Here is a 56,372-nt window from a genome sequence, read left to right as displayed (position 1 = left end):
ATGACGGATCTTGCTGCGGGCCATAAGGCCAGTCGCAGGTGCGTCATCATGTTCACCGGCCTGGCGGGCTTCCGTCAACAGATCGCAGACCGGGTCAGCGGCTTTGAAAACATGGATGCCTTCGAGATGCGGAACCCATGACGCGTAGCGACCATCATCCTGCACCAGTTCTGGCACTTCAATGCCGAACTGGCGGCAGACGATAAAGTCATCCTGACCATGAGACGGCGCCATGTGAACGAGGCCCGTACCAGCATCTGTCGTGACGAAGTCGCCCGGAAGCATCGGCACGTCATATTCATAACCACGACCACGCAGAGGATGGGCCGCAACGGCGCCTTCCAGCGCGCTGCCGGGCAGCGTGTAAAGAATGTGATGCGCACTGATACCGGTTTCAGCGCAGAAGGCCTCAACACGGTCTTCCGCGATCAGCAGGCGCGCGCCCTGTGGGACAACGCTGGCTTCCGTGATTTCATCAGCACGCAGAACCACGTAGGTGATGTCCGGACCGTAAGCGAGCGCGCGGTTGGCTGGAATGGTCCACGGCGTTGTGGTCCAGATAACGGCTGAGACGCCATCAAGGGCGTCACCCGGCGTCGGGTCCTTGATGATCGGGAAGGCGACAAAGATCGTGGTGGAGTCAACGTCGTGATATTCGATCTCGGCTTCGGCGAGCGCGGTCTTCTCGACGGGGCTCCACATAACAGGGCGCAGGCCCCGATACAGACCGCCATTCAGCAGGAACTTGCCGATTTCTCCAACGATTTTGGCTTCAGAGCTGTAGTCCATCGTGACGTAACGATTGGCCCACTCGGCCTGAACACCGATGCGTTTAAAGTCTTCCGCCTGTTTGCTCACCCACTCCGCGGCGTACTGGCGACACTCTGCGCGGAACTGAAGCAGGGGAACCTGGTCCTTGTCCTTGCCAGCCTTGCGGTACTGTTCCTCAATCCGCCATTCGATCGGCAGACCATGACAGTCCCATCCCGGCTGATAGCGGACTTCGAAACCGGACATGCGATGCGCACGGTTGATGACGTCTTTCATCACCTTGTTCAGCGCATGACCAATGTGAATGTGCCCGTTGGCATACGGAGGGCCGTCGTGCAGCGTGAAGACCGGGCGTCCCTTCCCTTCCTCACGGATTTTCCCGTCCAGATCCATGGCCGCCCAGCGGGCAAGCGTCTCAGGCTCACGCTTCGGCAGGCCACCCCGCATGGGGAAGCCGGTGCGCGGCAGGAACACAGTATCGCGGTAGCGATCCTGCTGTTCTTTGAAGGTCGTATCGGACTTGTCGGACATGGGACGGGCCAACTTTGGTCATTCACACAAAATAAGGGGGACCATATGGAGATTGGGCGGGGATGTGGTCAAGTCTTCTAAGGGTAAACCGCGTCATGTTCTGCCAAAAACGCTGTTATTCAGGCCTTCAAGACAATTGAATGACAGGTCTGGTCATGGATTGTTTCAGGGGCAGAAGCATGATCTGTTTTGGCAGAAAATCTGTACGGGGGCATTTTCATGAAGACATTCTGGCTGGCTGCGATCCTGGCGATTGCTCCTTCTCTCGCGGTAGCACAGGCCCCTCGGTGTCCGGCGCCGGCAGCTGTTCCGTCTAAATCTGATCTGCCTCATCTTCTGATGACATCCCAGGACCGCGGTTTTCTGTGGAAAGCCACGAAAGATGGTCATACGTCTTGGCTGTACGGCACTGTTCATGCCTCTCGCGAAGAATGGCTGATGCCTGGGCCGCTCATACGGTCCGCCATCCTGCAAAGCCAGGCTGTTGCGCTTGAACTGAATCTGCAGGATCCCCAGACACTGGCAGCCCTTCGCAAACCCGAAGAACCAGCTAACCGTGAAAAGCTGATTGCTTCCGGGCGGAAGAAAAAACTCGATGCCCTGGCAGATGAACTCTGTATTCCCACGGCAGGCTTTGCCACTACGGCAATCGGCCTTGAAGCGGCCGGGCTTAGCGCGTCAGCTGCCCGCGCGGATGGATATTATCCCGATTATGCCGTCGACTTTGTCCTTCAAGGAATGGCGGGCAGCCTGAAAAAGGAAGTTATCGCGCTCGAAGATGTTCAGACACAGCGTAACCTCCTGATCTCCCCGAAACTGTCCGAAGAAAACGCCTTCATTGATGAAACCATCAAGCAGATTTCCTCGGGGGAAGCGCGGAAGGATGAAGATCAGTTGATTGCGATGTGGGGGCGCAGCGATCTGACGCGACTGAACCAGTACAAACAGTGGTGCAAATGTGAGCGGACACCACAGGAGAAACGCCAGACGTTCCACATGATTGATGAGCGAAATGCAGCGATGGCCCAGAAAATCCTGACCCTTCATGATTCGGGAAAGTCCCTGTTCGTGGCAGTTGGGTCTTTACACATGGCGGGCCCAGAAGGACTTCCTGCGCTCCTGAAAAAGGACGGTTTCGACGTTCAACAGATCGTACCTGCGCCTTCGGCAAAAACGTCGTTGTAAACAGCAGGCGCTTTGCCTGAACGACCCGGGAAGCTACAGTCCGGCGGCAGTATTTTCTGCATTGGGACAGGGCGGATGGTGACCCCGGCATGAAGCGCGTTTTCAGGAAAATCTTTTCCCGCCCACCCGAACGTGAGGCAGCCCCTCCGCTGCCGTCTCATATCGAGGTCATCCGTGAGAAAGCCCTGAAAGGGCACCATCTGGAAATCGTCCAGTGGGGGCAGATCCTGCTGGAGAGCATTTATGTTCCCAAAGACCCTGTCGGGGCACTGGAATGGTTTACCATTGCAGCAAAGGCTGGGTTCGGGCCGGGGCACAATATGCGGGGCCGGTGCTTTCAATTCGGCTGGGGATGCGAAAAAGACCTTCAGGAAGCCGCCCGGTGTTATGCAGCAGCAGCTGACGCTGGAGACGAATGGGGCCGCTATAATCTGGGCATTCTGACCATGCGGGGCATCGGGCAGCCCCAAGATCTGCCAAAGGCGCTCAATCTGTTTCGAACAGCGGCGCATAACGGCCATGCTAAATCCATGAACCTGTATGCGCGTTTTCTAGAAGAAGGCTGGATTGTGCCCCAAGACCGCGCGGCAGCCTTGGACTGGTATCGGAAGTCAGCAGAAGGCGGAGATTACCGGGGGCAGCACAACTATGCGACGGCGCTGGTGGATGCAGGCCAGATTGACGAAGCGCTGGGCTGGTGGCGCAAGGCTATTGTGGATGCCACGTCTGACATTCTTCTGGCAATGAACAAGAAGCTGGCTCTTCTGGGAAACAAAAGAGACCCAGCTCTGGAAACACGGGTTCAGGACCGTCTGCAAGAAATGGGCGTGCCGCTCTCCACCGAGGACGCAAAAATCAGGCCGGAATAATCCGGCCTGACATGAGGCTCAATAATTGGCCGAAATGTTGGCCAGGAACGAGCGACCAACCGCAGGCGTTGCGCGGTCAGAGAACAGATTGCTGTAGTTCAGGCGGTTATCGAGGTTGTAGCCATTCATGGCGATCCGCCAGTGCTTTCCGAAGTTATGGGAAATCACGGCATCCCACTCCATGGTGGCGGGAACACGCGCCGTATTGGCGGCATTGAGCCAAACCCCGTCGCGCCATGTCAGCCCGCCACCAAACGTCAGATTCCAGGGACGATTGGGAGCGATGGTGTAGGTGGACCAGATGGTTGCAGAATTTTTCGGCGCATACTGAATACGCTTGCCAACATCCGCCGCCGTCAGGGAGCTGACTGTGGTTGCGTCGTAGTAAGCGTAGGTGCCGATCATGGTCCAGTTCTTCAGGATCTCACCGGACACACTGAGTTCGACGCCCTGATTGCGCTGCCTGTCGCTGGATGACGTGACATCACCGGTAGACGCATCGGTCTGCATGGCGTTGCCCTTTTCCAGCCTGAAAACAGACGCCGTGAAGCCCATGCGGCCGTGGAAAGCGTTATATTTGGCGCCGAGCTCGTACAGGCTGCTGCGTTCCGGGCTGAATCCTTCCGTTGAGGATTTCAGGGGTTCGGTTCCACTGGTCACATACAGGCCAAGGGGTGTCGTGGACTGGGCCCAGTTGAAATAGACCATCAGATTGCTGTTTGGCGTGTACATGAGGCTGACACTGGGATTGAACGTATCCTGTGTCTGCCCATAAGAGACGCCTGCCCCGGCCTCCCCACCGTTCGCCGCGTAGTGACTGTCCCAGTGATCCCAGCGAAAGCCACCGCGGACCGAGAACCATGACGTCAGCCAGAACTGTTCGGAGAAAAACGCCCCAACATCAGTCGCATCGCCTGTCTTGTAACGCGGTTGGCCGACCCCGGACACATTGACCAGATCGTAGCTGTATTGACTGGTAGACCCCAACAATAGACCCGGCTGCGTTGCAGAAGGATTGAGAAGGCTTGTGGTATCGGCCTTTGTACCGTTCTGACCGTTGAAGTTGTAAGCGTAGTTTGTGCGGCGGTCATAAACATGTTCGATATCCACACCTGCAATAATCTGGTGACGGATGCTGCCGGTCGAAAATTTCGCAACGCCGGAGAACACGTCCTGCACCGACCAGTCATTCTGCTGGTAGGGCTCTGGACCGCCAAGATGGCCACGTCTGTCAACAACCGCGGCAGACGGATTGGTGAAGAAATCCGTCGCGCAGGTTGTGTCACAGCCGGGCTGGGAGGCTGAGAAATAACGGCTGTATTTGCCGCCGCGAAGGTCGTTATAGAACGTGATGTTCTTGTTCAGGTCGAACTTCAGTCGGGCCGTCAGCATATCCACACTGGAGGCGTCCTGGTCATAGGTCGTGCCATACCAGTTGTTGCGGTTGAGCCCGTATTCCGTGATGGGGACAGCAACCTTTGTTCCCGGCTTGGTAATGACAGGCACACCATAATCCGGAACGTTGTTGCTGGTCTGATGCAGGTATTCGAGGGTGAGCGTTGTACGCTTGCCCAGGCCAAAGGCGATGGATGGCGCGATACCCCAGCGGTGGGAATAGACGTCATTCCGGCCAACCGTGTTGTTCTCGTTCCCCATACCCGTGATGCGGATGGCCGTTGATTCACCGATCTGCTTGTTGAAATCGAGAGTACCGCGATAGTAGTCAGCAGAGCCGCCTGAGAAACTGCCGCTATAGCTGTCCCCGAGGTGGGCAACCTTCGTGGTAATGTTGATCGCTCCGCCCGTCGTCCCGTTCCCGAAGACTTCCGATGATGGTCCTTTGATGACCGTGATATGGTCGTAATCAAAGCTGTCTCGGGTATAGACGCCGAAGTCACGCAGACCATTTTCGTAAATGTCGTTACTGGCCGAGAAGCCGCGGATCAGAAACTGATCTCCCGCCATTCCACCCTCGCCCTCTCCGACAGACGCGGTGACACCCGGAACATTGCGCAAAGCCTCATCAAGGGATTTGACGTTCTGCTGCTCCATCAGGACTTTCGGCACAACGTTGATGGTCTGCGGCGTGTGCAGAACATCATCCGGGAGGCGGCTGATCCCCATAGGCGTCTGCAGAATGTTCATCGGCGAACCGACGACATGCAGGTGCTCAGCCTCTGCGGCGCTGGCCTCCACACTACTGGCCTGCTGAACATTAGAATGAGGCGTTGGAGCCGTAGTTTTCGGTGTTTCCTTGGGAAGAGCTGCTGCATTGCGCCGCCCTTGTGAATGGCGCGTTTTGTGATGGTGCGAGGTGGACTGGGCATGGGCAGCCGTGCCCACCAATGTCAGACCGGCGGCAAGAGAAAGTGGCCCAAGGGGCCGAATGGAATGTTTCGGGTGCATCGCATCACGATCCTGTAAAAGGATAAAAGCGATTGCCCTTAAAGCGACAATGAGAATGATTCTCAATATAGGAAAGCGGGAATTTTACATCTTTTGTCATAAATTAGACATTCAGTGATATAATTAACACAGAGACCGCCCTGGATATGGGCATAAAAAAACAGGCTGTTCCTCACGGAACAGCCTGCTGGAAGGCTCATTAAAAATGATGCGGGTTTTAAATCTCTAGAAGACCGCGCGCCTGTTCGGCATCCTGAGCAATCTGGGCCTTGAGCTCCTCGAGCCCCGAGAAGCGCTTTTCATCTCGCAGCAGAGCAATCAGAGCGACACTCAGGGTCTTGCCGTAAAGGTCTTCCGAAAAATCAAAAAGATGAACCTCAAGACGGCTTTCCTGCCCGTCGTTGATTGTCGGGCGTCGGCCAATATTTGCCACTCCGGGGATGACACGCCCATCTGGTAGCGTCACCTGAACGGCATAAACTCCGCGTGCGGGTTCAAGATGCTGACGGAGGGGAATGTTCGCTGTGGGAAAGCCCAGAAGGCGCCCCCGCTGATCTCCGTGGATAACCGGCCCGACGATCGACCATGGCCGGCCCAGTTCCAATGCTGCCCTTTCAGGATACCCTTCCTGAAGGAGACGACGAATGCGGCTGGATGAGATAGGGCCGCCCTCATCCACTAACTGCGGCACAATCGTCAGCCCGACACCCTTTGGCGTCAGAAGCGCTTCCAGATCGTCAGTGTTGCCGGTTCTGCGGTGACCGAAGGCAAAATCTGCGCCACAGGCGACGTGACGAACACCTAGAGACCGCAGAAGAACATCCTGAACGAAGGATTCAGCGCTTAACCGTGAAAACTCTTCGTCAAACGGAATCTGGAAAACGTGCGACACCCCCTGCTCTTCCAGAGCTTTGGCGCGAACATCCGGGAGCATGAGCCGGCACGGCGGGTCCTGAGGGCGAAACAGCTCTCTGGGATGCGGATCGAACGTCACAACGGACAGGGGATGGTCTGGACGTGCGGCACGGAGGCTATTCAGAAGGTGCACATGCCCGCGATGAACGCCGTCAAAATTCCCTAGAGCGGCAACTGTACCAAGGGCGTCCTTCGGGATATCCCGCCAATCAGTGTGCAGGGTCATGTGGGGAGACTGAACTTCTGGGTAACGTCATTCAGATCCGCCGCGTGTGGTACGCCTTCATGCGGCACTGTCTGATCCTGTGGCCGCACGAGCTGACAGACCTTAAGGCCAGCTTCCAACGCAGCATCCAGTTCTGCTCCGATGTCAGAAAGGAAGAGAATATCTTCCGGCTTCAGGCCGCAGGCTGCCGCAATTTTTGTGTATGACGCTGCGTCTTTCTTCCCACCTGTGGAAAGGTCGAAAAAGCCGTCGAACAGGGACGTCAGGTCACCTTGCTCCGTATAGCCATACAGAAGCTTCTGGGATGGAATGGAGCCGGAGGAGTACACCGCGAGACGCAGGCCGCCCTCAGACCAAGCCTTCAGGGCTGGTGGAACATCCTTGTAAAGATCTGCCCGGAGCGTGCCATCTTCAAACCCCTGACGCCAGGTGATGCCCTGAAGTGTTTTGAGGGGAGCCGCTTTCTCGTCCTTTGCCATCCAGTCCTGACAGACCTTCAACGGATCTTCTCCAGGATGAGAGATGGCAATATCTGCCCGTGCGGCTACAACCTGCGGGTTTGTATGGTCTTCGATCAAAGCCGGAAGGGCCTTGGCCGCATAAGGGAACATGACGTCCCGAACGAAAGAGATCGGCAGGGTCGTGCCTTCGATATCAAGCAGGACGAGACGGATCATGTCGGACTTTCAGGAGGAAATTGAGACGTCTGCAGGGAAACGCTCGGCGATGTCATCGCCTGTATATTGCGCGATCCAGCCAGTTGTGTCGGTGAAAACGCGCAGAGCGACCACATCCGGGGACGGACCAGCATCAAACCAGTGAGGAATGCCTTCAGGCACAGAAATCAGGTCTCCGGCCGTGCAGAGAACCGAATAAATCCGGCCGTGAATGTGCAGAACGAAAGCGCCCTGACCATGCACGAAGAACCGGACTTCATCTTCGCTGTGCGTATGCTCCGAGAGGAACTTCTTGCGCAGCTCCGGCAGATTGGGCGTGGACGCATTGATGCGCACCACGTCTGCACTTCCCGCGCCCGTTTCACCCATAAGGGTGTCGAGATAGGGGCGATACGCGTCCAGAATTTCGTCCGTCGTCGCGTCTTTTGCAGGCGTGACAGGCGGCGTCCAGCGTTCAAAACGGATGTTGTGCGGACGCAGGGTCTCCGCGATTTCCCCGGGGGTAGTGACGTCAAGAAGGATCGTTTCGGGGCTATCATCCCGATAAACAGTCAGTCTGCTCATGGTTCAGCGTGCCTTCTGGAGACGGGCAAGATGGCAGGCGAGCAGAAATTCAAGCCCTTCAAGCCGCGCCAATGCTGTGAACATGTCTTTACCCCAGACATAAACGCCATGACCGCGGATCAGGTAACCCAGACGCATGTCCGACAGTTTCGGAGCGACAACTGTCGAGAGACGGGCGATATCCTGATCGTTGTGAAACAGGGGTAAGTCCAGGCTGGTGTCGTGCGTTGACTGGCCTTCGAAAACCTTCAGCACTTCATAGCCCGCGAGGGTGATCGCGTCTGTTGGTTCATCCATGGACAGGATGGTGGCCGCAACAGAGTGACCGTGCAGTACAGCCCCGATCGACGGATCATGCGCATAGAGCTGGGTATGGAGCAGAGTTTCCGCACTGGCCCGCTTCGTTGGGTCCAGCGATACGCCTTCAGGGGTGATCTGGATCACGTCCTGCTCTGTCAGGAAGCCTTTGTGCCCTCCTGACCGCGTGATGGCGATGCGGCCATCTGCCAGACGTACGGACAGGTTGCCAGCTGTAGCTGGAACCCAGCCGCGCTGATCCATCCGCTGGCCTGCCCGGACGATTTGTCCGGCGGCCTCGGTCCATGCCGTATCAGACGTCGTATTCAACATCAGACCTGCGTGCGGTGCGTGTCGCTGTTGGTGGTCGTCTGGCTGTAGCCGGGCGACTGATTGGGGGCCGAGATATGACCCGGCGCCTGATTGGCTTCAGGCGGCGTCATGTTCTCGTCTTCGCCCATGTTCTTCTTGAAGGACTTGATGCCCTTCGCGAAGTCTCCCATCAGGCCGCTGATCTTTCCACCGCCGCCAAACACGACGAGCAGGACGACCGCCAGGATCAGCCAGTGAACGGGGCTCATGCTGCCCATAATGTATTACTCCGAAAAGCCAAGGCTACACCTTCATGTGGCAAGGCTTGGGCGTTTGTGCAAGCGTTCGCTCAGGACGCATCATCCGGACCGGAGGCCGAAACGAAGCCATAGGTTGGATAGGCTCGGCGCCCCAGGCCGTGAATGGGTGCCCACCAGACCCGGACGAGTGTCCAGTCATGACGGGGTGAAACATCCGTGATGGGAACATTGCGATCAATGCGTCCCGGTTCCCAGTTAGCATGATCTACGAGGATCGTGTTTGAAGAAATCTGTCTGCGTACGATGGAAACGTGTCCGCTCGGTACGCGTGACGTTGCCCGGAAGACCAGAACAGAGCCCGCAATGGGGGCATGGCTTCTGGCATAATGCCCCGCAGACTGGCGCCACCATGAAGCAGCATCTCCCCGCAACTGAAGACCTGTTCGAGAGCGGGCATAAGGCGCGCACTGGAGTGGCCCATTGAAACTGGCACGACTGTATTCGCGACTACCGCCACAGGCTGTGAGCGACAGCAGCAGGCAGAGTGCCAGTTTTTTCATGGGCGGCTCCGGAAGGCCATGATGCGGTCTTCTGCTTCTTCAGTGTCCATTTCCAAAGCTGTCTGCACGACATCCCTGGAGAAACCATTGCGCGCAAAGATTCCCATGACGCGAACCAAGTCCTCTTGCGGACGGTCCGGGCGGCAGAAGGGACCAACGCGACGTTTACGCGCCAGAACGAGCGCAGCCGCCAGTTCTGCCTCCCGCGCCGTTTCGTCTGATCTTTCACCCAGCGATTCGTTGAGCGCTTCCTGTGTGGTTGTCTGATCAACGCCCTTCGTGGCCAGATGTGCGGCGACAGCCCGGCGAGATCGTCCGGTCCGGGTCAGGTTCAGAGCGCGGGAACGGGCGAATCCGGCATCATTGACGGCTCCGAGTTCTGTCATGGCGACGATGACGTCTTCCACGGCTGGCCGAAGAGTTCTGATGGTGGCTTCGGCATCTTCTTCAGGCAGCCCCGCATGCACGGCTCGCGTGCCCCAGCGCCGAAGACGACGTTCCAGCGTCTGGCGCAGACTATGCTCGGTTGTGGCAAAGCGAGCCACGTGGGCCAGGGCCATTTCGCGCAGTGCCTTGAAATCAGGTGCTGTTGGTATGTCCTCCATAGTGGATGAGTATGCTGCGAAGAGGGCATTTACGGCAAGATCGGATAGGGTCATCATTCGACCCATGAGCGACTCTCTTTCAGCCCGCCTCGAGGCGGCTGTCTCCGCCCTTCCTGTCCGTTTTCCTGGCCCCGGTGGGGCTGTGGCTGTCGTGAAAGATGGCGAGGTTCTTGTCCGTCACACATGGGGCTACGCCAATGCGGAGCGGCGCCTGCCGTTCACCCCGTCTTCCCTGTTCCGCATGTGCTCCATCACGAAGCAGTTCACCTGCGGCGTATTGCTGGATCTTTTCCAGGACCCGGCGGAACTGGATGGAGATGTGGACGACCGGTTGCCGCAACTGGATGAGCCCGCGCCAGGCGCGCTTCACCTTGCACACAACCAGTCAGGCCTGCGTGACTACTGGGCCGTGGCGATGTTGCATGGCGCACCAGTCGAAGGATTTTTCGGGGATCGGGAAGGACGTCGTGTTATTGATGGTACGCGTACACTCCAGTTCCAGCCCGGTACGTCTTACTCCTATGTGAACCAGAACTTCCGCCTGCTGTCTGACATTCTGGAAGACAGAACAGGACGGAATTTTGCTGAACTGCTTCAGACGTCCATTTTCAATCCCGTGGGCATGGAACGGGCCATTCTGGCTGCCGAAACCCGCGCCATGCCGGACGGGACTGTTGGATATGAAGGAACCGTGGAGAGCGGTTTCCGCCCAGCTGTCAATAACATCTGGTGGACCGGGGATGCAGGTCTGGGCGCATCACTGGATGACATGATTGCCTGGGAGCGCTTCATCGATGCGACGCGCGATGATCCTGACGGGCTTTACAACCGCCTGACAACGCCGGTGACCTTCCGCGATGGTGAAGCCGCACCTTACGGATTTGGGCTGCAACGGACATCACTTTTCGGACGTGATGTGACGATGCATGGTGGCGCGCTTAGGGGCTGGCGGTCCCACAGACTGCACGTCGCATCTGAGCGCCTGTCTGTTGTTGTGATGTTCAATCATATGTCGCCTGCACAGGTTGCAGCGGGACAGATTCTGGCAGCAGCACTGGGTGTTCCCTACGAGCCGGATCGGACAACACAGCCGCCTCATGAATTGTACGGCACCTTCATTGAGCGAGAGACCGGGCTATCCGCGCGAATCGAGCCCGCTCCCGGCGGAGCCAAGCTTCGATATCTGATGGTACCGGAAATGCTGGAAGGTGTTTCCGCCTCGCGGGCTGAAACACCGAGCGTCCAGATTGTTCGTCAGGGAGACGAAATCCGGATGGAGCGGCCGGGCGAAAACCGCGTGGGCATTCTCACCGCCTGTGACGAAACTGCCGGTGAAGACATCGAAGCACTTGAAGGCGTTTATCGCTGTGAGGAGCTGGATGAGGCGGAAGTCACCATCGAACTGGCAGGTGGCGTGGTCTATGGCGGTTTCTCAGGCTTTCTGGGCAATGGCCGGATGGAACCGCTTCAAAGGCTGGCACGGGACGTCTGGGTTTTGCCGTGCCCTCGGGCGCTTGATCACACGGCGCCGGGCGACTGGACGCTGCTGTTCGAACGGGATTCTTCAGGCGTCAACACGGTGAAGGTCGGATGCTGGCTGGCGCGGGATCTGGTTTACAGGCGCGCCTGACAACCGTTCTTTCCCCGCAAGGGGTTTGACGGATCGCATTTCTGCCGCACAGTATGTGTCTGCGGAATCTTTGGCCCTGCCCCGGGCGACCGGGGCAGGGTTTTCCGATTCTGCAGCTTTCATTCACCCTGATCCAGGATCGACGATCATCATGATCTCCTCCCTCATGCCCAATTACAAACGTGCCGACCTTGCTTTCGAGCAGGGCGAAGGCGTCTGGCTGACGGCATCGGACGGGCGACGATATCTGGATTTCGGGGCTGGCATTGCCGTCTCTTCGCTGGGCCACGGCCACCCGAAGCTGGTGAAGACCATTGCGGATCAGGCCGCGAAGGTCATGCATGTCTCGAACCTTTACCGTATTCCGCAGGCTGAAAAGCTGGCGGATCTTCTGGTAAAGAACTCATTCGCGGACTCTGTGCTGTTCTGCAACTCGGGCGCTGAAGCGAACGAGGGCATGGTGAAGATGATCCGTCGGGCGCAGTTCGAGAACGGCCATCCCGAGCGTACGCGCATTCTTTGCTTTGATGGCGCGTTTCACGGTCGGACATTGGCCATGATTTCTGCGACCGGAAATCCTGCCTACCAAAAGGGGTTTGGGCCTGTCGTTGAAGGGTTCGATCATGCGCCGTTCAACAATACCAACACGCTGCGCGCAGCTATTACGCCGGAAACTGCCGGTATTATCGTGGAGCCCATCCAGGGTGAAAGCGGCATTAAGCCAGCGTCCGAAGTCTTCATGAAGGCCTTGCGCGCAGTCTGTGACGAGCACGGCATCTATCTTGGCTTCGACGAAGTCCAGACCGGTGTTGGCCGAACAGGAAAGCTGTTTGCACATGAGTGGTATGGCATCAAGCCGGACGTCATTTCCATTGCCAAAGGCATTGGTGGCGGCTTCCCGCTCGGGGCTGTTCTCGCAACGGAAGAGCTGGCCAAACATCTGACACCCGGTTCTCACGGAACGACGTTTGGCGGCAATCCCTTGGCTTGTGCCGCAGGAACGACAGTTCTGGAAGAAGTTCTCAGCCCCGGCTTTCTGGCGCATGTCTGCGCGGTTGGAGAGGCCTTCGACGGCATGCTGCGGGATGTCGTGAAGCGTTCACCAGGCGTTTTTGACGATGTCCGCGGCATGGGTCTGATGCGTGGTCTGCACTGCGTTCCGCCTGTTGGAGAGGTGATGCCACTCGTAACGGCCGCAGGGCTTCTGACCGTTGGTGCGGGCGATAATGTGCTGCGTCTGGTGCCTCCGTTGATCGTGACGGAAGAAGACTGCCAGGAAGCCTGCAAGAAATTGATCGAAGCTGCCGAAGCATATGTAGCAGCCCATAAGAAAGAACAGGAGAACGTGTCGTGAGTCTGGCAATTGCCCCCCGGACAGCAGGAACGGACCAGCAGATGCCACGGCATTTTCTTGATATTCGCGATTTCAGCAGCGACGTAATCCGACAGATCATTGATCTGTCGGCCCGCATCAAGGCACTCCAGAATAATCGTAAAAATCCGCTACATCCGGACCGTCCTCTTGAAGGGCGTACGCTCGGACTGATGCTGGCACAGCCTTCCACCCGTACACGTGTTTCATTCGAAGTGGGTATGGGGCAGTTGGGTGGCCAGGTGTCTGTCCTGTCGCCGGGCGATATGCAGCTTGGCCGCGGGGAAACCATTGCAGACACGGCGCGCGTTCTGTCGCGCTTTCTGGACGTAATTGTTCTGCGAACGGGCACGGACGAGAACCTGCGCGAACTGGCAAAGTGGAGCACGGTTCCGGTCATTAACGGTCTGACGCCGGTCTCCCATCCTATTCAGATTCTGGCAGACGTGCTGACATTTGAAGAGCATCGTGGCCCGATTGCGGGAAAGACGCTTGCGTGGATTGGGGACGGCAACAACGTAGCCACTTCCCTGATGGAAGCGGCAGCTCTGCTCAAATTCAATGTTCGTCTGGCAACGCCAGAGGGTTTCGCGCCCAGTGAACGTGCTGTTGCCTGGGCACGTCAGAACGGTGCCTCCATCGAAGTCTTCCAGAACCCTGCCGAGGCTGTCGTAGGCGCAGATGCTGTTCTGACAGACACTTGGGTCAGCATGGGGGACAAGGATCGCGATCAGCGTCTTTCTGCTTTCCGTCCGTACCAGGTGGATGCAGCCCTTATGGCAAAAGCTGCACCCGATGCCCTGTTCCTTCACTGCCTGCCTGCCCATATCGGGGAAGAAGTGACTGCCGAGGTGTTCGAAAGCCCGGCGTCTGTTGTTTTTGACGAGGCGGAAAACCGCCTTCATACACAAAAGGGCCTGCTTCTCTGGGCTCTTGGAAGAGAGAACGGGTGATCGATACACCGCCATTCCTTGACAGGGGACGCCCCAACGTCCCGAACATGGTTGTTTCAGGGGGGATTGTGCCATTTCATCTGGCACAGTCTCCCGTCCGTGGACGCCTGATTCGACTGGGAGCACTGGCAGACGCCATCCTGTCACGGCATGATCTCCCGGATGCTGTCCTGACCATGGGTGGGCAGGCTCTTGCATTGGTTGCGGGCATGGCGTCTGCCTTGAAATTCAAGGGATCTTTCTCCCTTCAGATCAAGGGAGACGGCCCAGTCTCCATGCTGCTAGCTGATGCCACAGACACAGGCGACCTGCGTTTTACGGCCCGGCTTGCGGAAGATGCTGACCCTGCAGCGCTACCGACATCCCCCAAAGAGTTGCTTGGTAACGGCTACCTCGCCTTCACGATCGACCAGGGGGCGGATATGGACCGCCATCAGGGTATCGTGGAGCTGACGGGTGAAACTCTCTCTGAGATGGCCGTCCACTATTTTCAGACCAGCGAACAGCATGACTGCTGGATCCGGCTGTTCTGCCTCAAGACGGTTGACGGCTGGAGCGCCAGTGCCCTGGTGCTAGAACGGATCGCAGATGAAGGCGGCATCGAGAATGCTGCTCAGGCTGAGGATGCCTGGGAAACGGCCTGCACGTTTGCCGAAACATTGCGAGACCAGGAAATTTTTGACGAAACACTCGAAAGTGGTGATCTGATCCATCGTCTGTTCGGGACGTTAGACGTTCAGATTGCTACACCACGCGCTCTGGCTTACGGCTGCCGTTGCTCCCGGGCACGACTTGCCTCAGTTCTGGAGCGCTTTGGCGAAGACGATCTGGATCACATGGTGGAAAACGGTGCCATCACGATGAACTGTGAGTTCTGCAATGTCGGCTTCCGTTTCACCCGTGATGAGCTTGGAGAAAAACCTGCATGACGCGTCCACTGCTCGACGGAATCAGGATCGACGGCCTTCCCGTCGAACAGCTTTATCCAGGTTGGATAGCTTTGGAGCGCCACCCGGTTGTTGGCCAGTTCGAAGTTATTCTCTTTCAGGATGAGGATAGCGGGCGACAGGCTTGCTGGTGGATTGAGGATGGAGCCTACAAGGGCAGCCATGTCATGGCGCTTCGCCCGGATGTGCAAAATCGCCTTCTGACGGGCATGGACCCGGTATTCTGGCCACTGGCGGAAGGCGTTCTTGGTGGTGACATCCGGGACGATGCCACCTCTTTCAGAACTGACCTTCCTTCAACAGTTTTTCGGGAGCTGTCGGGCCTCTGGCTGGGACGACATGCGCCCCATGCAATTTTCATTGCTGCCGGACATGCGGACAGCGGCGAATCCCTGACCTGCCCTGATGGGAAGCCCGTGGCTGAAGGGCGGATGAAAGCGCTTCTTTCAGCTCGCAGAGGAACGGACGTTCTGGTCGTGTCCTCTCCGTTTTCTGCAATGCCTGTACGGGCGCAGATTGAAATGAAGCTGGGCACAGCAACTGCTTATCGCTTCCACGATGCACTGGAAAATTCAGTTTTCTACCTTGTGTGGAACGAAGCAACACCGGGAAACCGTCCATCATTCTACTATCCCAGAGGCCCACTCCTGATTAGCGACGACCCGTCAGGACCGTTGATTCCTGGCTGGATTTTAGAATGGTTTGCACGACATTCCGGACATGCCGATGTCATCAGAGCTGCACGTCCTTTCCTTCCGGAAGATTTTGGTGTCGGTCAGGCGTCTTCGCTACGGACGCCCCGCGTTCCTCAGGCGGCTCCGGCTGCGGCGGTTGTGAAACCGACTGATCCTGAGCCAGAAAAGCCTTCTGATAACAGTCCGGAAGTGACGGAAATTCGGGAATCAGAGCCTGTTCAACGTCGGTCTTTTTTGCCGGAGCTTCCGTTGGAGCCGCCTCCGGTATTACAGTCACCGCACAAGAAGGGGCTGTTCGGGCGTTTCAAGAGCCTATTGGGCCGCGACGACCAATAAAGATCATGGGGAATAGCGTGATGGGTGTACGGTACTGGTTCGGGGCAGTCGCTCTGGGATTATCACTTGGTCTTGCGGGTTGTGCAGATGATGAGCCAGCGCAGACATTCCCTCCCGCAGACTACAGCTATTTGTCGCAGTTGCACCTGAATGTGGCGACAATCAACATTCAGGATGAAGCTGTTCCATCCCCAGGTTCCCTGAGTTCGAAAGCCCCTACGCCCCCCGATCAGGCCCTGAAACAAATGGCTAACCAACGACTGGTTGCCAGTGGACAGCAGGGTCAGGCAGCATTCATCATTAAACAGGCCTACATTTCTTCAGAGGGCGAGAATGCGATCTCAGGCGCCTTGGATGTGCAGCTGAATATTGCCGATGCGGGAAATCTGCATACGGGATATATCCATGCACGGATCAGCCGTAAGCTCGACACGGGCACTAAAAGCGCTACATCCCGCGCCTCTCTTTATGCCCTGACCAATCAGATGATGCAGGACATGAATGTTGAGCTTGAGTTTCAGGTCCGTAAAAAACTCATGAGCTGGATGACGGATGCGGTGGGGAACCCTCTGGTTGATGGCGGCGTGAAGCAACAGGCTCTTGATGGACCAGGCAGTAGCGCATCAGTTGCTCCCGCAACGCCTGTCACACAGGACGTTCCAGCCGTAGTTACAAGCACGCCAAGCGTTGCCGCCCCCGTTCAGCCCAGCATTCCCGATGCAATTTTCCCGACGGGCGCAGGCGATGACAGCACACCCCCTGTAACTGCTGCACCGAAGCAGAAATCTCCTCCTGCAGGTGTTCTGCAACTTCCATCCAATGGGAAAGCGAGCGCTTCAGCAGGATAAATAGCGCTCATCGCTAAATGATGATCGAAAGTTCTCTGGCATTGCGACCTCCACCCGTCCTATGGGGGGTCTGATATCTTTTATTCCGGATATGTTTGTTTTCCGAATATGACCCTACCCTTATGCTGGAGAACAGTGTGCCTTCGACGGAACCGACCGTGACCCGCCCTCTTCGCCGCAGTTTTGTCAAAGGCCTGCTTGGGTCCACATCCTTCTGGATGGTTGGGGGCCATGCCCACTGGGCTGAAGCCCTGGCTGAAGAATCCAAACAGCCATACCACCCTTCCTTCTTCACACCTGACGAGTACCGCCTGCTGGAATCCGCTACGGAACGGCTTTTTCCACAGGATCAGCATGGACCAGGTGCGCGCGCCTTGGGTGTTGCAGAGTTCATAGATCGTCAGATGGAAACGCCCTACGCGCAGGGAGACAACTGGTATATGTCAGCCCCTTTCGTACAGGGCCCGGCTAATCTCGGTTATCAGCTACCGTTTGTGCCACGCGATTTGTATCGCAAAGGCCTTCAGGGACTGGACGCGTATACCCGCCAGCAACATGGAAAATCCTTCCCGGATCTTCCTGTGGCAGAGCAGGACGCTATTCTGACGGCACTGGAGGGCGGCTCTGTCTCGTTGGGAGATATTCCTGGCCGGGTTTTCTTCGAGCAACTCCGAACCAATACCCTTGAGGGTGTATTTTCTGATCCTCTTTATGGGGGCAACAGAGGGCTGGGCGGGTGGCTGATGCTGGGCTTCCCGGGTGCTCGGGCCGATTTCATGGACTGGGTCAATCAGGACGGCGCAGCCTATCCGTTTGGCCCGGTTTCCATCTCAGGTGAAACGGCCTGAGGGGCTTAAATCATGACAAAAAAACACGTAGATGCCATCGTGGTCGGAGCTGGCTGGGCTGGTGCGATCATGGCAAAAGAACTGACCGAAGCCGGACTGTCGGTCATCATGCTGGAACGCGGCTCCGAGCGTACGACGCCCGTAGAAGGCGCTTACCCGGAATCCATCGATGAACTGCGGGGGGCAATTCGCAAACGCCTCTTCCAAAACCTCTCCCAGACGACAGTCACGGTCCGCAATACCATTGATCAAACTGCATTGCCCTATCGTCAATTAGCAGCATTTCTGCCGGGCGAAGGCGTTGGGGGGGCGGGGCTACACTGGTCAGGCGTCCATTTTCGCGCTTCGCCAGAAGATCTCAGGCTTCGTAGTTCAGTAGTAGAGCGTTACGGCGAGAAGTTCATTCCTGAGGACATGAACCTTCAGGACTACGGCGTGACCTATGCGGAGCTGGAACCTTTTTTCGACAAGGCCGAAAAGGTTTTTGGAACATCTGGCGAAGCCTATCGGGTCAACGGCAAAATTGTCGGAAACGGTAATATCTTTGATGGAGACCGATCGGATAATTTCCCGCTCCCGGCCATGAAAGATACCTTCACAGCCTCTACCTTTCGGGATGCGGCATCCCAGGTAGGCTATCATCCCTATTCCCTGCCCGCAGCCAATGCATCCCGCCAGTATACGAACCCGTATGGCTGCCAGATGGGGCCCTGCAATTTTTGCGGGTATTGCAGCGGATATGACTGCTACCTCTACTCAAAAGCGTCTCCGAACGTGAATGTTCTGCCTGCGCTCCGGCAAGACCCTCGGTTCACTCTTATTTCTGATGCACACGTTCTTCGTGTCGACTTGGACAGCACCAAGAGCAAAGCAACCGGTGTCACGTATCTGGAGACGAAAACGCAGAAAGAAGTTTCCCTCTCCGCTGACCTCGTCATTCTGAGTGCGTTTCAGTTTCATAACGTCCATCTGATGCTCCTCTCGGGCATCGGAAAACCGTATGATCCTGTTCAGAACACAGGCACAGTTGGGCGCAACTTCGTTTACCAGACCATTACGTCATCGCGCATATGGCTACCACCGTCCAAATATACCAACCAATTCATTGGTGCAGGCGGCGTTGGTGTCGCATTTGATGACTTCAACAGCATGAATTTTGATCATGGCCCGCTTGGCTTCATCGGGGGGTCTCCGGTGTGGGTCAATCAGGCCGGAACGAAACCCATTGCCGCAGCCATCGGGACAGGCGGCGGGGGCACACCACGATGGGGCTCAGCGTATAAAGGCGCTCTCATCGACAGTTATAAGCACTCTATCGGGGTGGATGCCCATGGCAGCAACATGGCCTATCGAGATGTTTATCTAGACCTAGACCCGACATGGAAAGACGCCTACGGCCTGCCATTGCTTCGCATGACCTTCACGTGGAAAGATAACGATATCCGCATGAACCAGTACGTTGTCAGCAAGATCGAACCACTGGCAAAAGCCATGGGCGCCACGAAGACCAATCTCGTTCATCTCAATGCTGGCCAACCTTTTGACACGCGTCACTATCAAACCACTCATCTCGGCGGCGGCGCAGTTATGGGGACAGATTCCAAGACAAGCGCGCTCAACCGCTATCTTCAAAGCTGGGATGTTTCGAACGTGTTTGTGATCGGCTCCAATGCTTTTCCGCAAGGGATGGGATATAACCCCACAGGCACAGTCGCGGCCCTGGCATATTGGGCGGCCTACCACATCCGTACAACCTATCTGAAATCTCCTGGTCCATTGGTGAAGGCATGAAATTTTTTCCTTTTCTGGCCTTCACCAGCAGCGTCCTGTTTTTCAGTTACGATGCCTCAGCCAATGATGAGAAATCTGCCCTGATCGAAGAGGGCCGCTATCTTGCCGCCGCTTCTGATTGCGCAGCCTGCCATTCAATTCATGGGAAACCGGAATATTCTGGAGGAGTATCGTTTTCTCTTCCGATCGGTACAGTTCATTCCACGAACATTACCCCCGATATGGAGCATGGGATCGGAAAATATTCAGAGGCCGAGTTTGGGAAAGCCCTGCGAGAAGGCATCCGCCGAGATGGTGCAACACTTTATCCCGCAATGCCCTATCCATCCTATGCCCGCCTGACAGATCATGACGTCCACGCGCTTTACACTTATTTCCACGACGGTGTTGAGGCATCATCCGTCGCAACACCGGAAAATGGTATTCGCTGGCCACTTTCCATGCGTTGGCCGCTGACATTCTGGCGCTGGATGTTCTCCCCTGCTCCAGTCAAGGCTCAAGCCAAGACGCTTCAGGCATTTACAGATCCACAAATCGCCCGCGGAGCTTATCTGGTGGAAGGTCCAGCACATTGTGGAGCCTGTCACTCGCCACGTGGCCTTGCAATGCAGGAAAAAGCTCTTACAGCAGCCGATAGCGAGGCCTTTCTGTCAGGCGGAGTAGCCGTCGATGGATGGGTCCCAACCTCTCTTCGTCAGGAAAATCGGACTGGCCTAGGTCGATGGAGCGAAGAGGACATCATCGCGTTTCTTAAAACCGGACGAAACATGCAGGGAGAAAGTTTTGGTGCCATGACGTCTGCCATTGTTCATGGCACGCAGCATCTTTCTGCCGCAGATCTTCTTGCGATGGCCAAATATCTGCGCACTCTCCAGCCTTACGACAAAACGCAGAAAAACTGGGTCTATGACCCCGCATCCACCAATGCTCTGCGTAGAGCAGATGTTTCCGCGCGAGGTGCCAAAGTCTATATCGATAATTGTGCAGCCTGCCACAGAACAGACGGCAAGGGATATCCTGCCGTCTTTCCGCCGCTTGCGGGTAACCCTGTTGTCATGGGAGAAAATCCGGCATCGCTCGTTCACATCATTCAGAGTGGGGCAACATTACCCAAGACCGAGACAGCCCCTTCTGCCTTTACGATGCCGGATTTCATGCATCGCCTTAGCGATCAGCAGATTGCAGATGTCACAACATTCATCCGTGATGCATGGGGCAACAACGCACCTGCTGTCAGCCGAGAGGACGTTGTGAATCTGAAAAAAGACATGCCGCCGCGCAATATGGTGGACGGCGAAATTTCATTGAACTGAGTCTACGTAACGAGGGGAACCCCCATTTGAGGTCCCCTCACCTGCCTTACGGCAGAAAACGGTACATAACACACCCGGAATAACCAGCGCCGCCCGGCGAGTGCGTTCCATCTGCAGGTGTAGAATAAGAGCCCCCGCCGCCGGCACCAAAATGGGTGCCATTGCGCCCTCCTTCGTTTCCGCACCGACCGCCGCCGCCCCATGGGCCGCTACCGCCATAACCTGCAAAGGTACTGGAATTCGTTTGGCCATCTCCTCCCGAAGTCCCAGTCTGATTCCAGACGGTGCCGCCTGACGCTACGCCACCTTCACCACCTGCAGAGCCCATGGCGCTATAAAAATAGCCACCCTGCCCTCCACCAGCCTGTAGCAATGTTTGCCCATTGTAACTGACAAGGGAGGTGCCGCCCGTCTGCTCCGATCCGCCCCCTGCGCCAACTGTCACATTCAGTGCGCTACCAGTTGCGAGGCTGACGTCATAAATCCCTGAGGCATCTCCCCCACTGCCACCGCCGCCACCTGAAAATGATCCATTCAGTGTCATGGAATTAGACGATGCGCCCCCGCCGCCGCCGCCCACAACACGTAATTCCACACGGGACGCCCAAACTGGAATGGAAACTGATGCATTGGCTGTGACAAGCTGTAGAGGCTGCATAGCGGCACGCAGCAAAGTCTGCGTTGCCAATTCAGGAATTGTTGGCCAAAAAACCTTCCCTGCCTGCGGCTGTACGCCAGCAAGAGACGTGGCTCCCTGAGGCACATTCAAAGTATATAGCCCAACAATTGCGCCACCGGGCGGCACAGCTGGTGTATCTGTCGAAACAACAAAAGAAAGACCTGCCTGTCTCCGCGTTGGCAAGGCATTTCCGTCGTTATTCATGCCCGCCTGCGTCTGGGAGGGGTTTGAGGCATTGAAAAACGGGAGGACAGTCTGATCGACATCCTGTTCGGTACAAAGAGCGAAAACCGTATATGTCGCGCCAGTTCCTGGAACAGAAACCGTTACATCCTCATCACTTGAATACTGGCAAGTTGTAGGGGTTGCATCCGCTCCATATCCCCCGCCGGCGCCCCCCAGAAATGCAGCATCCATAGTCCCAGATGCTGTGATGGACCCTGCCCCGATTGTAACAGACAGACCGGAGGGAGAAGGCGTACAAATCAGACCCGAAGCAGCTGTCACATCCCGGCCATAAAGCATATCAGACAGATGACCGAGCGCCGCCTTGCCATATCGCCCTATTCGCAGCAGATCCGTATCCATTGGAATTGATCCTGCGTATACAATTGCTCGATCCATTATTTGCTCACTTTGACCCAGCCGGTTATGCCGCTGGCTGCCGTTTTTTCAATTGTTTGGTAAATTACGTGGGCATCAGCGGCGTGCCCCAGCGCTGCCTCCACGAAGAACTGTCCACCGTGCCGGCTGCCGTATCGCAACCCTGCGCTACCATATCCATAACCTCCACCACCGGCAGGAGCGGCAAGTGATGCCAATGCATGGCAATCCGCTGCATTCAGAGGTTCGAGAATAGTGGGCGCGACACCCGTGACTGACAGCAGCGCGTTGAAAACAGACTCACGCGTATTCTTTTGCGCCACCAGAGAGGACACGATACGGGTGCGATAGTCCCTGTCCAGCTCCGAAGTGCGACGCGTTAAACCAGCCGGTCCAAAATAATCAGCCGCCAGCATATCCAGAAATGGGCCACTCATCGTTATGAGGCGTGTCTGCTGCTGACATTCATCAAGTAATGTCCATATTCCAGCCAGAACGGCTGAAAATCCCCTCAGAATAGCGACAAGAACTGGTGCAGTTTCCTCCTCCAGATCCTGAGGCGCTGCTGGGAACCAGCCGACAGGCAGAAGGCTTCTCAACCTCGACGCAAAATCATCGACTGATCCGGGAACCACCCCCGTATCCAAAAGAATTTTCCCATCAGTCGCCTGAAGGACCACTTTCTGAGGGTCGTACAATCTGGCCATGCTTCAACCTCCAGCCTGCTCTGGAGTCATCAGCGGGATACGATAATCCGTTCCATTAACGCTGATATGCAAAAAACCTCCCCCCACTGTGGCGGGAAGTGTGCCTGCCGCATTCGTTACCGGGGAAGAGATTTGCAACTGCCCTCCCTCTTCCGGAAACAAACCAAGGTTTGACGATCCGTTTTCGCCACTTTGCACATACAGACCAGCCGCCTGAGTGCCTGCCCCAGGTTGGACCTGCAAAGTGTTGTTGGGTGCCACAGCACTTGCGACTGAAAAGAGTGTCTGTCCTTCAATATTGCTGAACAGAATTCCATTATCGACAAAATCCTGTCGTACGCCCTTCGAACGCTCCGTCACGGTAGAGCGGACAAACGCTCCAACATTACCACCCGAGACCCCACTAACAACTTCCGGCGTATGCCACTCCAGAGCATGATTACGCGCAAGAGACAGGGCGGAGGCATATCCATTATCTGTCCCGTTTGTGCCGCTTAAAGCCGTCGCGCCGAAAACAATACCGACCTGCCAGGCGTCAGGGTTTGAAACAAAAACGACCCCTGCAGCAGCATCGGAAGTACCCGAAGTCTGACCACCACCCGCACCGAGCTGAATGCCATAAACACCACCGCCGACATTGGGGGCATACGGCGTAGACTGACCAATCGCCAAGCCACCAAAATTGACCGCTTCAAGTTCCATGACGAAAGTCGGTTGATAATTTACACCAGCAAGACGCCACGCTTCTCCATAATAAGCGTAGGCTGTCGTGGTCGTAGGTGCAGAAGTGTCATCAGCGACACCCCATGACGCAATGCCGATCGTACTTGGTTGAAACCCCAAAGTATCTGGTGCCGTTTTTGCATCAGATGTCCGGGAGGCTGCTACAAAAGCACTATTGCCAAACTGGGCTACCGAGGCACATTGCGCGTCCTGCAAGGCCCAGGGCCCAATCGAAGTAGCTCCCATTGTCTGGGACAGCCACTCGTTTTTAGATGCTGCATCCCGATCGCTCAGTCCTGGATTAGCCGCAGCATCCCCGATCAGAACACGATCAGCAAAACGACTGATCCTTGCTCCTTTATCCTGATAGAATGCCCCACTCGGCTTGGAAACTGCTGGAGTACCTGCAATCTGGGAAGCCGTTGCAGTAACGGTTTGATGGCCGCTGGAATCTGCCAGCACCAGAACTTCATCGCCCGTCAACGTATCAAGCCGCGGATATGTATTGAAAACAGGCATAGCCTTCCTTCTGCCCCGATACAGTTAGCAGGGGCCTGTTTGGTCAGTTCTGAAGAACGTTGATCTGAATTGTGCCGACTGTCAGTGCCTGCTCGCCATTCGCAGCAATATCGGCTTGCCCACCATTCAGGCGGACATCCAGAACGGAGGTAACCGTCACGCCGGCCCCGACATACGCTAGATATGATAGGCGGCTATAGGCATAACCTGCACCAACCACTGCGCCTGCAATGTCCAAGCTAAGGGCATTCTCAATCGCAGTTGCAGCCTGCTGAACCACAACCGACATTGGCACTACGACTGTCATGGACACATTCACCGCAAGCGTCTGGGGAGGTCTGACGGCAAAGCCGACTCCCAAGGCCCGAACAGCGTCAACAGCCTCATAAACCTGTGTCAGGAGCGCGTCCGATGGCGAGCCACTTCCGTCATTCACGACGACCGTAAAATACCCGGTCTGCGCAGTTCCATCAGCAGCAACGCCATCTCGAAGTGAACTCGATAATCCTGTCTGAACACCCGCAACAGCATTCCCAACAGCTGCTCTGCACCCAGATGCTTTTGCAGCAAGCCACAGAGGAAAACGCGCACGCAACTGCGCATCCGTCTCCTGGTCGGCGCCGTTAAGAAAAGCCGCTGGATTTGTAACAGTGTCAATGCCGGAAATAGCTGTGCCCATCAGACAGAGCGTACCAACAGATACGTTACCATTTGATCCCGCAACCTGACATTGAACTGGAACCGATATGCTCTGCATGTCCGTCTGCCGAACATACCCGCCTGCAACGTCGGACCAGACAGGCAGATTGCTGTCTTTGATCACTGCGAATGACAGGCCGGAAACAGTGCGGACAATGGCTCCTGGCACAATCACTGCCGATTGCTGAGATGGCGAAAATGACATCATCGTCACCATCCCGGTCGATGCCGTTCCAGGTAAACGTATCATCCCGAAATCTTCGACAAAACTGTCGCAATCCTCAGCAGAGGATGTTGCCAGACGTGTGCGGAGCAAGGTTTGTAAAACAAGATATTGCAGCCATAATCCTATGCCACCGACACCTTCCATCAGTGCCCGCACGGGCGATCCAACAGAGCCATCCAAAAGCTGCGCACAGGAAGACTGCGCCGTCGCCACGGCGGTGGAAACCGTCGTAGCAAACGAGCGAAGAGAAAGAGACATTACGTCCTCCGGAAGCGCAGAACATAGCTCTACGCTTCTTGTTTAGGCGGAAAAATCCAGTGTTTGCTGCTGCCCCGTGTCAGCATCGACATAGGAGATATGGCAAAGGCAAAGCCCGTTATCGGCAGCACTCACAGTCACATCAACAGAATGACCGGAATCAACTCCAGGGTCCTTGAGAACCTGCACCCGAATGGCAGCTTGCATGACGGCTGGAACAACAACTTCCCCAACCATGCTTTGCAAACCTACCCCGTATTCCGGCTGCCAGATGTAATCACCAGGATTGGTTAACAAGCGCCTTAAAAGCCTCTGACGTGTTTCGTCAGCCCCGGAAATAACCTGTAAGCCACCGTTCTCCAGCAGCAGATCACCGCCACATAAATGACTGATGGAACTCATCCAACAGGTCCCCCTGTCGTCTGGCTACCCATCAGATGTACGTGCTGCGTCAACGAGTGCTGATCTGTTTGAATATCGCCACCAGAAACCTTCAGACCATTCGCAGAAAACACAGCCGTTACGTCGCCTATCGTCAGTGAAATACCGCTCTCTGCAATATGTAGGCGCGCATTGCCTGCCCCCAGGATCACCCCGTCAGAGCCAATCTGACACCAACCGGCCTGAGGATTTACATCACCAACCTTGCCGTTTGTATCTGTCGGAGGTGCACCGCATCCTGCCCTGATCAGCATGGTCCCTGGCTGAATAGCCTGCCCATCAGAGGGAGAGACGGGCGCAGTCACAACCGTGTCAAAAACAGCCCCGATAGCAATCAGATGCTCGCCATCCCCTTCAAGGGGTAACAAGGCAACGTGGGTCCCTGGTTCAGATGGACAAGAAACACGCAGATTTCCGGCCTGTACGCCCCCCACGTCAGGTATCCAACCGGTTTCCACATTGTCAGGCTGGATACGAACCTTGATGGCATGGTTCGAAGGATCAACTGCGGACACAATTCCAAGGACAGCATGCGCGCTCCGGTTTGCAAGGGCGGCAGCTAGCATTCGCGTATCACTCATGCCCCACTTCTCCGGCTACGCAAAACCACATGCTGAATAAATCCATCATTCACAGAAAATCGGGAAACAACCTGATCCACACCCAGCGTCTGCTCCGTTGTCCCCAGTGAAATCTTTATAAATTGCCGCGGGCGCAGCCTTATAATACCAGGCATTGAAATACGGACTGACAGTGCATGTGCAGAAATGCGCTCATACTTACCACGAGCCAGCCGACGCAGATCTTCCAAACGACGGCCCGGCACACGAAAGCTGTGGAGTACAGTCACACCTGATGGTGCATCCTGGGAAAATGTTTTGCCATCATAATAAATATGCGTACTGCTTCTCTGTCGAGAATCCCAAGATGCCATATGCACCACAATACCCGTGAGCAATTGAAGATCTCGAGAAACATCTGTCTCGAATACGGCATTTCGAACATCAATAATTTCAGCGGTGTCGTCATTTACGTAAGACGGCTGACAGACAAGCGTTTTCCCATCCGCATAAAGATCACATAACCCATCCCTCGCAACGGCAAAGGCCAGATCTGCCGCCGTCTGAAAGCGATGCTGCGACAGAAGGGCACCCCTCTTATGCTCTACTTGCCAAAACTGACCCATCATATGGTCAGAGCCATCGTTGGGAAGAGAAATCCGGGTCTCAAGTGCAGCGCTTCTGGCAATATCCTGCAGCAGATCAGATCCCGTATGGTTAAGCCAGGAATCCTGCACGCGAAGGTCTATAAGTGCCGCAAGAGCATCCCGACACTCCATTTCGACAAGAGAATGCTCGTCAATATTCCGGACATGATCTGCACGCCCTTGAAATAGAACGGTCCATCCTGAAGAAATTTTAGTGTCCCTGATTTCAACAGAAATCCACGGGCTTGAAGCTGTATCCTGTTCAAACCAGAACGATGCTTTTCTGGCCCTTTTCCTCTTTATTGCGAACGTCAAAACTGCCGTATCGCAAGACTCATATCTATTAGAATCCAGCTCGAAACTTTTAAGCGCAAGATCCGGATTTTCTATTCCATCCCATAAAATTCGAACTTCGATCTGGCGTGCTGTCATCCTCCCTCCTCATTGGGAAGCCCTGATGAAAGCGTAAGGTCTTTCATCGGAATTTTCAGAGGTTGGACTGTTTCAACTTTGCTTAAATCTGGATCTGACAGCCCATTGGTCTGAGCAATTCTCCACCACTGGCAAGCATCTCCCAGTTCACGCGCCGCAACATGAAACAGCGAAATATCAGCTGCCGTTACAAAAATATTTTTCATAATTCCTCACGCGTGCACTATCGGCAATTGCCCGGAAGCACCTTGAGAACCACGGACATAGGCCAGAGAATGATTAACCAGACCGCCAGTATCTGATGCTGCACTAAGCAAACCGGCACTCTCGGCAACTGCACCCAGAGACGATATATCCGCAATCGCGACACTTTCCAGATTGCTTCCTGTGCTCTCCATGATGGACATCAACCCACTCCCCGCGGTCGTAAGCTGATGGGATATCGCGGCCATACCGGACGGAGTAGCCGCAAGATTAGAACCACTCTGACTCAAGGTATTTGCCATACCCAGAGCATCAACAACCTTGGCCGCAGCTCCCCCCGCCCCTACTAAAGTGGCCAATGGCATAAGCTGGCCTACGATGGAATTAACTTGCCCAGTGCCTGTAAAAACGCCTTCCGAAATACGCGCTACCATATCTGAAACAGTCTTGAGCCCACTCTCAGTATCATTTCCTAGAATGCCTGTGAGTGAACTTTGGTTTGTCCTAAAATCAGTGGCTTCCGCTGGCCGTTCCAACGTCAGTTCATAGGAGCAGACAGCCCCCTTCGCTTCATATGAATAAACAAAGCGAGCAATCCAAACATCACTTGCCATACCTGCCGCAGAAAAAGCGACAGGCTGGCCCGAAATGCGCATCCGCTCCACGGCTTGCGCTCGGACCTGTGCGTTCGGCCCTAAAAAACGCCCTCGCAATTCCAGTCGGCCAGGGTCGTTTCCAAGCGTATCAACAACACGCTCGCCTCCGGGAAGCTTATGCACGACCATCATTTGATGGCCACCAATCTCAAGTCGGTCAGGAACTTCAATACCGCTCAGTACAAGTGAGCCAAGGGTAACCGGCGCAGACGTCCCTAAACGACCGATGGAACCGATCACGTTTTCAATGGCAGAGAGCGTTACACTCATTGCGGCTCTCCTCTGATCTCATCCAATTCCAATGCTACAACCTGGATATTGGGGAAATTGAATTTCATCGACGCCTCCCGTTGCACGTCGCGCAGCAAGACGGCTCATTTTTCCAAAATCGCTGATGTCTTTGCGCTGCTCTTCACCCAAAGGGGGCATTCCTGATCGGGAGGAGTGAAATGTGTGGGGTAAGGTATTTTCTTCAAATTCAGGCTGCCATATCCGCCCCAATTTTCCCAACGATATTGGAAGGAACTGTGATGAAACTGCTGAACAACCTTCCAGGTCTCGCACACCAGATTTTAGAACAGGGACAGACCGGGTATTGATTGCTGACTTCCAAATTTCAGGGCGAGAACCCGCTAAATCTGGCGTATTACGGGAAAAAACATGAGATGCCACGCGGCAGTGCTGCCTCGGGCTTCTTGCAGAAAAAAAATTCTTCGCCGGTGAGGCCGCGCTTAATCTTCCCGGCTTGATAAAAAATTTTTCCGTGCCGCCTAACTGCATATCATCGCAAATTTTTTGCGATACAGCGTGGCCAGACTTCTTCAATTTAGCCTGCACAATATGCACGAGACTTTCTTGCTTAGACCCCATTTTAAAAATGCTGCTTTTATTTCTTACAAGCTTTGGAGCATTTTCCAATGTGCCTTCGACATGTGTCTCTGGACCACTTTTCGAGAAGGAAAAACTCCCGGCTGACGTCACGCGAGGTATTAAAGAAGCCATCGATAATTTCGGAAAATCCAAATTTACTTTCTCGCGGCTCTTAACAAAATTCACTGTGGGAATGACAGCTGTCCTTCCCTCTAGCAAAGATCGTCGCAATACATTCCGGGAAAATAACATTCCCGACGAAAGAACGCCTTTCCACAATTTATCCGTATACATGCCTATTCTCGGTACTGTCTTTGGTCCCAGTCAAAGACATGACCTGCACGCTCTGCCGTCACAACACACGCAGCCATCCGCCTTGCGCGAGACCACGACTTCAACAAATTCCATGGCACCCCATGATCCAGAAGGTAAAGCATCTCCTGAAACGCAGAGTGCCTACTCAGTTTTTTGCTGTAGCGACCACCATCTCTTCATCAGTATCCTGATGAAAACATGGATAAAGCACTGCAATTCCACCTTTACCGATACGGCGCGCCAGATCACGAATTTCTTCTTTCGTACCCGGCATCTGCACTGGCACACCGTCGATAGCCGTAACTGAACAGATCATTTCCGCATAGCCCAACCATGCAGCAGCCGAAGCACCAGTCACAGCAGAGCCTGCCGCCTCAATCAGATCCAGCATATCCGCAGGATCGATCTCTTTCAGAGAAAGACATCGTCCATCAGCAAGACGAACTTCTTTCGGAAGCATACTCATGAAATCTTTGCCCTCGTTGATGCAAAGAACTGCACCGTTTGATGAACCATCTGATCCGACTGCCAGGCATCATTTTTCAACTTGATAGACACGTTCGTGTACTCCCACGTACTTGTCGTGCCATCAGGCTCTGTCACATACTGGTAAATTGTACCGCTCCCAACCGTTCCAGCATTCCAGTAAGCAGCTTCAATAGCAGCAACCAGATTGTCCAGCGCCGCACTCGCACGTGCGATCTGAAACGAACCACGCCAGCCATTCGGAACATTGAACTCGATCGGCATGCCATTAAGCGGACTCGCTCGCAGTGCATGCGTCTCCTGTGATGCCCCGAAAGACGTGACATCACGCAAATCAACCCGCTGGCCGTTCCAGAGAACTGTAATCCGGCAGTCACGACCAATACTGTAAGGATTTGCCATGCTCAGACGCTCCCGCCCGCAGTCGTCACCGTCACCGAGGTGCCGCCCTGCAAATTCACCACAAATTTTTCATTGATGCCCTGGTACCGCACAGCCACGTCAGCCTGCACATATCCCAACGCAGTCCGCGACTGGGGATTATTCGAACTATCGCAAACAACACGGTAAGGCAGTTCAGAATTCTGAACACCCAAAATACCTTGAGACAACAAGGACGACAGGAAACCCAACAGGGTCGAGCGAATATCGGAAAAGAGCGTGTCATTCACGACCTGTCCGACATACGCTCCCATACCCCCAGCCAGGGATGACGCAATATAATTGGTCAGACGGGTATAATTATCTCCATTTACCGTCGCTTTACTTGACGTATTGTGCCCACACCGTACTGCCCAGTAAGTCCCGCCCGGCGCCGGATTGCAGATAACATCGATCCCAGCCGTAAACAGTGTAGAAAGTTCGGCCGTGGAATAGGTTGCGCTGCTCCCCCCTAAGCCTGCCTTTTGGCTTCCAACAATACCCGAAAGTGCTTTGTTCAGGCTCGATTGTTCAGGTGAAAGTGCAGAAAGAATGCCTGCAGCAAATGCCTGAGGGCTGACAAGCATCATGCCATTGACGTCATCGTTCCACCAGATCCAGTCACCAAACATCAACTTTACAGCTGATGAGTCCAGACCGCTGGCGGCTTTGACGGACACTGCATTGCTTACACTGTCATATGCAGGGCTTGCCGTCACCATATAGACCCCTTCACCGAGGCCAAATGCCGCCTGCGACGAATAGCACGCGCTATCTGTCACGCCATGAAGGGTGGCAACGGCACATCCCTGCCCCCTCAGAGCATACATACCCGTCCGAATGATATCGTCTTTTCCTAGAAAAGCCGACGTATCAGGCGTCCCACCATCTAGTCCTCCAGACAGCGTCACGCTTCCAGGAACAGGATCAGGAACTGCATCTGGCAAATGGACCGTCACCAGAGCTGACAGATCCTGCGCAACAGCGGCTTCCAGGATGCTCCATGTCGCACCTGAATAACTTGCCGCTCCAAGAACCGGATGCGAAACTGCCAGCCCATAACCCGCCCCCGTTGCGGTCAGGGTCACAACGATAGAATTACCAGCAGCGCCGGTATGAACAGCACTGAGTGTAACGCCTCCCAAAGAGGCCGTTGCGTTTGCATCCGTTCCATCTGTTACACGCACGACAACGAACGATGACGCCCCTTGCAGAGCCGCAATATTTACAGCCAGCCCTGCATCCGTCGTTTTATTCTGCTTACTCCCAAAAGCAGAGAGATAATCACTCATGCCACCCACTGGCACTGGAAGCCCGACCGGGCCCCATCCTGCCGTTCCAACAATACCCAGCTTCGATGAAGAGGCACCCGTCAGTCCCAGCGGTTGTGGCTGCGCAATCTGTACATAAAGGTTAGGAACCGTAAGCGCAGTCGTATTCAGCGTACCCGCCTGATAAACCAGAGACATCCGCCGATATTTCCTCCAAAAAATATAGTGAAGTGTTCCGATAAAAGAACAATTATTTTTTCTCTATTACATCGATTCTATTTTTAATGGCTTTGACAGACGACAGTCCCAAACTGATTGACCATCATTCCCGGATATGAATTCTGAGCTGCCTGAGAAGTTTGTGCAGCCTGCATTGCCTCAAGAGCATGCAGAACCACACTATTATCAAAAGCAGGCTCGATTGCGCCGAAACTGCTAACTTGATCACCAACAGAAACAGTCCCGGCCCCAAACATCATGTCAGACGACCACTGAATCTGAAGGGTGTCAAAAACCAGCTCGTACAAATAATCCCGTCGATACAATGCCTGATTTTGCATCGTATCGATGTCCTCAACACTCACGAACCTAAGCTGCGCCTGCCGGCCATCCAACGTGGAAATCCAGCTCTTCTCAGCCAGTTCCGTATCCAAAAACTGTCCAAGCGTATCCCGAACACCAGAATCAGCCGTCCAGAGCGAAACCCTACATCGCTGATTCTGTCGGCGGTTCACCCTTACGGACTGGCCATAACCAACAACGTTTCCGGCTAAGTTATGCCCCGGAACCTGAATAGAATTTCCGTCTGCAAGACCTTTTGGGAGTTGCCCGGCCAAAGCCAAAGCTACAGTTTCAGGCGTGTCCTGCTCAGTCACGGCATAGGCGGCAGAAACCTGAGTTTTCCCAGCCTCGTACCAAACACCGACAACACCTGAAGGCACCCCATCAGAAGGAAAAGCAATGCAAACAGCTTGCGCACTCTGCTTCACTGACACCGTGGGCAGAACACGCGCCTGAACCTGCCAGGGGCGCCCCAAAGGCTCTGGCACAACAACACCTTTCTGAGGTGCCAGTGTGACCGTCAGGAAATCCGTATTGTTCCGAATATTTTGAGCTGCAAATATATCACTCGGTAAAAGCCACCCGCGACGAACGATCGTCTGCCGTCCCGTTACAGACAGCTTTTCGAGGCCTTCTGGATATAAAATTCCCGCACACACATAAGCCAGAGCCAATCCGACCTGAGAAGCATCCGCCATTTTTCTCTCCTCAGACCTGTTGCAGAGACATGGTGCAACGCAAACCCCAGTCCGACATCTCGGCAGCGTTAATCGTGTACGTCGTATCCAGATCCGTCGTGACCGTCATATAGGGTTGCAACACAATACCCGGCAGCCGCGGTAAATACATGACGAACTGCCCGGGCTTGGCTGACCCTGGAATACCACTCCCAGATCCCTCTCCTTTAGACCGCAAAACAATCGCAGCAGGACATTCCTCAACGATGTTCCCTTGCGTCCCAGAAACGCCACTGACCTCCACAGTCCGATTACATGCCACACATAGTGGAGGTCGAAGGTCATCCACGGCCGCAACAAAAAACGTATTTCCCCCGCAAGTCAGAATGTCTCCGACCACAGTATCTTCACGGCAATCCGTAAGCACATATTCCATAACCCCACCCCAATTGGGGGATCGGGAGAATGTAAAGTCAGCACTCGAATCAAAAGCGAGCATCGGATGTGCATAAATATTTTGCATGGGAGACAACGGATCATCCGGCCGGTATTGCTCTCCGGAGTGACCTAAAATCCCTGCCGCTTTTGCATACCCTCGACAAAGTCTGGACGCGATCTGTTCCGCCCGCATCATGCCCCCTTCAGATGATGACCAATCGGCCATCCTGCAATTCTAAACCGCCTGTCACCCCAAGAAACGCGCATAAACGCCGACGCCATAACGTCAGAAGCATCACGCGATCACGCACTTCATGACCGTTGTGATACCAACTCGCAGCCTGTGCCGTGTCCAGATTTTCAGACGCCCCCAAAAGAGCCGTTTCCAACGGGTAAAGCTGTGAAAGGTACAAACGTACCTGCTGCAGTTCTGCGCCGGACAAGCTGTTAATCCGCCATTCCAACGCTCCCTCAACTTGAAAGAAGCGCCAGGATTCCTGCCCTGTCTCCCGCGATCCAATTGCCGGATACCCGCAAAATCGCCGAACATCGACCTTTTCGCCGTCCGTCAATGGACCCGAGGACAGGCTTGCAGTCCCAGACATATAATCCTCCTCCACCAGAAGAACCCCCATGGAATCATGGGGGTTCGAAATCAGCTTAGAAGGTCATGCCAAGTGCATCCGTGCCTAGGCTCTCAATGATAACGCCACGCTTGAGATAGCTGTTCGTCGCCGTGGGAATAACGTTCGTATCTGCCGTCACATCCGTCGGTAGCGCGAAACCCCCAATCCAGTACCAAGACTGAGCGATAATCTGACGCAGTCGATCTAGTGGCTCACGCGTCACCATTGCAACCCCATCCACCATCTCAATCAGTGCGCGATCAGCGTCTGGGATGTCCGAATGGCCGGTCAGCGCACAGTCACCCTCGATCAGAGCCCCTTGACCCAACAGCAGAGCACGATGAATAGGACCGGCACCAAGAGAAAGCTGCTGAGGGGCCTCTGTCGTTGGAATAAACCGAACACCCAACAGCTCAATAACTTGTCCGGAACGATACTCTTCCGAACCGTATGCTCCCCGATAAAGATGCTTGAAATCATCGTCACGGAACAGCGACAGAAGCTGAATATCATCCAGATAACAATGATATGCTCCATTGATCATAGGAACGTTGTTACGGCGAAGCGTCGCAACACCAGCCAGAACCTGCTGAATACCCAGCGTATCCGCGAGACCGTTTGCACTCGCTGTCTGTAGAGCTGCCGTCGTCAGACGGCCATTCGGACGGATCACCTTCGGTGCCGTTGCCGCAACCACCGGCTGCCCAACGGCACCATCCGCAACAGACACGCTGGCGGAGAATGTCATCTGCCCGGAAATTCCGCCCGGCGCCGTAGAAACATTGGTCGCGTCAGCTACCACGCGCACAAGCGTGTACACATCCGAACCAACAGTCACAGTCATGCCATTGCTGGATCCAATCAGCGTAACCTGACCATTAACAATGACGGACTGAAATCCCCGAATGTCATCAACCTGAATGGTGTCGCCTTCAGCATCAAGCGCAACACTAACGCGCGTATTGCCACCCAGATAACCACCTACTCCATTCTGAGCTCCACCAAACAGCGTATTGCGTGCAAGCCGGTCCAGAGACTGCATGGCCTGCACACCATTCGTGTTGGCATTTGCAAGAAACTGCGATGCAATCCCCACACCACTCGTCACCATATTCAGATCAATCGTGTCGCCATACTGATTAATCGAAAGAGTATATTGCTCAACAGACCAGCCAGCAGGACTCATTCCATTATCGAAGTTGGTATTGCCCGTTGGATTCAGCGGTGTCGTAACAGGAGCCTTCAGACTCTTACGCGTCTTTGTAAGAGTTTCACCAATAGCGTTGGGGAAAATCTCGCGATCAGCAACCTGTCGAAATCCCAGTCGAGATTTGAGGCCGTTTTCAAACTCCCGTGCCAGAAAACCCTGCTGAATAGCGGCCTGGAGCTGAACTGGAAAATTTTCGATGCTCATGAATGTCATTCCGTAAATATTTATAAAAAATTCCGGCACATTTGGCCGGTCAAATATTTAATTCACTGTCGAACTATCAGGCCCGGGCCAGAAACTGCCACTTGCGCGCTTCGTAATCAGCTTCAGTAGCTGCGCGCGCATCAAAAGGTTCAATGCCGCCAGGCTTCGGTGCCGGGTACCCAACTGTTGTGCCACTCGAATATCCGGGACGCACAATTTCTCCGAACAGATATGCACGCTCCTGTCGCGCCTGTTCCAAAGCCTCAATCACTCCCACAACAGCGCCATCCTCAGTGCGGGTAACACCGCCCATATCAATCAGACGAACAACATCTTCAGGATTATACGCGCCCAAACGAACAGCCTCTGACCGCAGAGCCGCAACCATAATTTCACGGTCACTTTCCTGCTTCACACGAGACACAATTTCCTCATGCGATCGCTGCAGATCTTCCTGCCGGGCAACAGCATCCGCCATTTCCCGACGAACGGATTTGACCTCATCCTGCGCTTGAGCAAGCGCCTGACGCAGAGCCTCCACACCCTCAATAGTTTCTTCAGACACGGATATTTTCCCTCCGTTCAACGTCACGCCTCATCCGGCGCAACCCACTGTTCAAGCACACGCCATTCTGCCCCAGGGTCAGAATTCCCAGACGCCGTCGCATACATTCTGACAGCCGTCTCTCGGCTTAGAATCCCGTTGGAAACAGCCGTCACCAGCCCCTGCGACAGCGACAGAAGCTCCGGATCCGTTGCAGGGAACCAAGCGGGCCACCTCAATGCCATGCGACAATAAGGGAGGTCTTTCACCAAAGCCCCACCCAACCGCAGACCGTTTTCCAGCACACAGGAAAAACGGCAGGCCATTCGGTAAACAGCCAAAAGCCCATTCTCGCCATAAGAATGCCGCAGCCGATCCACCAGCCAGATCAGAGGCTGGCACATCATTTCCATGGCCTTGCCAGACTGCACGCCTGAAATCCGATCGCCATGCGCTCGGTTGCCGTGCAGTTGCTCCAACGCAATTTGCCGCAGTTCCCGATAGTGCTCGAGCACGGCCCCTGCGGCATTGCCGTTAATTTCCAGAAGCTTGGCATCCCCTTCAGGAGGCAACGTCAGAGCCGACGACGCTCCGCCTTGGTGAGCCACACCATCCGAAAAACCTCCAGTTTTCAAAACTAGCGTCGGATCAGAGCCATATTTCAGACCTCGCCCAGCCTGAGACAGAAGGTAGTCCGCCTCAATGACCGTATCGATCGCCCGTTCAAAAGTGCATTCCCCTTCCGGGTCACGCCCATGTACCCCCCCTAGATTGCGGATCCAGATAATTGGTACAAAACCCAGCCCATGTCGCACGGACCGGCTTTCATCCCGAACCCCACCGTCCATCCCAACGAGCCAGGGTACAGAAACTGCACAATCCATTGGTGTCCAAATCCGCTGCCACCAGAATTGCGCACCCAATAGATCTTCGCCAATTGGATAACCTTGCGCAGCAAGATCCCGGCCTCGAACAAGAAACAGCTCCTCAACACGCAAAAGCTCGCCACTGGCATCATCCCAGACCGGCGTCAGATAAGCCGTATCGAGAACCGAAAGCTTCGGCACGCCGGCCGACACCTCAAAAAGAACCACCACAGAGCCAATGGAACCACACGTTGCGGCCTCCATCATCAGTGATGCTAAACGCGTCTGTGCGGCGAAAACACTCATGGCTTCCGCAACCCGCACATCATCCGTAATCAGACTGGGCCAGTGCGTATCGCCAAAAAGTAACGAGACGGATTCATCGACAACCGTTCGGCATAAATTGCTCCGGACAGATGGTCGTCTATTCGAAAGCGGAATGTATTCCCCCGCCCCTGACCGTTCCAGCGAGAACGGATGAGGCAAGGCATCATATTGCGTACCGTCCAGAACGCGCCTTAACGCCAGCAGGCGTGCTGTGCGCGCAGACGCACCCGCCGGCACGGCATACCGCCGTTGCAGGGACAACCAGTCCATGAATTCTCCAATGCTAAAGCCCGCCTGCAGCCCAGAAGCCGGTCAGCGCGCCAACGAAAATGCTGACGGGCTCCAGCCCGCCATACTGCTGCTGCCAGACAGCATCAGTTCACTCAGTCCCCAGACCATCGCATCTGCCCGATCCGGAGACCGGGGCCCTCGATATCCACTGACTGAAAAATGACACAGCTGATCCTCAAGCGCTTCAAAGCGCCCGTGATGAACCACCTTGCCAATCTCATAGAGCGCCGCCACAGGCTCTGCCCGCGCAGCCTTGCCTCTCGCTGCTGTGACCAGCCGAACCGGCGCATTCGCTCGCACACTCCGAATGGTATTCTCTACCAGTGCACCACCGAAATTTCGTTCGGCAACAATCCGCTCCGCCCGCCAGTCATCCAGAGCATGCAATGCCCGTGCAGCCCATCCTGCCGGACTGTCTCTGGCAGAAAGATCTTCCAGAACATGTCCGACACCATCAGCATCCACGCCGCAGACAACAATTCCGATTTCATCCGATCGATAATCTTCCGGACCAGATGCGCCCGAAGGATCAACCGACACCAGAATACGCCTCATGCGTGAAGCAATATCCATCCGCGTCTGAGCCGCAACAGCAGCTTCGCGTCTGAACGACTCAATCCGCCAGAGCGCCCCTTCAACAGCAACCTGGTATTCTCCATGAAAAAACCGTCGCCGCTCCCGTTCCGGCAACGCTTCCAGCGCTGCAAGATAATCCTCTCCCAGATTATCCCTATTAGAATGGGGATTAAGAATCATCGTGCCATATAAAGAACGATCCGAAATGGGTTGCCCCGATTTCGGTTCTATTCCCAACTCGAAAAGCGCATACAGCCAATGACCAACACTCGGCGGGTTGGCATCAATATATTCACGGTTCACCAAATCACATTTCTGCGCCAGGCGCGTCAGCAACATGTTCCGCGCGCCATAACTAATCTGGCTCGCCTCATTCAGATAAACTGTCGCAAATTCAAGACCCAGAATTTTCTCGGTACGCTGCTCATCATCCAAACCGCCGAACAGAATGGTAGACCCATTGGAGAACGTCACGACACAGTCCTGCCGATCCAGCTTCCAACGAACCTCCGGGAAACAGAACTGCATGACCTTCGGGAACGTATCCCGCAAAACAGACGCCTTAAGAGCCGTTAATCTGTGACGAAAAATACCATGACGACTGTCTGGAACCTTCAACGCTCGAATAACAACGGCTCGGATCAGCACAAACGTTTTTCCTGAGCGTGAGCCACCCCTTAATAAAATATGACGGGCAGGCCCTCCCAACAAACGAACAGCCTCGCTCTGTGCATCATTTAGTCTAAAGGGCGTTGTCGTCATGGCTGATACAGATGGAAATGGAACCTGTCTGGTCCTCGGTATGTCCGGTTTTAAAGCGAGAGGGGCGATGTGCCTTTAAAAGAAACGCCATCAAACCATCACTATATTTTTTCCTGACGAGCGGGCTTCCCGTCTCGGGATTGCAAATAATTTTTCCACCATAGGTAATTGGCTCGTCATATCCTTCGACAGCGCGACGCCGGGCTTCAGCTTCCAGGGCATCTGCCGCTTCCTCCAAAGCATCATCCCAAAGAAATGCGAAGTGAGGGTCCGTCTCTTTCCAATGATACAGCGTGCTTCTCTGAACATCGGCAAAACGGCCAGCTGCCGAGATATTTCCATTGGCAGCAAGATGCTTTAGAAACTGTTCCTTGCGCTGGCGAGATCGCCCATGGCGTATCCGTTGCTTCTCACTCTGTGTCTCGCTCATTTGTCCATTCCCTTCCCGACTCTGAGCGTCAATCAATCCGAAGCTCTGCTTCACGTCGGCTTTTCATTGACCATCCATCACGCCAAGCTTCGTGTTTTTGCCCAGCATGTATGGGCTTTTTCCTTGGAAAATGTGTTCTGGGAACTTCCTGTAATCGTAATCTCTGCTCCCGCTGCGCCATAACTTCCAAACGACTTCTGGTCGCCTCGCTTATGCATCCAAGAGCCTTTAACGAAAGAGTTTTTCGCCGACAGGGAATAGCTCGACAACGCACATCAAGCCGCGTGAGCCCTGCGTCCACCAATTCATGCCATTCAAGAGAACAATCTGCCCGATGAATCGCTTCTTCAGCATTCACTAAAGGGCACGCGACGACTTCTAAACCATCCCCAAGAATAACAACCATAACTTGGTGACCGGAAAGGACAACTGATCCGGAAGAAATGCGAAATCGTTCCAACACTAGAAACTCTTCCAAATAAAAAAGGCCAAACTCAAAATTGAGCTGGCCTTTTGAAATAAAATATCTTCAATGTACTTTTCTTATGCAATAATCGCGTTCGAAGTTCAATACTTTTCTGAGAGATTTAAATTTTATTCTTCATATTTTCGTACGCATACGAAAGCTGCTCAAGAAGCAACGCACATTGTGCCGAGACTTTCATCCGCGCGCGCCCTTCAGAAAGGCCGGGGTAAAGATGGCGTGCCATCGCAGAAAAAGACATTTCTCGTGCCAGCATCATTTCAAGACGCACGTGCCCGCACAATCCCAGCCTCTCACGAATTTCCGAAATCCGAACCGAGCACTTGCCACGGCCAATCATCCACGTGTGCACATCGCCCTTTTCACGAAAACGGCCATCTGACAGTTTTTCTTCCACAATACCAATCGTTGCAAAGAGATACTCCCGGTACCACCGATCTGCAGCAGAAACCTCGTCGTCCCCAATGTCGTCCGCCTCATACATCGACTGCACTGTGTTAACGACACGATGCACCCCATTTCGCTCCACGATTTCATGATGCTGAAAGCGTTCTGGAGTGGGCTTCATATGGCGGGCAATGGTCACCGAAGGGATTTCCCGAATTAACGTTTGCATCAGTGGATACTTTCCCAAATCGCAGAAGCCCCCATCGGAGCTAAAACAGGAAACTGCGGAACCCGATCAGCGCCCCACAAAGCGTTCCAGCTCACAGGGTGCCCTGGCGGCAGAGCCTCAGCGCTCTCACGATCCACGACCAGTCTTTTCGGAGTGCCGCCCGATACCTTTGCAATCTTTTTAGCCTTGCGCATCGAACGATTACGCGCCTCTTTATGGAGAGGCTTCCAACTGTCAGCCGCCAACATGGCTGCAATGGCGCTGGCAGATACCCGACGAGGAGTCTGGCTTTCACTCATCTGCCTCATTCTAACTTCCTTCATGCTGCAAATTTGATTTTTGGCAAAATGCCATAGGCAATAAGAAAAAAAACTTCTTCTGGATTTGGCATAAAGCCATTGCTAAAAAGGCCACATGGCCAAACACAAGCGCTCGGACTCCCTGACTATCCTCCAGCGAGCTATCGGAACACGTATCGCCTGGGCTAGGGAACTCGTTATTCCCAACCAGAGCGAATGTGCCAGACTCCTGGGAGTAGATGCCTCCACCCTCAACAAGATTGAGCGTGGCGATCGCGCACCCAGCGTCTTCCTCATCGCCGCTCTCTCGAACCGCCTCCGCGTCTCGACAGATTTTCTTCTGAAAGGCGTCCTGAACGGTCGTACCGACGAAGAACTGGCCCTGCGGCTGGCTGCCCTGCACCCAGAGTTGGTGCTCCAGCGGCAAGACATGGCTCCCGACAGGGACAAAAGCACGACTTCTGACATACCTGATCAGCCCACGAGACCAGACGAGGATCTGCACTGATAGTGTCTTCGCTGACTTCAATGCGCATTCGAACGCTCCCCCATTCGTCGTAGTGCAGCAAACCTGCCTCGGCGATGGAATGAACAAATCAGAAACGTTTCCAGCTATCAGCGAAACACAACGCATCAACCGGCCCCCTTCCTTCCTCAGCAGCCATCCCCACGACAACCGCCGATTAACGATAAATTAATGGCAATATGCCACTAGGTCAAGAAGCAAATATGGCTCATTGCCATTGCGGGACTTGCGTGTACTCCCCGCTTGGGAAACGTGGCCCCTAACCAACTCCCTCTCACAGCACTCTGACATGATGAAAACTGTTGGTTTCCGTAACTTGCATCACATTGCGGAACCGATTTTTTCTTAACTCGCTTTTGTACCAAAAATTAGAATGCAACAAAGTGTTGCCAACCTTTGATACCTTCCGTGAATCTGAAAAGTAGACATTTCTTGGATGTTAATTCCCGTTTCGAGATTCGATCTCGGGTGATATTCGGACATAAAAAAAGCGGTCCGAAGACCGCTTTCCAATTCTTATTCGTGGATCGTATCCAAATCTCCGAACCGGGTATATTCTCCTTCAAAGTACAACTGGACCATTCCAGTCGGACCATGTCGCTGCTTTTCAAGAATCAACTCAGCCTTGTTATGCACAAGGGCCATTTTCCGCTGCCATTCTTCAGTCGCTGCCTGAAACTTCTCGTTGCTATCATATGCACTATCTTTAGGCATCCGCTGCTGCAGATAATACTCATCACGATACACAAACATCACAGCATCCGCGTCCTGCTCAATAGAGCCAGACTCACGAAGATCCGACAACATCGGTCGCTTGTCTTCGCGGGATTCAACCTGACGAGACAGCTGAGACAATGCGATAACCGGCACTGACAGCTCTTTCGCAATTGCTTTCAGGCCCTGTGTAATCATCGAAATTTCCAACACACGACTGTCCGGCTTGGTCCCAATCGCCGGACGCATCAATTGCAGATAATCCACAACGACCAAGCTTAACCCCTGTGTTCGCGCTAACCTCCGGCATCGCGTTCTCATCGCGGAAAGCGAAATAGCCGGCGTATCGTCAATGTAAAGTGGCAGCTTCTGCAATTCACGAGACACCCGGACAAACCGATCAAACTCTTTCTGTCCGATATCACCACGACGAATTTTTTCACCCGATACCTCTGCCTCGCCAGACAGAATACGCGTCGCCAACTGTTCAGATGACATTTCAAGAGAGAAGATAGCGACGGAGCCGTGAGGCTTTTCTCCGCGCTCTTCAGCGTCTCTCATGATCGAACGCGCAGCCGAGAACGCAATTTTTGTCGCCAGCGCTGTCTTTCCCATGGCCGGACGCCCAGCGAGAATCAAGAGATCAGACGGATGCAACCCACCCGTCCTTTTATCCAGATCCCGCAGTCCGGACGTCAGGCCAACAACATCGCCCGTCCGTAGAAAGGCCTTCTCAGCAACATCAATAGCTCCGGTAAGGGCTTTCCCAAACGAGACAAACCCGCCTTCCTGACCACGTTCAGTCGCCAGTTTGAACAACGCCTCTTCAGAAGCCGCAATCTGATCACTACCATCCAGATCAGGCCGCGCACCAAAAGCATTGTTTACAACTGTCTCTCCGATATCGATGAGCTGACGCCGGACCCATGCATCGTGAACAACACGACCATAATCCCCAGCATTTACGATCCCCACCATGGCGGTCAGAAGTTTGGCGAGATACGCAGGTCCGCCCGCAGCATCCAGCACACCTGTGTGCTCGAATTCGGCCTTCATCGTAACTGGGTCAGCCAACTGGCCACGCTCAATGCGACGGGCCACAGCCTCATAAATCCGGCCATTCACCGAGTCGGCAAAATGCTCGGGCTCCAGAAAATCCGAGACCCGCTCATAGGCCTTGTTATTGGTCAGGATAGCTCCGAGAAGCGCCTGCTCTGCCGCGATATTCGCTGGCGGAGAACGACGCAGGAGCGCGCCTAGCCCCCCATCATCAGAGGACGCGTCAGACGCAGCTGGAGAGGGAAAGGATTCGATCATAGTCACGACAGTCTTTTACCATCAGCATCCTCCAGAAGCAGCGCCTCAATGTGCATCTCCTGCCGAGACAAAACGTTTTCAGTCCTGTCAGCCTTTCAATCGCTACATCAGGACGCGGGACATGATCTCAAAAGAGCAGTTCTACGACAGCCTTAAGAACACAAGTCCGCCGACCGGCCTGTCTCTTCCTCAAACAGCCCTTTGGTGGATTGGAAAACAGAATTGGGCCAAAGCACACGAACTGGTGCAATCAGCCGAAGGCATACGACCAAACGACCGTATTCACGCCCTTCTTCACCGACAGGAAGGAGATCTGGCCAACGCCCGCTACTGGTATTCCAGAGCGGATGCGAGGATGCCGGACCAGACCATCATGCAGGAATGGAATGACCTGGTCCGACAAAACTTCGCTCAGACGGAAACCCAGCCATCCTGAGCAAGAGCAACGCCTGCAAGATAAAGACTACCGCAAATCAGCACGCGTGCGGGCTCTTGCCCACTTTCGGCCAAACGCTCCAAAGCTTTCACAATCGTCGGCCCAGCGATTGCGATTCCCCCGGACGCAGCAACAAGCTCCTCCACAGGCGTGGCAAGATGCTGGTCAACTTCCGCAACCGCCTGAACACTGGCTGCACGCACCAAGAGGGGCTTGAGAAATCCACTCACGTCCTTGCTCTGCTTGACCCCGGCAATGATGTGAACAGGTCGATCCTTCCAACCATCAAGCACTTCCCCCAGCACCTCACCTGCACCAGGGTTATGGCCACCGTCCAGATAAAGCTCCCACCCATCTGGCAGCATAGCAGCAAGCGTTCCATGCAATCGCTGTAACCGGGCAGGCCAGTCAGTTCTGGCAATACCCTCATACGCACTCAACGGGATATTCAACCCAGACACCCGCAAAGCCGCAATCGCGAGAGCTGCATTTGTCGCCTGATGCGGCCCCTTCAAACCCGGCAAGGGCAATTCAAGGCTACCTTGCGGATCAGAATAATGCAGCTTTAGACCATCCACCCGAACGTGCACATTTTGTCCCAGGCTCCACAGAGGCGCCTTCAATGCCTCCGCACGCGACCGAATGGCATTTAACGCTTCTGGAGCCTGCGGAGAGACAACGACGGGCACACCAGACTTAATGATACCCGCTTTTTCACCAGCAATGGCCTCCAGCGTTTCTCCCAGAAAGGCCTGATGATCCAGACTAATCGTCGTGATGGCACACGCAGCAGGCTTAGGAATCACATTTGTGGCATCCAGCCGTCCACCGAGACCCACTTCAAGAATGACAAGGTCAGCAGGGATGCGAGAGAAAAGAAGAAAACCTGCGGCCGTCAAAACCTCGAAGACGGTAATGGGCGCACCTGCATTAACGCGCTCAACCTCTTCAAAAGCATCCACCAGCGTATCTTCGTCAACCAGCTTCCCTGCCAGACGAAACCGCTCAATAATGCTCACAAGATGCGGGCTGGTCATCACATGCACGCGGAGACCTGCTGCCTCGGCAATCGCCCGCAGATTGGCGCATGTGCTCCCCTTGCCGTTCGTACCAGCAACATGAATGACTGGCGGCAAGTGCAGTTCGGGATGACCCAGCTTAGCCAGAAGGACCTCCAGCCGCCCAAGAGAAAGATCAATCAGCTTGGGATATAACTGGTGCAACCGGGCAAGAACCTCGCCCGGCCGTCCCTGATATTCACCAGCCAGCCGAACCGGCTCCCCCTTCTGGGCACCCATCAGGCAGCGACGTCCGGAGCCGCCTTTTGGCGAGTCAGCATACCAAGAACACGACCCAGAAGCTCAGGCAGCTCGGAGCGCTTTGCAACAATATCAACCATCCCGTGCTCACGCAGGTACTCGGACCTCTGGAAACCTTCCGGCAGTTTCTCTCGCACAGTGTCCTGAATCACACGAGGACCAGCAAAAGCAATGAGCGCATTCGGCTCAGCAATGTGAATATCACCCAGCATTGCGAAAGACGCTGACACACCCCCGGTCGTCGGGTTCGTAAAGACCACGATATAAGGCAGACCAGCTTCCTGAAGCATCTGCACGCCAATCGTTGTACGCGGCATCTGCATGAGGCTGACAGCGCCTTCCTGCATACGCGCACCGCCGGAAGCCGTGTAAATCACCAGCGGGGCCTTCTGAAGAACAGCCAAACGACAGGCCGCCACAAAAGCCTCACCCAGACCTGCTCCCATCGTTCCCAACAGGAACTCAGGCGCCATGACGGCCACCACAGCCTTCTGCCCCTGAATTCGGCCATGTGCGACCACAAGCCCCTCATCAAGATGAGACTTGTTCCGCGCGTCCTTCAGACGATCGGTGTAACGCTTGGAATCCTTGAACCCCAGCGGATCAACCGGCATCTTCGGCAGCTCGATGGTCGTATATTCGCCACCATCGAACGTCCAGGCCAGACGCTCCTTTGCCGTCGCACGCATATGATGCCCACAATGCGGGCACACCTTCTGGGAACGCTCCATTTCCTTGACGAGCATCATCTGCCCGCAGGAATCGCAGTTTGTCCAAAGATTATCCGGCACGTCCCGCTGAAGCAGGCCACGCAGCTTGGGTCGGACGTAATCGGTCAGCCAGCTCATGTCGTCTCGTTACTTTCTGCCTGCCTTCGGGACGAAGGCCAGAATGGGAAAAGGCTCTTGTACAGGCCATTCATAATCGGCGCGTTTTAGCGTTGCCAGCACATTTATGCCAGCCTTGCCATACAGAACTGTGCCCAGCCTCGCAAAAATATGGCACCATCTCCCTTAAGGAACATGCACCGCGATCACCTGCAACCACTGAGCGTCCCCGCGGTTTAATCAGGCAAAATCAGTGAACAGACGGGCTATTGTTCCCGTCCGGAGAAACCCCAATGTCCGACAGTTTCAATACCGTGCAGCTCTCCCCTCAGTCAGGCCTGAAACCCGGATGGTTCATCGGCGTGGGAGCCTTCCTGGTCGTCCTAGGGCTTCTGGCAGCCTTTGATGCGATCGCCACAACGCTTGCCAGTATGGTGCTGCTGGGCGTTCTGCTCATCATCGGTGGAATCGCCCAAATCATGCAGAGCTTCGCGCATCGCGGGCTCCCCCTGCCCAACCAGTGGCTTTCCGGCCTGATCGGCGGACTTTACATTCTTGGCGGCCTTCTCCTCATCGAAGAGCCCGCTACCGGATCGGTCTTCATTACGGCTATCCTTGCAGGCTGTCTTATCTTCGCAGGCCTCAGCCGTGCCTTCTGGGCCGCAGGGCACCGCACAACAGGTGGCTGGGGCCTCCTCGCCGTCAGTGGCGTCTTCACGCTCCTGATCGGCATCCTTCTTTACATGACACTGCCTTGGTCAGGCCTGTGGCTAATCGGAACCCTGATTGCCATCGAGCTTCTGATGGCTGGGGCATCTGCCATTCTTTTTGGCATGTCACTGCGCAATCGCACGTGATCAGACTGCAAATAAAAAGAGCGCATCAGAGAAACCCCTGATGCGCTCCAAATTTACCACCCGAAACAGGTTTCACCCCCGAACGGCCGCAGACAACTCAATAAGCTGCTTCAATACGGATGGAACCGTTTTTTCGGTCGCCTCCCCCTCAGACAACGTTCCCGCCATCGTCTTGATCAAAGCAGACGCCACAACAGCCGCATCCCCAATCCGGGATGCCGCCCGCGCCTGCTCAGGCGTCGAAATCCCGAACCCGATCGCAACCGGCAGATCCGTCGCTTCCCGAATCTTCGGAAGAGCTTCCTCAAGCTGCGCCTGGCTGGCACTACCCGTCCCCGTGATGCCCGTGATACTCACATAATAGACGAAGCCTGAGGCATCTTTCAGCACATGGAACAGACGCGTCCGGGACGTCGTCGGCGCCACGAGAGAAATGATATCCAGCCCAGCCGCCCGCGCATGGGCATCCAGCAGATCCGCCTCTTCCGTCGGCATATCCACGACAATGATGCCATCCACACCCGCCTGAACCGCATCAAAGCAGAATTCCGCTGGCCCGTAGCTATCAATCGGGTTCAGATATCCCATCAGAATAATCGGCGTCTCGGAATCGGTCTCCCGGAAAGACCGAACCATCTCCAGCACGCCGCCCAACGTCGCGCCAGCCTTCAGCCCCCGAAGTGCCGCAGCCTGAATCGTCGGACCATCCGCTGAAGGATCGGAGAACGGCACGCCAATCTCGATCAGATCGGCACCCGCAGCCGGCATCGCCTTCAGCAGCTCCAGCGAGGTCTCATAATCCGGATCAAACGCCTGAAGATACGGAATCAGAGCGCCCCGTCCCTCCGTCTTGAGGGCTTCAAAACGGGCTTTGATACGGCTCACAGGTTCACTCCCAGATGGCTCGCCACAGTGAAGATATCCTTGTCTCCACGGCCAGAGACGTTCAGCACGATGATCTTGTCTTTCGGCATCTCCGGCGCAATCTTCATGACATGCGCCAGTCCATGGGCGCATTCGAGAGCCGGAATAATGCCTTCCGTCCGCGTCAGAAGCTGGAACGCCTCCAGAGCCTCCTGATCCGTCACACCAACATACTCGGCACGCCCAATATCATTCAGCCAGGAATGCTCCGGCCCAATCCCCGGATAATCCAGCCCCGCACTGATCGAATGCGCCTCTTCGATCTGACCATGCTTGTCCTGAAGCAGATACGTCCGGTTGCCATGGAGCACTCCCGAGCGCCCACGGGAAATAGATGCCGCCGTCTTGCCAGAATCCAGTCCCAGCCCGGCAGCCTCCACACCAATCAGACGCACATCCGCATCATCAAGGAACGGATGGAAAATCCCCATTGCGTTTGAGCCGCCGCCAATGGCCGCAACAATCACATCCGGCAGACGCCCCTCAGCCCGGACAATCTGCTCCTTCACTTCCGTACCAATGATGGACTGGAAATCACGAACCATCTCAGGATAAGGATGCGGCCCCGCAACCGTGCCCACCAGGAAATACGTATCCGCCACATTCGCAACCCAGTCGCGCATGGCTTCATTCATAGCATCCTTGAGTGTCCCGGCCCCAGCCGTCACCGGCTTTACCTCAGCCCCAAGCAGATGCATGCGGAACACATTGGGCTTCTGGCGTTCAACATCCGTTGCGCCCATGTAAATGACGCATTTTAGCCCAAAGAGCGCACAAACCGTGGCCGTGGCCACACCATGCTGACCAGCACCCGTCTCAGCCACAATCCGTGTCTTGCCCATCCGTCGGGCGAGCAGGATCTGCCCCATGACGTTGTTGAGCTTGTGCGAACCTGTGTGGTTCAGCTCCTCACGCTTGAGATAAACCTTCGCGCCACCCAACTCTTCCGTCAGGCGCTTCGCAAACCACAACGGGCTCGGACGGCCAACATAATCCCGGTAATAGTAGTCCAGCTCCTCACGAAACGCTGGGTCAGCCTGCGTCGCGCGATACGCCTCCTCCAGTTCAAGAACCAGAGGCATCAGCGTTTCCGCAACAAAGCGTCCACCGAAGACGCCAAACCGGCCACGCTCGTCCGGTCCAGAACGCAGGGAGTTAGACAAGGAAAATGAAGGGGTCGTCATACCGGGCTCTGTTCCGCTTAAAAGGCTAACCAGCGATACCAAGGCCAGACGGGAACGTCCATCCACACCCTTTTCAAGAAATCAGCCTTACCGAATTCTCGGCAGCCCCCTTGCACGGAGCGCGTCCTCAAGACATGAGTCAGAACACCTCCTGCCTCCGACCAAGGATCTTTCTCTGATGCTTCTCGCCCGGCCCGCCGGCACACCGGCCCGCGAGATCGGCCCGGACGTCGATATCAATGCCACGAACTGGATTGACCTCATCAATCCAACACATGATGAAATTACAAAAGCCGAGACACTCCTTGGGGTGCACATTCCCAAACTGGAAGAACTGGAAGAGATCGAAAGCTCATCCCGCCATTATGAACGGGATAACTGCCTGTATCTCTCCACCCCCCTTGTACGCCGTGCGGATGACGTCTCGTTCTCCAAACCCGTCGGTTTCATCCTGACGGAAAAGAGAATCATCACGGTCCGCTATACGGATTATTTCGCATTTGATCTCGTAGGGGGAAAGCTGGCCGAATACCCTGCAGGCAAGGTCTCGCCCTCTTCAACGGAACTGCTGGTTGAACTGCTCGAAGAGATCATCAACCGCCTGGCTGATATCCTCGAAGGCCTGGGTCGCACTCTCGACACCATCTCCCGACGCGTCTTCAACGCCGAGCAACCGCGTGACCGCGCACGCGTGGGCGCCATGCTTCGCGAAACCCTGCGCCGCCTCGGATATGCCGGAGACCTAGCCTCAACAGTCCGGGACAGTCTCCTCGGCATCGACCGTGTTCGTATCTATCTGGAAGATTACATCAGCCAAAGCCTGCAAAAGGCCAAGGACCAGGGCACGTCTCCCCTTCCCGCCAGAGATACTGCTGGGAAATCACCAACGCCGGCTGACACATTCAAATCCCGCCTCAAAGTCGCAGGCCGCGACATCGCTTCCCTGAGCGACTTTGATGCCCAGATCGTCAGCAAGGTCCAATTCCTTCTGGATGCGACGTTGGGCTTCATCAGCATCGAGCAGAACGACGGTATGAAAGTCCTCACCGTCGCCAGCTCAATCGGGATCATGCCAACGCTGATCGCAGGTATCTACGGCATGAACTTCAAGGACATGCCGGAGCTTACCTGGAAATATGGCTACCCTTACGGTCTTACGTTGATGGTTTTATCCACCATCCTGCCGCTTTTCTGGTTTTGGCGCCGTGGATGGTTCGGAACCCGTTAGGAGTCTTCTTCAATCCGCAGGCCGCCCTCAACAGGACGAAAAGGCAGAACAGATCGCTGATATGCCACCGGGAAACGATGGAGCTGTTTTTCCCACAGCTCCACGTCACTTCCCTCCGGCAAAACGACGTTGTCTACGCCACATCGCTTGAGGAAAGCCGCCTGATCTGGAAGGACATGCCCTTCCGCACGAATTTCTCCCGAAAAGCGGAGGTACTCCCGCAATTCCCGCGCTTGCGTAAACACACGCCCGTCTCGGAAAATCGGGAAGCGCAAAACAACCAGTTCAAGCCGGTTAAGATACGGTTTCAGCGCCGTTGCATCATCAGCAATATCCAGAAGAACAGCACGTGCTTCCGTATTCTCTGCCAACTCTGAAAGCGTTACCAATGCCTCATGAAACTTGGCAGGACGCTCATTCAGCTCAAACAGTTTCATAAGCTGCCTCCTTGAAAGGAACGTCCCCGAGTCGATCCAACGTATCGAGGAACGTCTCGCCCCTCTGCCTTATACCAAGATAGCAATCCACCAGCCGGGCAATCGCATCAACCGTATCGTCCTCCGGAAGCGCTGGCCCGAGAATGGTTCCAATGGAGGCCCCGTTCTCTGCCCGGCCGCCCAACGTAATCTGGAAGAACTCTTCCCCGCGCTTGTCCACACCCAGCAAGCCAATATGACCCGCATGATGATGGCCACATGCATTGATGCAGCCTGAAATATTGATCCGTAGCGCGCCGATTTCTGCCTGCAAGGTGGCATCCCCAAAACGGGCACCCAGCTTCTGGGCAATCGGGATGGAACGTGCATTTGCCAGAGCGCAGTAATCCAACCCTGGGCATGCCACGATGTCCCCGATCAGACCAATGTTGGCAGATGCCAAGTCCACTTCTTTCAGGGCTAGCCACAGATCATACAGCCGATCCTGTCGAACATGCCCCAGAACAATGTTCTGAAGATGCGTAATCCGCAGTTCGCCAAAGGAATATTCATCCGCTAAATCGGCCAGACGGTCCATCTGGGCGGACGTCGCATCCCCCGGAATTCCCCCGGCAGGCTTGAGCGAAACAACCGCTATAATATGACCCGCATCACGGTGCGGATGCGTATTGCTTCGAACCCAGAGATCAAATTCCGGATTAGCCTCACGTCTGGCTGAGAGCTCCTGAGAGACGTTATCCGGGGCTGAGAGTTCCGGAACAGCAAAACGCGCACGGATCGCATCCACCATTTCAGGCGTCAGACGGTAATGTTCCAGATCCATCTGCAGCAACTCAGCTTCGACAGCCTCACGATAAGCGTCAATGCCCAGAGCCTGAACCAGAATCTTGATCCGTGCCTTGTAAATATTGTCGCGGCGTCCATGCGCATTATAGACACGGACAATCGCTTCGAGCGTTGCAAGTAGGCGCTCTTCAGGCACGGCGTCAAATATTTCCTGCCCGATAATGGGCGTGCGGCCCAAGCCGCCTCCCACAAAAATCCGGAAGACAGGACGCCCGTCCGCGCCACTGCGAGCCAGAATTCCAATGTCATGAAAACGAGCAGCAACCCGGTCATTCGGACTGCCAGAAATAGCAATCTTGAATTTCCGCGGCAAAAACGTGAATTCGGGATGCAATGTGGACCACTGACGCAGAATTTCCGCATGAACACGCGGATCCACGACTTCATCCGCAGCCGCACCAGCAAATTCGTCAGACGTCACATTCCGGATGCAGTTTCCGCTGGTCTGAATGGCATGCATGTCCACCTTCGCCAGATCGCGCAGAATGTCCGGAGTTTCTTCCAGCTTTATCCAGTTAAACTGAATATTCTGACGCGTGGTAAAGTGCCCATAATCACGATCGTACCGACGCGCGATATGCGCGAACATCCGCATCTGCTGACTGTCGATCGTTCCATACGGAATAGCGACACGCAACATGTAAGCATGAAGCTGAAGATACAGACCATTCATCAGCCGCAGCGGCTTGAACTCGTCTTCACTCAAGCTTCCATCAATACGGCGCATTACCTGTCCGGAAAACTCGTCGATGCGAGCGGCCAGAAAATCGCGGTCAATCTGATCGTATTGGTAATGGCCAACAGGAGCGTTCATTGCCCGGCCTCCACTGAAAATTCCGGATGTACAGTCGGACCATGCGCACGGATTCGCTCACGCACCGTCACAGGTTCCGGAGGATCAACGTCGCGTACAGCCACTTCATATACACCTACGACACCATCCTGCTGGGCACGCGCCTGTGCTCCCTCAAGAACGTCGCTTACAGCATCAGCATCCAGTTTTTCCGCTGCCCCAACTCGAGCCGTCCAATGTCCATCATGATCGCGCCAGACGATTCTTCCGTCCAGAAGGCGATTAGCCGTCAAAACAAGCTTCTCACCTGCTCCAACACGAACTGGTCGTTTCATAATGCCCTCCGCAGGAACGAAACTGACATAGGATAAACCATCAACTCGCAGGTTTCCCCTCGCATGACGTCAAAAGAAGCTCCGAAGGCCTTCTCAACGTAATGCAGCGAATGAAAAAGGACTGAGCGTAGCAACGAAAAATTCACCATAATGGATCAAATAATGATCCATTATGGTGAATTCTCCAACCTCAATCAGCAAAATTTAGTGATAATTTTTTATAACTAATTTATTTAGTTATATTGAGAAGGAGATAGGAGCTCGATTAGGTCGCTGCATTCCCGCTTCCTCAGCCTGACGCAACAACCCTTCCAAGGTCACAGCTTCCATTTTTTTAGCTAGCTCAACATTCATTGAAGCCCAAAAAGGTTCAAGAACCTTCTCTATTAACGGATTGGCTGCTTCCCCATCGGGGGCGTGTTCTTCGGTAACGGCCTGAACAATCTCATGCACCGTAATGGTTCGGGGCGGACGCCCCAACCGATAACCGCCTTTAGGCCCCCGCACACTATCCAGAAGTTTTTCTCTCGAAAGAGCCTGAAGAACAGGCTCGATCCCGCGACGCAGCATATTACCCCGCTTGGCAATATCAGCGCCACTCACCACACCGGAACGCCCCGCGTGAAAAGCAACATCCAACATGATTGAAACAGCTGTCAGGGCACGATCGCGGCGGAGATACATGAATTTTCCGAATTCAACGCAAAAGAAAGGGCACTTGAACAACTTGCGATGCTCATTCGTGTATTTGGGTCTTTCAAACAGCCCTGTCAATCATTGAAACGGGATTACACCCTCAATCGGATGACTCTACTCCACATATTCGCGATAATATCGCCCACCTAGAGAGGTCAAAATTTCATATCCGATAGTTCCCGCAGATGTGGCCACATCATCAACGCTTCTGCGTGGCCCGATCAAATCAACATACATATCTGCATGCAGCTGAGATTCCGGAACAGCTGAAACATCTAAGGCCAGGGAATCCATAGAAACACGCCCTACAATAGGGAGCGCGATATCTCCCAGCCAGGCACAACCTGTCCCGCTATTATGCCTGGAAAAGCCGTCTGCATATCCCACCGCCACAGTCGCAATACGGCGCGGTTTCTCAGGACGGTAGGTCCAGCCATACCCAACAGCATCGCCTACCTCCACATCCCGCAATTGAAGAACACGGGCGTGAAGAGAAACAACCTGCTGCAAGGGATTAGGCAGTTCAGCGCTAGGAGCGATTCCATAGAGAGCCGCGCCAGGCCGAACCAAATCCATATGGTACTCCTTACCAAGGAATATTCCTGAAGAAGCCGAGAGACTCAAAGGGGCTGCCGGCATTAAGGCCGCCATGTCCCGAAATCTTTGGCGCTGGATTTTATTGGCTGCACTGGCTGGATCGTCCGCACAAGCCAGGTGGCTCATCACCAACCCAATACTGATACCGTCCAAAAGAGTTTGATCATCAGAAAGCTTCCTGACATCCGCCCATGAGAGACCAAAACGGGACATCCCACTATCCAGCTGGATAACAGCCTCCTGCACAGCCCCCTCTCGCGCAGCCTCGCGTTTCCAAAGATCTATTTGTTCAAGACTGTTGAGAACAGGCCGAAGTCCGAAATAGACACACTCAGCTGCAGCTCCCGGCCGCGGCCCGTGCAAAACCGTAATCCGCGTCTCGGGTGAGACGATCTGACGCAGAGCGATTCCTTCATCAACATGAGCGACAAAGAATTCTTTTGCGCCTTCCCGTTCAAGAATAGGTGCCACTTGCTCAGCACCCAACCCATAAGCGTCCGCTTTCACAACAGCGGCACAAACTGCCGTTCCCACCCTATCCCTCAAAAAGCGATAGTTTTTGGCTATAGCTTTGAGATCAACCGTAAGAGTGGCACCCGCCCGGGAGGCAGGCCAAAGGTGAGGAGCTGATAAGATCGTCATACGTCACCCTATCGCAAATCGAAATGAAATTTCCTGCATAAATTCAGCATATTCTTCAGTCTTAAACGTTATATATGCAGCATATAACCAAGGAAGACGGAAAATTGTGACATGATCTTCGATCGCACCACCGAATCCATTCTTCGCCTTCTGCAACATGACGGTCGTATGAGCAATGCAGACCTCGCGGAACGCGTCGGTCTTTCACCCTCAGCATGCCTGAGACGTGTCAAAATGCTTGAAGAGAAAGGCGTCATCCGAGGTTATCATGCCGTCATCGACGATCGGTCTGTACATAACCTGACAACAGTCATTGTACAGATAACCTTGGAGCGCCTGACGGACGAAGCTCTAAGACGCTTTGAAGCCCGAATTAAGGAATGCGCCGACATTCGTGAGTGCTACCTGATGACTGGTGAAGCAGACTATCTTCTGCATGTGGCTGCCCGGGACCTGGCAGACTACGAACGCATCCACAAAGAAGAACTTTCTCGCCTTCCTGGTGTGATCCGCATTCATAGTAACTTCGCCATCAGGCCAGTTGTGCAGCGTTGGAGCACTCAAAACATAGGCCAGACAACATAAGAAAATTTTAATCGAACTGCATTTGCGAACTAATCTCATTTGGCGTATAGAAAATTATTGCCTCATGATAGGACGCCACGAGCAGCTCATGATCATTTGTTCATGTAACGCACTTTCCCACAAAGACGTCGAGTCGGCGATTAATGCCGGAGCATCTCGCCCCTCGGAAATTTACACTGCCAAGAAGTGCCGTGCTCAGTGTGGGAATTGCGTTCCAGGAATGGTTTGCCTTTTAAAGCAAGCCATTCAGGAGCGGAGAAATGTCGGTCTGGCAAATACGAATATCGCACAGACAACAACGCAAAACGTGTACTGCTAATTTAAAGCAAAAAAATGCCCGGGATTTCCGGGCATTTTCAAAGAACTTAGTCTTGATCAGGTGCTGCGGCAGAATTTGTTTGAATGTACCGCTCAATTCCGACCTGCTTAATCAGGTCAAACTGACGGTCAATAAAGTCTTCGTGTTCTTCTTCATTCACAAGAATCTTAAGAAGAAGGTCGCGAGAAACATAATCTCGTACGCTCTCACAATACGCGATACCTTCACGAAGATCTTCAAGAGCTTTCTTCTCAAGCTTCAGATCACATTCGAGAATTTCTTCAACGCTCTGCCCAATCAAAATTTGATTTAGCCGCTGAACATTGGGCAAACCACCCAAGAAAAGAATGCGCTCGATCAGCCAATCGGCATGATGCATTTCTTCAATGGATTCTTCGTATTCTTTCTTACCGAGTAGCGTCACACCCCAGTGCCGCAACGTACGTGCGTGCAAAAAATACTGATTGATGGCCGTTAACTCGTTGGTCAACTGCGTGTTCAGATGCTCGATGACTTTAGGGTCTTTAATCGCCACGGGATAATCCTCTTCGTTATCTTGATTCGCCATACATACACCAAAAAAAGTAAATAACAAAAATAAGTTCAATATAACTGTTTATAAAAATAATATACATTCTCATTTAGAATTTTACGTCAATAGAAATTAAATAGTTTATATTATATATTATAAATTTTATAATAGTATTATATATTTTTAAGCCTATTTTATAGTATAGGTATATTAATTTTATTTACAAAATAATTTTAAGATATTTTTTCTTTTGCTTAAATTCAATCTAATTTTTCCATTTATTTTCTGGAGTGCCAAGGTAAATCATAATTCCGATGCTAAAGATTGATCATTTTATAATTCATCTCGATATTAAAAATAACTGCACTGAAATCAAATCGATCCTATCTGTAGCCACATCGAACCGGATCCGACCCTCCATGTGGGCACAGATTTTCCGAACTGCGGACTAGGAAGCTGCCGAGCGCCTCGTCAGGCTATGCGCGCAAGGTCGTGCGTGCCCCCCCCCCCCCCCCCCCCCCCCCCCCCCCCTCCCTCCCCCCTCCCTCCCCCCCCACCCCCCCCTCCCTTTCCCCACCCAAACTCCTTTCCCCCTCCGGGCTGCCCAACCCAGGCGCCCACAAACTGCTTTCTGTTTTTCTTAGACCCCATTTCCTCCTTTTCCTGACACCCATCCTCCCCCTCTCCCATCTTCTTCTGTCCTCCTATCATTGCGATATA

60 protein-coding genes (1 of these 60 running past the window's edge) are annotated in these 56,372 nt (G+C 54.4%); 17 read left to right on the top strand and 43 right to left on the bottom strand.

Annotated elements, in window-relative coordinates; genetic code table 11:
* Positions 1 to 1,302, bottom strand: the beginning of a protein-coding gene (gene ileS / locus KP707_RS13230; RefSeq protein WP_211503400.1) for an isoleucine--tRNA ligase. Its footprint begins 1,545 nt before the window's first position; 1,302 of the gene's 2,847 nt are visible here — the first part of the coding sequence; its start codon is at positions 1,300 to 1,302; its stop codon lies beyond the left edge, outside the window.
* A 219-nt stretch (positions 1,303 to 1,521) separates the two neighbouring features.
* On the opposite strand from ileS, the gene KP707_RS13225 reads away from it, so the two are divergent.
* Both KP707_RS13225 and KP707_RS13220 read left to right on the top strand, forming a co-directional pair.
* Positions 1,522 to 2,487 (top strand): TraB/GumN family protein, encoded by a 966-nt coding sequence (locus KP707_RS13225; RefSeq protein ID WP_211503399.1) that lies wholly within the window; start codon positions 1,522 to 1,524, stop codon positions 2,485 to 2,487.
* Between the two features lie 89 nt (positions 2,488 to 2,576).
* Positions 2,577 to 3,356 (top strand): tetratricopeptide repeat protein, encoded by a 780-nt coding sequence (locus tag KP707_RS13220; protein ID WP_211503398.1) that lies wholly within the window; start codon positions 2,577 to 2,579, stop codon positions 3,354 to 3,356.
* Positions 3,357 to 3,374: 18 nt separating this feature from the next.
* Here the strand turns inward: KP707_RS13220 and KP707_RS13215 are convergent, their stop codons facing one another.
* The 8 genes from KP707_RS13215 to KP707_RS13180 form a co-directional block, all read right to left on the bottom strand.
* Complete coding sequence (locus KP707_RS13215) at positions 3,375 to 5,762, bottom strand: TonB-dependent siderophore receptor (RefSeq protein ID WP_211503397.1); 2,388 nt, start codon at positions 5,760 to 5,762, stop codon at positions 3,375 to 3,377.
* Positions 5,763 to 5,979: 217 nt separating this feature from the next.
* A complete protein-coding gene (locus KP707_RS13210) occupies positions 5,980 to 6,903 on the bottom strand; it encodes a bifunctional riboflavin kinase/FAD synthetase (RefSeq protein ID WP_046900269.1) in 924 nt (307 codons plus the stop codon).
* The gene (mtnC, locus tag KP707_RS13205) at positions 6,900 to 7,580 is read right to left on the bottom strand and encodes an acireductone synthase (RefSeq protein ID WP_211503396.1); all 681 of its coding nucleotides are present in this window, start codon (positions 7,578 to 7,580) and stop codon (positions 6,900 to 6,902) included. The genes KP707_RS13210 and mtnC overlap by 4 nt, the downstream gene beginning before the upstream one ends.
* A 9-nt stretch (positions 7,581 to 7,589) precedes the next feature.
* Positions 7,590 to 8,144: an acireductone dioxygenase gene (locus KP707_RS13200; RefSeq protein WP_046900271.1), complete on the bottom strand. Its 555-nt coding sequence runs from the start codon at positions 8,142 to 8,144 to the stop codon at positions 7,590 to 7,592.
* Between the two features lie 3 nt (positions 8,145 to 8,147).
* Positions 8,148 to 8,774 (bottom strand): methylthioribulose 1-phosphate dehydratase, encoded by a 627-nt coding sequence (locus tag KP707_RS13195; protein WP_211503395.1) that lies wholly within the window; start codon positions 8,772 to 8,774, stop codon positions 8,148 to 8,150.
* Complete coding sequence (locus KP707_RS13190) at positions 8,774 to 9,031, bottom strand: twin-arginine translocase TatA/TatE family subunit (RefSeq protein ID WP_046900273.1); 258 nt, start codon at positions 9,029 to 9,031, stop codon at positions 8,774 to 8,776. Before KP707_RS13190 ends, KP707_RS13195 begins: the two co-directional genes overlap by 1 nt.
* 71 nt (positions 9,032 to 9,102) lie before the next feature.
* Positions 9,103 to 9,573 carry a CHAP domain-containing protein gene (locus KP707_RS13185; protein WP_046900274.1) on the bottom strand — a complete coding sequence of 157 codons (471 nt, stop codon included), beginning with the start codon at positions 9,571 to 9,573 and terminating at the stop codon, positions 9,103 to 9,105.
* A complete protein-coding gene (locus KP707_RS13180) occupies positions 9,570 to 10,178 on the bottom strand; it encodes a regulatory protein RecX (protein ID WP_211503440.1) in 609 nt (202 codons plus the stop codon). Before KP707_RS13180 ends, KP707_RS13185 begins: the two co-directional genes overlap by 4 nt.
* A gap of 64 nt (positions 10,179 to 10,242) precedes the next feature.
* Here KP707_RS13180 and KP707_RS13175 point away from each other — a divergent pair, with 64 nt between their 5' ends.
* The 9 genes from KP707_RS13175 (at position 10,243) to KP707_RS13135 (ending at position 20,911) form a co-directional block, all read left to right on the top strand.
* Entirely contained in the window at positions 10,243 to 11,808 is a 1,566-nt protein-coding gene (locus KP707_RS13175) for a D-aminopeptidase (RefSeq protein WP_211503394.1), read from the top strand.
* 151 nt (positions 11,809 to 11,959) lie between these two features.
* Complete coding sequence (locus KP707_RS13170) at positions 11,960 to 13,162, top strand: aspartate aminotransferase family protein (protein WP_086633147.1); 1,203 nt, start codon at positions 11,960 to 11,962, stop codon at positions 13,160 to 13,162.
* A gap of 41 nt (positions 13,163 to 13,203) precedes the next feature.
* Entirely contained in the window at positions 13,204 to 14,133 is a 930-nt protein-coding gene (argF, locus tag KP707_RS13165; protein ID WP_211503439.1) for an ornithine carbamoyltransferase, read from the top strand.
* Between the two features lie 47 nt (positions 14,134 to 14,180).
* Entirely contained in the window at positions 14,181 to 15,062 is an 882-nt protein-coding gene (locus KP707_RS13160; protein WP_211497217.1) for an Hsp33 family molecular chaperone HslO, read from the top strand.
* Complete coding sequence (locus KP707_RS13155; protein ID WP_211503393.1) at positions 15,059 to 16,111, top strand: hypothetical protein; 1,053 nt, start codon at positions 15,059 to 15,061, stop codon at positions 16,109 to 16,111. The genes KP707_RS13160 and KP707_RS13155 overlap by 4 nt, the downstream gene beginning before the upstream one ends.
* Positions 16,112 to 16,131: 20 nt before the next feature.
* Positions 16,132 to 16,959, top strand: coding sequence for a hypothetical protein (locus KP707_RS13150; RefSeq protein ID WP_211503392.1), 828 nt, complete (start codon positions 16,132 to 16,134; stop codon positions 16,957 to 16,959).
* A gap of 122 nt (positions 16,960 to 17,081) precedes the next feature.
* A complete protein-coding gene (locus KP707_RS13145; protein ID WP_080951425.1) occupies positions 17,082 to 17,807 on the top strand; it encodes a gluconate 2-dehydrogenase subunit 3 family protein in 726 nt (241 codons plus the stop codon).
* Between the two features lie 12 nt (positions 17,808 to 17,819).
* Positions 17,820 to 19,598 (top strand): GMC family oxidoreductase, encoded by a 1,779-nt coding sequence (locus KP707_RS13140; protein ID WP_064274256.1) that lies wholly within the window; start codon positions 17,820 to 17,822, stop codon positions 19,596 to 19,598.
* Positions 19,595 to 20,911, top strand: coding sequence for a cytochrome c (locus tag KP707_RS13135; protein WP_211503391.1), 1,317 nt, complete (start codon positions 19,595 to 19,597; stop codon positions 20,909 to 20,911). The genes KP707_RS13140 and KP707_RS13135 overlap by 4 nt, the downstream gene beginning before the upstream one ends.
* Before the next feature lie 46 nt (positions 20,912 to 20,957).
* On the opposite strand, the gene KP707_RS13130 is transcribed toward KP707_RS13135, so the two are convergent.
* The 23 genes from KP707_RS13130 to KP707_RS13020 all read right to left on the bottom strand — a co-directional run bounded on the left by KP707_RS13130 (position 20,958) and on the right by KP707_RS13020 (position 40,547).
* Complete coding sequence (locus KP707_RS13130) at positions 20,958 to 22,178, bottom strand: hypothetical protein (RefSeq protein WP_249203006.1); 1,221 nt, start codon at positions 22,176 to 22,178, stop codon at positions 20,958 to 20,960.
* Positions 22,179 to 22,213: 35 nt separating this feature from the next.
* A complete protein-coding gene (locus KP707_RS13125; RefSeq protein ID WP_211507047.1) occupies positions 22,214 to 22,900 on the bottom strand; it encodes a hypothetical protein in 687 nt (228 codons plus the stop codon).
* Positions 22,901 to 22,903: 3 nt separating this feature from the next.
* On the bottom strand, positions 22,904 to 24,142 hold the full coding sequence (locus KP707_RS13120; protein ID WP_211507048.1) for a hypothetical protein: 1,239 nt from the start codon (positions 24,140 to 24,142) through the stop codon (positions 22,904 to 22,906).
* A gap of 43 nt (positions 24,143 to 24,185) precedes the next feature.
* A complete protein-coding gene (locus tag KP707_RS13115) occupies positions 24,186 to 25,325 on the bottom strand; it encodes a baseplate J/gp47 family protein (RefSeq protein WP_211503388.1) in 1,140 nt (379 codons plus the stop codon).
* A gap of 42 nt (positions 25,326 to 25,367) precedes the next feature.
* On the bottom strand, positions 25,368 to 25,727 hold the full coding sequence (locus KP707_RS13110) for a phage tail protein (protein ID WP_211503387.1): 360 nt from the start codon (positions 25,725 to 25,727) through the stop codon (positions 25,368 to 25,370).
* Entirely contained in the window at positions 25,724 to 26,347 is a 624-nt protein-coding gene (locus KP707_RS13105; RefSeq protein ID WP_252348876.1) for a baseplate assembly protein, read from the bottom strand. Before KP707_RS13105 ends, KP707_RS13110 begins: the two co-directional genes overlap by 4 nt.
* Positions 26,344 to 27,063, bottom strand: a complete 720-nt coding sequence (locus KP707_RS13100; RefSeq protein WP_252348875.1) for a hypothetical protein — start codon at positions 27,061 to 27,063, stop codon at positions 26,344 to 26,346. The genes KP707_RS13105 and KP707_RS13100 overlap by 4 nt, the downstream gene beginning before the upstream one ends.
* Before the next feature lie 338 nt (positions 27,064 to 27,401).
* On the bottom strand, positions 27,402 to 27,611 hold the full coding sequence (locus KP707_RS13095) for a hypothetical protein (protein ID WP_211503385.1): 210 nt from the start codon (positions 27,609 to 27,611) through the stop codon (positions 27,402 to 27,404).
* A gap of 6 nt (positions 27,612 to 27,617) precedes the next feature.
* Positions 27,618 to 28,535 (bottom strand): hypothetical protein, encoded by a 918-nt coding sequence (locus KP707_RS13090; protein ID WP_211503384.1) that lies wholly within the window; start codon positions 28,533 to 28,535, stop codon positions 27,618 to 27,620.
* 18 nt (positions 28,536 to 28,553) lie between these two features.
* Complete coding sequence (locus KP707_RS13085) at positions 28,554 to 29,429, bottom strand: hypothetical protein (RefSeq protein ID WP_215751701.1); 876 nt, start codon at positions 29,427 to 29,429, stop codon at positions 28,554 to 28,556.
* A 166-nt stretch (positions 29,430 to 29,595) separates the two neighbouring features.
* Positions 29,596 to 29,916 carry a hypothetical protein gene (locus tag KP707_RS13080; protein WP_099213336.1) on the bottom strand — a complete coding sequence of 107 codons (321 nt, stop codon included), beginning with the start codon at positions 29,914 to 29,916 and terminating at the stop codon, positions 29,596 to 29,598.
* On the bottom strand, positions 29,913 to 30,338 hold the full coding sequence (locus KP707_RS13075; protein ID WP_086633080.1) for a hypothetical protein: 426 nt from the start codon (positions 30,336 to 30,338) through the stop codon (positions 29,913 to 29,915). The genes KP707_RS13080 and KP707_RS13075 overlap by 4 nt, the downstream gene beginning before the upstream one ends.
* A gap of 2 nt (positions 30,339 to 30,340) precedes the next feature.
* Positions 30,341 to 31,825 (bottom strand): phage tail protein, encoded by a 1,485-nt coding sequence (locus KP707_RS13070; RefSeq protein WP_215751702.1) that lies wholly within the window; start codon positions 31,823 to 31,825, stop codon positions 30,341 to 30,343.
* Positions 31,826 to 31,908: 83 nt separating this feature from the next.
* The gene (locus KP707_RS13065; RefSeq protein WP_215751703.1) at positions 31,909 to 32,886 is read right to left on the bottom strand and encodes a hypothetical protein; all 978 of its coding nucleotides are present in this window, start codon (positions 32,884 to 32,886) and stop codon (positions 31,909 to 31,911) included.
* A 10-nt stretch (positions 32,887 to 32,896) separates the two neighbouring features.
* Complete coding sequence (locus KP707_RS13060; RefSeq protein ID WP_252348874.1) at positions 32,897 to 33,529, bottom strand: hypothetical protein; 633 nt, start codon at positions 33,527 to 33,529, stop codon at positions 32,897 to 32,899.
* On the bottom strand, positions 33,507 to 33,908 hold the full coding sequence (locus KP707_RS13055; RefSeq protein WP_064274306.1) for a hypothetical protein: 402 nt from the start codon (positions 33,906 to 33,908) through the stop codon (positions 33,507 to 33,509). Before KP707_RS13055 ends, KP707_RS13060 begins: the two co-directional genes overlap by 23 nt.
* Positions 33,909 to 33,963: 55 nt before the next feature.
* Positions 33,964 to 35,343 (bottom strand): DUF4043 domain-containing protein, encoded by a 1,380-nt coding sequence (locus KP707_RS13050; RefSeq protein WP_211501450.1) that lies wholly within the window; start codon positions 35,341 to 35,343, stop codon positions 33,964 to 33,966.
* A 76-nt stretch (positions 35,344 to 35,419) separates the two neighbouring features.
* A complete protein-coding gene (locus KP707_RS13045) occupies positions 35,420 to 35,908 on the bottom strand; it encodes a phage scaffolding protein (protein WP_233125942.1) in 489 nt (162 codons plus the stop codon).
* Between the two features lie 23 nt (positions 35,909 to 35,931).
* Positions 35,932 to 37,350: a phage portal protein gene (locus KP707_RS13040; protein WP_215751704.1), complete on the bottom strand. Its 1,419-nt coding sequence runs from the start codon at positions 37,348 to 37,350 to the stop codon at positions 35,932 to 35,934.
* Positions 37,351 to 37,392: 42 nt separating this feature from the next.
* Positions 37,393 to 38,709 carry a phage terminase large subunit gene (locus KP707_RS13035; protein WP_211503378.1) on the bottom strand — a complete coding sequence of 439 codons (1,317 nt, stop codon included), beginning with the start codon at positions 38,707 to 38,709 and terminating at the stop codon, positions 37,393 to 37,395.
* A complete protein-coding gene (locus KP707_RS13030) occupies positions 38,690 to 39,139 on the bottom strand; it encodes a hypothetical protein (protein WP_211503377.1) in 450 nt (149 codons plus the stop codon). Before KP707_RS13030 ends, KP707_RS13035 begins: the two co-directional genes overlap by 20 nt.
* 587 nt (positions 39,140 to 39,726) lie before the next feature.
* Positions 39,727 to 40,239 (bottom strand): hypothetical protein, encoded by a 513-nt coding sequence (locus KP707_RS13025; RefSeq protein WP_211503376.1) that lies wholly within the window; start codon positions 40,237 to 40,239, stop codon positions 39,727 to 39,729.
* Complete coding sequence (locus KP707_RS13020; protein ID WP_064274272.1) at positions 40,239 to 40,547, bottom strand: hypothetical protein; 309 nt, start codon at positions 40,545 to 40,547, stop codon at positions 40,239 to 40,241. The genes KP707_RS13025 and KP707_RS13020 overlap by 1 nt, the downstream gene beginning before the upstream one ends.
* Positions 40,548 to 40,653: 106 nt before the next feature.
* Here KP707_RS13020 and KP707_RS13015 point away from each other — a divergent pair, with 106 nt between their 5' ends.
* Positions 40,654 to 41,046, top strand: coding sequence for a helix-turn-helix domain-containing protein (locus tag KP707_RS13015; RefSeq protein WP_046900300.1), 393 nt, complete (start codon positions 40,654 to 40,656; stop codon positions 41,044 to 41,046).
* 534 nt (positions 41,047 to 41,580) lie between these two features.
* On the opposite strand, the gene KP707_RS13010 is transcribed toward KP707_RS13015, so the two are convergent.
* Complete coding sequence (locus KP707_RS13010) at positions 41,581 to 43,095, bottom strand: replicative DNA helicase (protein WP_046900301.1); 1,515 nt, start codon at positions 43,093 to 43,095, stop codon at positions 41,581 to 41,583.
* A 121-nt stretch (positions 43,096 to 43,216) separates the two neighbouring features.
* Between KP707_RS13010 and KP707_RS13005 the strand changes: the two genes are divergently transcribed.
* Entirely contained in the window at positions 43,217 to 43,531 is a 315-nt protein-coding gene (locus KP707_RS13005; RefSeq protein ID WP_211503375.1) for a hypothetical protein, read from the top strand.
* On the opposite strand, the gene KP707_RS13000 is transcribed toward KP707_RS13005, so the two are convergent.
* Positions 43,507 to 44,829: a folylpolyglutamate synthase/dihydrofolate synthase family protein gene (locus KP707_RS13000; RefSeq protein ID WP_211503374.1), complete on the bottom strand. Its 1,323-nt coding sequence runs from the start codon at positions 44,827 to 44,829 to the stop codon at positions 43,507 to 43,509. The genes KP707_RS13005 and KP707_RS13000 overlap by 25 nt on opposite strands.
* Complete coding sequence (gene accD / locus KP707_RS12995; protein WP_086633071.1) at positions 44,829 to 45,698, bottom strand: acetyl-CoA carboxylase, carboxyltransferase subunit beta; 870 nt, start codon at positions 45,696 to 45,698, stop codon at positions 44,829 to 44,831. Before accD ends, KP707_RS13000 begins: the two co-directional genes overlap by 1 nt.
* A gap of 272 nt (positions 45,699 to 45,970) precedes the next feature.
* Here accD and KP707_RS12990 point away from each other — a divergent pair, with 272 nt between their 5' ends.
* A complete protein-coding gene (locus tag KP707_RS12990) occupies positions 45,971 to 46,534 on the top strand; it encodes an HdeD family acid-resistance protein (protein ID WP_202208037.1) in 564 nt (187 codons plus the stop codon).
* Between the two features lie 72 nt (positions 46,535 to 46,606).
* On the opposite strand, the gene trpA is transcribed toward KP707_RS12990, so the two are convergent.
* Together trpA and trpB are read right to left on the bottom strand one after the other, a co-directional pair.
* Entirely contained in the window at positions 46,607 to 47,419 is an 813-nt protein-coding gene (gene trpA / locus KP707_RS12985; protein WP_211503373.1) for a tryptophan synthase subunit alpha, read from the bottom strand.
* The gene (gene trpB, locus KP707_RS12980) at positions 47,416 to 48,642 is read right to left on the bottom strand and encodes a tryptophan synthase subunit beta (protein ID WP_211503372.1); all 1,227 of its coding nucleotides are present in this window, start codon (positions 48,640 to 48,642) and stop codon (positions 47,416 to 47,418) included. The genes trpA and trpB overlap by 4 nt, the downstream gene beginning before the upstream one ends.
* 178 nt (positions 48,643 to 48,820) lie before the next feature.
* Here trpB and KP707_RS12975 point away from each other — a divergent pair, with 178 nt between their 5' ends.
* A complete protein-coding gene (locus KP707_RS12975; protein ID WP_046900308.1) occupies positions 48,821 to 49,870 on the top strand; it encodes a CorA family divalent cation transporter in 1,050 nt (349 codons plus the stop codon).
* Here the strand turns inward: KP707_RS12975 and KP707_RS12970 are convergent.
* The 5 genes from KP707_RS12970 to alr all read right to left on the bottom strand — a co-directional run bounded on the left by KP707_RS12970 (position 49,867) and on the right by alr (position 54,216).
* Entirely contained in the window at positions 49,867 to 50,307 is a 441-nt protein-coding gene (locus KP707_RS12970; RefSeq protein ID WP_086633067.1) for a DUF934 domain-containing protein, read from the bottom strand. The genes KP707_RS12975 and KP707_RS12970 overlap by 4 nt on opposite strands.
* Positions 50,294 to 51,967 carry a nitrite/sulfite reductase gene (locus KP707_RS12965; protein WP_211503371.1) on the bottom strand — a complete coding sequence of 558 codons (1,674 nt, stop codon included), beginning with the start codon at positions 51,965 to 51,967 and terminating at the stop codon, positions 50,294 to 50,296. Before KP707_RS12965 ends, KP707_RS12970 begins: the two co-directional genes overlap by 14 nt.
* On the bottom strand, positions 51,964 to 52,281 hold the full coding sequence (locus tag KP707_RS12960; RefSeq protein ID WP_211503370.1) for a DUF2849 domain-containing protein: 318 nt from the start codon (positions 52,279 to 52,281) through the stop codon (positions 51,964 to 51,966). The genes KP707_RS12965 and KP707_RS12960 overlap by 4 nt, the downstream gene beginning before the upstream one ends.
* A gap of 237 nt (positions 52,282 to 52,518) precedes the next feature.
* A complete protein-coding gene (locus KP707_RS12955) occupies positions 52,519 to 52,965 on the bottom strand; it encodes an Rrf2 family transcriptional regulator (protein WP_064274282.1) in 447 nt (148 codons plus the stop codon).
* Positions 52,966 to 53,091: 126 nt separating this feature from the next.
* Positions 53,092 to 54,216 (bottom strand): alanine racemase, encoded by a 1,125-nt coding sequence (gene alr, locus KP707_RS12950; protein ID WP_211503369.1) that lies wholly within the window; start codon positions 54,214 to 54,216, stop codon positions 53,092 to 53,094.
* A 111-nt stretch (positions 54,217 to 54,327) separates the two neighbouring features.
* Between alr and KP707_RS12945 the strand changes: the two genes are divergently transcribed.
* Together KP707_RS12945 and KP707_RS12940 are read left to right on the top strand one after the other, a co-directional pair.
* Complete coding sequence (locus KP707_RS12945; protein WP_086633062.1) at positions 54,328 to 54,801, top strand: Lrp/AsnC family transcriptional regulator; 474 nt, start codon at positions 54,328 to 54,330, stop codon at positions 54,799 to 54,801.
* A gap of 88 nt (positions 54,802 to 54,889) precedes the next feature.
* Positions 54,890 to 55,120 (top strand): bacterioferritin-associated ferredoxin, encoded by a 231-nt coding sequence (locus KP707_RS12940; protein WP_211503437.1) that lies wholly within the window; start codon positions 54,890 to 54,892, stop codon positions 55,118 to 55,120.
* Between the two features lie 46 nt (positions 55,121 to 55,166).
* Here KP707_RS12940 and bfr read toward each other — a convergent pair whose 3' ends face one another.
* The gene (gene bfr / locus KP707_RS12935; protein ID WP_233125940.1) at positions 55,167 to 55,688 is read right to left on the bottom strand and encodes a bacterioferritin; all 522 of its coding nucleotides are present in this window, start codon (positions 55,686 to 55,688) and stop codon (positions 55,167 to 55,169) included.
* Between the last annotated feature and the right edge of the window lie 684 nt (positions 55,689 to 56,372).

Origin of the sequence: Gluconobacter sp. P5E10, assembly GCF_018812145.1 — a bacterium.
Lineage (GTDB): Bacteria > Pseudomonadota > Alphaproteobacteria > Acetobacterales > Acetobacteraceae > Gluconobacter > Gluconobacter cerinus.
This window is presented reverse-complemented; position numbering and strand designations above follow the sequence as displayed.

Excerpts from the sequence above, each read along its gene's own strand:
- KP707_RS13225 (WP_211503399.1), top strand. The coding sequence starts at position 1,522 with ATGAAGACATTCTGGCTGGCTGCGATCCTGGCGATTGCTCCTTCTCTC.
- KP707_RS13220 (WP_211503398.1), top strand. The coding sequence starts at position 2,577 with ATGAAGCGCGTTTTCAGGAAAATCTTTTCCCGCCCACCCGAACGTGAG.
- KP707_RS13215 (WP_211503397.1), bottom strand. The coding sequence starts at position 5,762 with ATGCACCCGAAACATTCCATTCGGCCCCTTGGGCCACTTTCTCTTGCC.
- KP707_RS13210 (WP_046900269.1), bottom strand. The coding sequence starts at position 6,903 with ATGACCCTGCACACTGATTGGCGGGATATCCCGAAGGACGCCCTTGGT.
- mtnC (WP_211503396.1), bottom strand. The coding sequence starts at position 7,580 with ATGATCCGTCTCGTCCTGCTTGATATCGAAGGCACGACCCTGCCGATC.
- KP707_RS13200 (WP_046900271.1), bottom strand. The coding sequence starts at position 8,144 with ATGAGCAGACTGACTGTTTATCGGGATGATAGCCCCGAAACGATCCTT.
- KP707_RS13195 (WP_211503395.1), bottom strand. The coding sequence starts at position 8,774 with ATGTTGAATACGACGTCTGATACGGCATGGACCGAGGCCGCCGGACAA.
- KP707_RS13190 (WP_046900273.1), bottom strand. The coding sequence starts at position 9,031 with ATGGGCAGCATGAGCCCCGTTCACTGGCTGATCCTGGCGGTCGTCCTG.
- KP707_RS13185 (WP_046900274.1), bottom strand. The coding sequence starts at position 9,573 with ATGAAAAAACTGGCACTCTGCCTGCTGCTGTCGCTCACAGCCTGTGGC.
- KP707_RS13180 (WP_211503440.1), bottom strand. The coding sequence starts at position 10,178 with ATGGAGGACATACCAACAGCACCTGATTTCAAGGCACTGCGCGAAATG.
- KP707_RS13175 (WP_211503394.1), top strand. The coding sequence starts at position 10,243 with ATGAGCGACTCTCTTTCAGCCCGCCTCGAGGCGGCTGTCTCCGCCCTT.
- KP707_RS13170 (WP_086633147.1), top strand. The coding sequence starts at position 11,960 with ATGATCTCCTCCCTCATGCCCAATTACAAACGTGCCGACCTTGCTTTC.
- argF (WP_211503439.1), top strand. The coding sequence starts at position 13,204 with ATGCCACGGCATTTTCTTGATATTCGCGATTTCAGCAGCGACGTAATC.
- KP707_RS13160 (WP_211497217.1), top strand. The coding sequence starts at position 14,181 with ATGGTTGTTTCAGGGGGGATTGTGCCATTTCATCTGGCACAGTCTCCC.
- KP707_RS13155 (WP_211503393.1), top strand. The coding sequence starts at position 15,059 with ATGACGCGTCCACTGCTCGACGGAATCAGGATCGACGGCCTTCCCGTC.
- KP707_RS13150 (WP_211503392.1), top strand. The coding sequence starts at position 16,132 with ATGGGTGTACGGTACTGGTTCGGGGCAGTCGCTCTGGGATTATCACTT.
- KP707_RS13145 (WP_080951425.1), top strand. The coding sequence starts at position 17,082 with ATGCTGGAGAACAGTGTGCCTTCGACGGAACCGACCGTGACCCGCCCT.
- KP707_RS13140 (WP_064274256.1), top strand. The coding sequence starts at position 17,820 with ATGACAAAAAAACACGTAGATGCCATCGTGGTCGGAGCTGGCTGGGCT.
- KP707_RS13135 (WP_211503391.1), top strand. The coding sequence starts at position 19,595 with ATGAAATTTTTTCCTTTTCTGGCCTTCACCAGCAGCGTCCTGTTTTTC.
- KP707_RS13130 (WP_249203006.1), bottom strand. The coding sequence starts at position 22,178 with ATGGATACGGATCTGCTGCGAATAGGGCGATATGGCAAGGCGGCGCTC.
- KP707_RS13125 (WP_211507047.1), bottom strand. The coding sequence starts at position 22,900 with ATGGCCAGATTGTACGACCCTCAGAAAGTGGTCCTTCAGGCGACTGAT.
- KP707_RS13120 (WP_211507048.1), bottom strand. The coding sequence starts at position 24,142 with ATGCCTGTTTTCAATACATATCCGCGGCTTGATACGTTGACGGGCGAT.
- KP707_RS13115 (WP_211503388.1), bottom strand. The coding sequence starts at position 25,325 with ATGTCTCTTTCTCTTCGCTCGTTTGCTACGACGGTTTCCACCGCCGTG.
- KP707_RS13110 (WP_211503387.1), bottom strand. The coding sequence starts at position 25,727 with ATGAGTTCCATCAGTCATTTATGTGGCGGTGATCTGCTGCTGGAGAAC.
- KP707_RS13105 (WP_252348876.1), bottom strand. The coding sequence starts at position 26,347 with ATGAGTGATACGCGAATGCTAGCTGCCGCCCTTGCAAACCGGAGCGCG.
- KP707_RS13095 (WP_211503385.1), bottom strand. The coding sequence starts at position 27,611 with ATGAAAAATATTTTTGTAACGGCAGCTGATATTTCGCTGTTTCATGTT.
- KP707_RS13090 (WP_211503384.1), bottom strand. The coding sequence starts at position 28,535 with ATGAGTGTAACGCTCTCTGCCATTGAAAACGTGATCGGTTCCATCGGT.
- KP707_RS13085 (WP_215751701.1), bottom strand. The coding sequence starts at position 29,429 with ATGTATACGGATAAATTGTGGAAAGGCGTTCTTTCGTCGGGAATGTTA.
- KP707_RS13080 (WP_099213336.1), bottom strand. The coding sequence starts at position 29,916 with ATGAGTATGCTTCCGAAAGAAGTTCGTCTTGCTGATGGACGATGTCTT.
- KP707_RS13075 (WP_086633080.1), bottom strand. The coding sequence starts at position 30,338 with ATGGCAAATCCTTACAGTATTGGTCGTGACTGCCGGATTACAGTTCTC.
- KP707_RS13070 (WP_215751702.1), bottom strand. The coding sequence starts at position 31,825 with ATGTCTCTGGTTTATCAGGCGGGTACGCTGAATACGACTGCGCTTACG.
- KP707_RS13065 (WP_215751703.1), bottom strand. The coding sequence starts at position 32,886 with ATGGCGGATGCTTCTCAGGTCGGATTGGCTCTGGCTTATGTGTGTGCG.
- KP707_RS13060 (WP_252348874.1), bottom strand. The coding sequence starts at position 33,529 with ATGGCCGATTGGTCATCATCTGAAGGGGGCATGATGCGGGCGGAACAG.
- KP707_RS13055 (WP_064274306.1), bottom strand. The coding sequence starts at position 33,908 with ATGTCTGGGACTGCAAGCCTGTCCTCGGGTCCATTGACGGACGGCGAA.
- KP707_RS13050 (WP_211501450.1), bottom strand. The coding sequence starts at position 35,343 with ATGAGCATCGAAAATTTTCCAGTTCAGCTCCAGGCCGCTATTCAGCAG.
- KP707_RS13040 (WP_215751704.1), bottom strand. The coding sequence starts at position 37,350 with ATGGACTGGTTGTCCCTGCAACGGCGGTATGCCGTGCCGGCGGGTGCG.
- KP707_RS13035 (WP_211503378.1), bottom strand. The coding sequence starts at position 38,709 with ATGACGACAACGCCCTTTAGACTAAATGATGCACAGAGCGAGGCTGTT.
- KP707_RS13030 (WP_211503377.1), bottom strand. The coding sequence starts at position 39,139 with ATGAGCGAGACACAGAGTGAGAAGCAACGGATACGCCATGGGCGATCT.
- KP707_RS13025 (WP_211503376.1), bottom strand. The coding sequence starts at position 40,239 with ATGCAAACGTTAATTCGGGAAATCCCTTCGGTGACCATTGCCCGCCAT.
- KP707_RS13020 (WP_064274272.1), bottom strand. The coding sequence starts at position 40,547 with ATGAGGCAGATGAGTGAAAGCCAGACTCCTCGTCGGGTATCTGCCAGC.
- KP707_RS13015 (WP_046900300.1), top strand. The coding sequence starts at position 40,654 with ATGGCCAAACACAAGCGCTCGGACTCCCTGACTATCCTCCAGCGAGCT.
- KP707_RS13010 (WP_046900301.1), bottom strand. The coding sequence starts at position 43,095 with ATGATCGAATCCTTTCCCTCTCCAGCTGCGTCTGACGCGTCCTCTGAT.
- KP707_RS13005 (WP_211503375.1), top strand. The coding sequence starts at position 43,217 with ATGATCTCAAAAGAGCAGTTCTACGACAGCCTTAAGAACACAAGTCCG.
- KP707_RS13000 (WP_211503374.1), bottom strand. The coding sequence starts at position 44,829 with ATGGGTGCCCAGAAGGGGGAGCCGGTTCGGCTGGCTGGTGAATATCAG.
- accD (WP_086633071.1), bottom strand. The coding sequence starts at position 45,698 with ATGAGCTGGCTGACCGATTACGTCCGACCCAAGCTGCGTGGCCTGCTT.
- KP707_RS12990 (WP_202208037.1), top strand. The coding sequence starts at position 45,971 with ATGTCCGACAGTTTCAATACCGTGCAGCTCTCCCCTCAGTCAGGCCTG.
- trpB (WP_211503372.1), bottom strand. The coding sequence starts at position 48,642 with ATGACGACCCCTTCATTTTCCTTGTCTAACTCCCTGCGTTCTGGACCG.
- KP707_RS12975 (WP_046900308.1), top strand. The coding sequence starts at position 48,821 with ATGCTTCTCGCCCGGCCCGCCGGCACACCGGCCCGCGAGATCGGCCCG.
- KP707_RS12970 (WP_086633067.1), bottom strand. The coding sequence starts at position 50,307 with ATGAAACTGTTTGAGCTGAATGAGCGTCCTGCCAAGTTTCATGAGGCA.
- KP707_RS12965 (WP_211503371.1), bottom strand. The coding sequence starts at position 51,967 with ATGAACGCTCCTGTTGGCCATTACCAATACGATCAGATTGACCGCGAT.
- KP707_RS12960 (WP_211503370.1), bottom strand. The coding sequence starts at position 52,281 with ATGAAACGACCAGTTCGTGTTGGAGCAGGTGAGAAGCTTGTTTTGACG.
- KP707_RS12955 (WP_064274282.1), bottom strand. The coding sequence starts at position 52,965 with ATGTATCTCCGCCGCGATCGTGCCCTGACAGCTGTTTCAATCATGTTG.
- alr (WP_211503369.1), bottom strand. The coding sequence starts at position 54,216 with ATGACGATCTTATCAGCTCCTCACCTTTGGCCTGCCTCCCGGGCGGGT.
- KP707_RS12945 (WP_086633062.1), top strand. The coding sequence starts at position 54,328 with ATGATCTTCGATCGCACCACCGAATCCATTCTTCGCCTTCTGCAACAT.
- KP707_RS12940 (WP_211503437.1), top strand. The coding sequence starts at position 54,890 with ATGATCATTTGTTCATGTAACGCACTTTCCCACAAAGACGTCGAGTCG.
- bfr (WP_233125940.1), bottom strand. The coding sequence starts at position 55,688 with ATGGCGAATCAAGATAACGAAGAGGATTATCCCGTGGCGATTAAAGAC.